The 56,197-nt window shown below is 70.8% G+C and carries 53 protein-coding genes and 1 tRNA gene (1 of these 54 cut by a window edge); 30 read left to right on the forward strand and 24 right to left on the reverse strand.

Annotated features, from left to right (window positions below; translation table 11 throughout):
* The coding region (locus AB4078_RS15415) for a phospholipase C (RefSeq protein WP_441977854.1) at positions 1-1,650 on the forward strand (1,650 nt) is incomplete at its 5' end.
* Positions 1,651-1,796: 146 nt separating this feature from the next.
* Here the strand turns inward: AB4078_RS15415 and AB4078_RS15420 are convergent.
* Both AB4078_RS15420 and AB4078_RS15425 read right to left on the reverse strand, forming a co-directional pair.
* A complete protein-coding gene (locus tag AB4078_RS15420; protein WP_441977855.1) occupies positions 1,797-3,437 on the reverse strand; it encodes an acyl-CoA dehydrogenase family protein in 1,641 nt (546 codons plus the stop codon).
* A 118-nt stretch (positions 3,438-3,555) separates the two neighbouring features.
* Entirely contained in the window at positions 3,556-4,095 is a 540-nt protein-coding gene (locus tag AB4078_RS15425; protein ID WP_441977856.1) for a GNAT family N-acetyltransferase, read from the reverse strand.
* 188 nt (positions 4,096-4,283) lie between these two features.
* Here AB4078_RS15425 and AB4078_RS15430 point away from each other — a divergent pair, with 188 nt between their 5' ends.
* Positions 4,284-4,442 (forward strand): hypothetical protein, encoded by a 159-nt coding sequence (locus tag AB4078_RS15430; RefSeq protein WP_441977857.1) that lies wholly within the window; start codon positions 4,284-4,286, stop codon positions 4,440-4,442.
* 32 nt (positions 4,443-4,474) lie between these two features.
* Here AB4078_RS15430 and AB4078_RS15435 read toward each other — a convergent pair whose 3' ends face one another.
* Positions 4,475-5,389, reverse strand: a complete 915-nt coding sequence (locus AB4078_RS15435) for a cyclase family protein (RefSeq protein WP_441977858.1) — start codon at positions 5,387-5,389, stop codon at positions 4,475-4,477.
* A gap of 118 nt (positions 5,390-5,507) precedes the next feature.
* Positions 5,508-5,825, reverse strand: a complete 318-nt coding sequence (locus AB4078_RS15440; RefSeq protein ID WP_440732540.1) for a DUF2853 family protein — start codon at positions 5,823-5,825, stop codon at positions 5,508-5,510.
* A gap of 263 nt (positions 5,826-6,088) precedes the next feature.
* On the opposite strand from AB4078_RS15440, the gene AB4078_RS15445 reads away from it, so the two are divergent.
* The 3 genes from AB4078_RS15445 to AB4078_RS15455 are packed head-to-tail and all read left to right on the forward strand — an operon-like array spanning position 6,089 to position 8,428.
* Positions 6,089-6,928: an FAD-binding oxidoreductase gene (locus tag AB4078_RS15445; RefSeq protein ID WP_441977859.1), complete on the forward strand. Its 840-nt coding sequence runs from the start codon at positions 6,089-6,091 to the stop codon at positions 6,926-6,928.
* Complete coding sequence (locus AB4078_RS15450; protein ID WP_441977860.1) at positions 6,910-7,896, forward strand: BBE domain-containing protein; 987 nt, start codon at positions 6,910-6,912, stop codon at positions 7,894-7,896. Before AB4078_RS15445 ends, AB4078_RS15450 begins: the two co-directional genes overlap by 19 nt.
* 7 nt (positions 7,897-7,903) lie before the next feature.
* Entirely contained in the window at positions 7,904-8,428 is a 525-nt protein-coding gene (locus tag AB4078_RS15455) for a putative glycolipid-binding domain-containing protein (protein ID WP_441977861.1), read from the forward strand.
* Between the two features lie 70 nt (positions 8,429-8,498).
* Here the strand turns inward: AB4078_RS15455 and AB4078_RS15460 are convergent.
* Positions 8,499-8,572: transfer RNA gene (locus AB4078_RS15460), tRNA-Gly, on the reverse strand.
* A gap of 286 nt (positions 8,573-8,858) precedes the next feature.
* Here AB4078_RS15460 and AB4078_RS15465 point away from each other — a divergent pair.
* The 8 genes from AB4078_RS15465 (at position 8,859) to AB4078_RS15500 (ending at position 19,396) form a co-directional block, all read left to right on the forward strand.
* Positions 8,859-9,803, forward strand: coding sequence for an ABC transporter ATP-binding protein (locus AB4078_RS15465; protein ID WP_441977862.1), 945 nt, complete (start codon positions 8,859-8,861; stop codon positions 9,801-9,803).
* Positions 9,800-10,621, forward strand: coding sequence for an ABC transporter permease (locus tag AB4078_RS15470; RefSeq protein ID WP_440732535.1), 822 nt, complete (start codon positions 9,800-9,802; stop codon positions 10,619-10,621). The genes AB4078_RS15465 and AB4078_RS15470 overlap by 4 nt, the downstream gene beginning before the upstream one ends.
* 227 nt (positions 10,622-10,848) lie before the next feature.
* Positions 10,849-14,613 (forward strand): efflux RND transporter permease subunit, encoded by a 3,765-nt coding sequence (locus AB4078_RS15475; protein WP_441977863.1) that lies wholly within the window; start codon positions 10,849-10,851, stop codon positions 14,611-14,613.
* Positions 14,610-15,977 carry a sensor histidine kinase gene (locus AB4078_RS15480; protein ID WP_441977864.1) on the forward strand — a complete coding sequence of 456 codons (1,368 nt, stop codon included), beginning with the start codon at positions 14,610-14,612 and terminating at the stop codon, positions 15,975-15,977. Before AB4078_RS15475 ends, AB4078_RS15480 begins: the two co-directional genes overlap by 4 nt.
* A complete protein-coding gene (locus tag AB4078_RS15485) occupies positions 15,974-16,669 on the forward strand; it encodes a response regulator (RefSeq protein ID WP_440732532.1) in 696 nt (231 codons plus the stop codon). Before AB4078_RS15480 ends, AB4078_RS15485 begins: the two co-directional genes overlap by 4 nt.
* A gap of 22 nt (positions 16,670-16,691) precedes the next feature.
* On the forward strand, positions 16,692-17,297 hold the full coding sequence (gene dcd, locus AB4078_RS15490) for a dCTP deaminase (protein ID WP_233311902.1): 606 nt from the start codon (positions 16,692-16,694) through the stop codon (positions 17,295-17,297).
* Position 17,298: 1 nt separating this feature from the next.
* Positions 17,299-18,078, forward strand: a complete 780-nt coding sequence (locus AB4078_RS15495; protein ID WP_441977865.1) for a hypothetical protein — start codon at positions 17,299-17,301, stop codon at positions 18,076-18,078.
* 103 nt (positions 18,079-18,181) lie between these two features.
* Positions 18,182-19,396 (forward strand): MFS transporter, encoded by a 1,215-nt coding sequence (locus AB4078_RS15500; protein ID WP_440732529.1) that lies wholly within the window; start codon positions 18,182-18,184, stop codon positions 19,394-19,396.
* A 228-nt stretch (positions 19,397-19,624) separates the two neighbouring features.
* Here AB4078_RS15500 and AB4078_RS15505 read toward each other — a convergent pair whose 3' ends face one another.
* Together AB4078_RS15505 and AB4078_RS15510 are read right to left on the reverse strand one after the other, a co-directional pair.
* On the reverse strand, positions 19,625-20,542 hold the full coding sequence (locus AB4078_RS15505; protein ID WP_440732528.1) for a helix-turn-helix transcriptional regulator: 918 nt from the start codon (positions 20,540-20,542) through the stop codon (positions 19,625-19,627).
* Positions 20,543-20,647: 105 nt separating this feature from the next.
* On the reverse strand, positions 20,648-21,589 hold the full coding sequence (locus AB4078_RS15510) for a hypothetical protein (RefSeq protein ID WP_441977866.1): 942 nt from the start codon (positions 21,587-21,589) through the stop codon (positions 20,648-20,650).
* A gap of 155 nt (positions 21,590-21,744) precedes the next feature.
* Here AB4078_RS15510 and AB4078_RS15515 point away from each other — a divergent pair, with 155 nt between their 5' ends.
* Together AB4078_RS15515 and AB4078_RS15520 are read left to right on the forward strand one after the other, a co-directional pair.
* Positions 21,745-22,311: a MarR family winged helix-turn-helix transcriptional regulator gene (locus AB4078_RS15515; protein ID WP_441977867.1), complete on the forward strand. Its 567-nt coding sequence runs from the start codon at positions 21,745-21,747 to the stop codon at positions 22,309-22,311.
* Between the two features lie 355 nt (positions 22,312-22,666).
* On the forward strand, positions 22,667-23,098 hold the full coding sequence (locus AB4078_RS15520; RefSeq protein WP_441977868.1) for a MepB family protein: 432 nt from the start codon (positions 22,667-22,669) through the stop codon (positions 23,096-23,098).
* A 47-nt stretch (positions 23,099-23,145) separates the two neighbouring features.
* Here AB4078_RS15520 and AB4078_RS15525 read toward each other — a convergent pair whose 3' ends face one another.
* The gene (locus AB4078_RS15525) at positions 23,146-24,561 is read right to left on the reverse strand and encodes an MFS transporter (protein ID WP_441977869.1); all 1,416 of its coding nucleotides are present in this window, start codon (positions 24,559-24,561) and stop codon (positions 23,146-23,148) included.
* 215 nt (positions 24,562-24,776) lie between these two features.
* Here AB4078_RS15525 and AB4078_RS15530 point away from each other — a divergent pair, with 215 nt between their 5' ends.
* Both AB4078_RS15530 and AB4078_RS15535 read left to right on the forward strand, forming a co-directional pair.
* On the forward strand, positions 24,777-25,319 hold the full coding sequence (locus tag AB4078_RS15530) for an MOSC domain-containing protein (protein WP_441977870.1): 543 nt from the start codon (positions 24,777-24,779) through the stop codon (positions 25,317-25,319).
* 6 nt (positions 25,320-25,325) lie between these two features.
* Complete coding sequence (locus AB4078_RS15535) at positions 25,326-25,886, forward strand: ATP-dependent endonuclease (protein WP_441977871.1); 561 nt, start codon at positions 25,326-25,328, stop codon at positions 25,884-25,886.
* 185 nt (positions 25,887-26,071) lie between these two features.
* Here AB4078_RS15535 and AB4078_RS15540 read toward each other — a convergent pair whose 3' ends face one another.
* From AB4078_RS15540 to AB4078_RS15595, 12 genes are all read right to left on the reverse strand, one after another.
* A complete protein-coding gene (locus tag AB4078_RS15540) occupies positions 26,072-27,007 on the reverse strand; it encodes an NAD(P)/FAD-dependent oxidoreductase (protein WP_441977872.1) in 936 nt (311 codons plus the stop codon).
* 120 nt (positions 27,008-27,127) lie between these two features.
* Positions 27,128-27,457 carry a ferredoxin gene (gene fdxA, locus AB4078_RS15545; protein WP_441977873.1) on the reverse strand — a complete coding sequence of 110 codons (330 nt, stop codon included), beginning with the start codon at positions 27,455-27,457 and terminating at the stop codon, positions 27,128-27,130.
* A complete protein-coding gene (locus AB4078_RS15550) occupies positions 27,454-28,941 on the reverse strand; it encodes an FAD-dependent oxidoreductase (RefSeq protein WP_441977874.1) in 1,488 nt (495 codons plus the stop codon). Before AB4078_RS15550 ends, fdxA begins: the two co-directional genes overlap by 4 nt.
* Positions 28,938-29,759, reverse strand: coding sequence for a uroporphyrinogen-III C-methyltransferase (gene cobA, locus AB4078_RS15555; RefSeq protein WP_441977875.1), 822 nt, complete (start codon positions 29,757-29,759; stop codon positions 28,938-28,940). Before cobA ends, AB4078_RS15550 begins: the two co-directional genes overlap by 4 nt.
* Positions 29,756-30,718, reverse strand: coding sequence for an ABC transporter permease (locus tag AB4078_RS15560; protein WP_440732517.1), 963 nt, complete (start codon positions 30,716-30,718; stop codon positions 29,756-29,758). The genes cobA and AB4078_RS15560 overlap by 4 nt, the downstream gene beginning before the upstream one ends.
* Positions 30,708-31,508: an ABC transporter ATP-binding protein gene (locus AB4078_RS15565; protein WP_440732516.1), complete on the reverse strand. Its 801-nt coding sequence runs from the start codon at positions 31,506-31,508 to the stop codon at positions 30,708-30,710. Before AB4078_RS15565 ends, AB4078_RS15560 begins: the two co-directional genes overlap by 11 nt.
* The gene (locus tag AB4078_RS15570) at positions 31,505-32,590 is read right to left on the reverse strand and encodes an ABC transporter substrate-binding protein (protein WP_440732515.1); all 1,086 of its coding nucleotides are present in this window, start codon (positions 32,588-32,590) and stop codon (positions 31,505-31,507) included. The genes AB4078_RS15565 and AB4078_RS15570 overlap by 4 nt, the downstream gene beginning before the upstream one ends.
* A 183-nt stretch (positions 32,591-32,773) precedes the next feature.
* A complete protein-coding gene (locus AB4078_RS15575) occupies positions 32,774-34,099 on the reverse strand; it encodes a sulfate adenylyltransferase subunit 1 (RefSeq protein ID WP_441977876.1) in 1,326 nt (441 codons plus the stop codon).
* A complete protein-coding gene (cysD, locus tag AB4078_RS15580; RefSeq protein ID WP_441977877.1) occupies positions 34,099-35,031 on the reverse strand; it encodes a sulfate adenylyltransferase subunit CysD in 933 nt (310 codons plus the stop codon). The genes AB4078_RS15575 and cysD overlap by 1 nt, the downstream gene beginning before the upstream one ends.
* Complete coding sequence (locus AB4078_RS15585; protein WP_441978081.1) at positions 35,028-35,750, reverse strand: phosphoadenylyl-sulfate reductase; 723 nt, start codon at positions 35,748-35,750, stop codon at positions 35,028-35,030. The genes cysD and AB4078_RS15585 overlap by 4 nt, the downstream gene beginning before the upstream one ends.
* A 131-nt stretch (positions 35,751-35,881) precedes the next feature.
* Positions 35,882-37,603 carry a nitrite/sulfite reductase gene (locus AB4078_RS15590; RefSeq protein ID WP_441977878.1) on the reverse strand — a complete coding sequence of 574 codons (1,722 nt, stop codon included), beginning with the start codon at positions 37,601-37,603 and terminating at the stop codon, positions 35,882-35,884.
* 269 nt (positions 37,604-37,872) lie between these two features.
* The gene (locus tag AB4078_RS15595) at positions 37,873-38,835 is read right to left on the reverse strand and encodes a hypothetical protein (protein WP_441977879.1); all 963 of its coding nucleotides are present in this window, start codon (positions 38,833-38,835) and stop codon (positions 37,873-37,875) included.
* 113 nt (positions 38,836-38,948) lie between these two features.
* Between AB4078_RS15595 and AB4078_RS15600 the strand changes: the two genes are divergently transcribed.
* Together AB4078_RS15600 and AB4078_RS15605 are read left to right on the forward strand one after the other, a co-directional pair.
* A complete protein-coding gene (locus AB4078_RS15600; protein ID WP_441977880.1) occupies positions 38,949-40,340 on the forward strand; it encodes an alpha/beta hydrolase in 1,392 nt (463 codons plus the stop codon).
* A complete protein-coding gene (locus tag AB4078_RS15605) occupies positions 40,337-41,857 on the forward strand; it encodes an amino acid permease (protein WP_441977881.1) in 1,521 nt (506 codons plus the stop codon). Before AB4078_RS15600 ends, AB4078_RS15605 begins: the two co-directional genes overlap by 4 nt.
* A gap of 106 nt (positions 41,858-41,963) precedes the next feature.
* Here the strand turns inward: AB4078_RS15605 and AB4078_RS15610 are convergent, their stop codons facing one another.
* A complete protein-coding gene (locus tag AB4078_RS15610; protein ID WP_441977882.1) occupies positions 41,964-42,998 on the reverse strand; it encodes a hypothetical protein in 1,035 nt (344 codons plus the stop codon).
* 232 nt (positions 42,999-43,230) lie between these two features.
* Here AB4078_RS15610 and AB4078_RS15615 point away from each other — a divergent pair, with 232 nt between their 5' ends.
* A complete protein-coding gene (locus tag AB4078_RS15615; RefSeq protein WP_441977883.1) occupies positions 43,231-43,908 on the forward strand; it encodes a GntR family transcriptional regulator in 678 nt (225 codons plus the stop codon).
* Positions 43,909-44,060: 152 nt separating this feature from the next.
* On the opposite strand, the gene AB4078_RS15620 is transcribed toward AB4078_RS15615, so the two are convergent.
* Positions 44,061-44,810: a sirohydrochlorin chelatase gene (locus AB4078_RS15620; protein WP_441977884.1), complete on the reverse strand. Its 750-nt coding sequence runs from the start codon at positions 44,808-44,810 to the stop codon at positions 44,061-44,063.
* A gap of 166 nt (positions 44,811-44,976) precedes the next feature.
* Here AB4078_RS15620 and AB4078_RS15625 point away from each other — a divergent pair, with 166 nt between their 5' ends.
* From AB4078_RS15625 to AB4078_RS15650, 6 genes are all read left to right on the forward strand, one after another.
* Positions 44,977-45,438 (forward strand): DUF3817 domain-containing protein, encoded by a 462-nt coding sequence (locus AB4078_RS15625; protein WP_440732495.1) that lies wholly within the window; start codon positions 44,977-44,979, stop codon positions 45,436-45,438.
* Between the two features lie 200 nt (positions 45,439-45,638).
* The gene (locus AB4078_RS15630) at positions 45,639-46,973 is read left to right on the forward strand and encodes an MFS transporter (protein ID WP_441977885.1); all 1,335 of its coding nucleotides are present in this window, start codon (positions 45,639-45,641) and stop codon (positions 46,971-46,973) included.
* Between the two features lie 96 nt (positions 46,974-47,069).
* Positions 47,070-47,717, forward strand: coding sequence for a GntR family transcriptional regulator (locus AB4078_RS15635; RefSeq protein ID WP_441977886.1), 648 nt, complete (start codon positions 47,070-47,072; stop codon positions 47,715-47,717).
* A gap of 40 nt (positions 47,718-47,757) precedes the next feature.
* Positions 47,758-48,534 carry an aspartate/glutamate racemase family protein gene (locus tag AB4078_RS15640; RefSeq protein WP_441977887.1) on the forward strand — a complete coding sequence of 259 codons (777 nt, stop codon included), beginning with the start codon at positions 47,758-47,760 and terminating at the stop codon, positions 48,532-48,534.
* A gap of 2 nt (positions 48,535-48,536) precedes the next feature.
* On the forward strand, positions 48,537-49,970 hold the full coding sequence (locus AB4078_RS15645) for a dihydroorotase (protein ID WP_441977888.1): 1,434 nt from the start codon (positions 48,537-48,539) through the stop codon (positions 49,968-49,970).
* Entirely contained in the window at positions 49,967-50,710 is a 744-nt protein-coding gene (locus tag AB4078_RS15650; RefSeq protein WP_441977889.1) for a maleate cis-trans isomerase family protein, read from the forward strand. The genes AB4078_RS15645 and AB4078_RS15650 overlap by 4 nt, the downstream gene beginning before the upstream one ends.
* Before the next feature lie 56 nt (positions 50,711-50,766).
* Here AB4078_RS15650 and AB4078_RS15655 read toward each other — a convergent pair whose 3' ends face one another.
* On the reverse strand, positions 50,767-51,444 hold the full coding sequence (locus AB4078_RS15655; protein WP_441977890.1) for a hypothetical protein: 678 nt from the start codon (positions 51,442-51,444) through the stop codon (positions 50,767-50,769).
* Between the two features lie 219 nt (positions 51,445-51,663).
* Here AB4078_RS15655 and dnaK point away from each other — a divergent pair, with 219 nt between their 5' ends.
* The 4 genes from dnaK (at position 51,664) to AB4078_RS15675 (ending at position 55,851) form a co-directional block, all read left to right on the forward strand.
* Entirely contained in the window at positions 51,664-53,517 is a 1,854-nt protein-coding gene (gene dnaK, locus AB4078_RS15660; protein WP_441977891.1) for a molecular chaperone DnaK, read from the forward strand.
* The gene (locus tag AB4078_RS15665) at positions 53,517-54,158 is read left to right on the forward strand and encodes a nucleotide exchange factor GrpE (RefSeq protein ID WP_441977892.1); all 642 of its coding nucleotides are present in this window, start codon (positions 53,517-53,519) and stop codon (positions 54,156-54,158) included. Before dnaK ends, AB4078_RS15665 begins: the two co-directional genes overlap by 1 nt.
* Before the next feature lie 10 nt (positions 54,159-54,168).
* Positions 54,169-55,155 carry a DnaJ C-terminal domain-containing protein gene (locus AB4078_RS15670; RefSeq protein ID WP_441977893.1) on the forward strand — a complete coding sequence of 329 codons (987 nt, stop codon included), beginning with the start codon at positions 54,169-54,171 and terminating at the stop codon, positions 55,153-55,155.
* 216 nt (positions 55,156-55,371) lie between these two features.
* Positions 55,372-55,851 carry a heat shock protein transcriptional repressor HspR gene (locus tag AB4078_RS15675; RefSeq protein WP_440732485.1) on the forward strand — a complete coding sequence of 160 codons (480 nt, stop codon included), beginning with the start codon at positions 55,372-55,374 and terminating at the stop codon, positions 55,849-55,851.
* Between the two features lie 91 nt (positions 55,852-55,942).
* Here AB4078_RS15675 and AB4078_RS15680 read toward each other — a convergent pair whose 3' ends face one another.
* Positions 55,943-56,197 carry the end of a hypothetical protein gene (locus tag AB4078_RS15680; protein WP_441977894.1) on the reverse strand. Its footprint extends 705 nt past the window's final position, so 255 of the gene's 960 nt are visible here — the last part of the coding sequence; its start codon lies beyond the right edge, outside the window; the stop codon is at positions 55,943-55,945.

Genomic DNA, 56,197 nt, shown 5'->3' on the forward strand with positions numbered 1-56,197 from the left:
GCCGGCGCGCTGCCGGCCGCCGCTGCTCCGCGTCCCGCTGCCGCCACGTCCACCCCGATCCAGCACGTCGTCGTGATCTTCGGCGAGAACGTCTCCTTTGACCATTACTTCGCGACCTACCCGAATGCCGCGAACATCGCGGGCGAAACGGTCCAGGGCACGGGGGCGCCGGCTTCCGCGTTCACCGCCGCGAAGGACACCCCGACCGACATCGCGACCCTCGCGAACGCCGGCCTGCTCGCGCCGAACAACCCCAACACCGTGCAGCCGAAGCGACTCACCCCCGGTCAGGCCGTCACCTGCGACCAGGACCACGAGTACCTTGCCGAGCAGAAGGCGTACAACGGCGGCGCGATGGACCGCTTCGTCGAGAACACCAGCACCGACACCTGCGGCAACCCCGGTGATCCCCGGTATGCGACCCCGGGCATGACCATGGACTACTACGACGGCAACACCGTCACCGGCCTGTGGAACTACGCCCAGCACTACGCGCTCAGCGACAGCAGCTTCTCCGACACCTTCGGCCCGTCGAGCCCCGGTGCGCTCAACCTCGTCTCCGGGCAGACGCACGGCGTGATCAGCGTCGACCCGTTCACCGGCGCGCAGACTGCCACCCCCGACCCGTACACGGTGAAGAGTCCGGACGCGCAGGGTGTCGGCACCATGACGGAGGACCCGGATCCGGCCTTCGACGACTGCTCCGACGGCAGCCACGCGAAGAGCTATGCGCTCGCCGCGATGCGGGGTCGCAACATCGGCGATCTGCTGAACGAGAAGAACGTGTCGTGGGGCTGGTTCCAGGGCGGCTTCACGCCGCAGAGCACCAAGACGATCAAGGGCGTCGACTACGCGCAGTGCACGACCACGCACACGAACGTGGCCGGTGTCTCGTCGACCGACTACAACCCGCATCACGAGCCGTTCCAGTACTTCGCGTCGACCGCCAACCCGCACCACCTCGCCCCGGCCTCCGACGCCGAGATCGGGCGCGCCGGCCAGGCCAACCACCAGTACGACATCACCGACTTCAACAAGGTCGTCGACACCGACAACATGCCGGCGGTCTCGTACCTGAAGGCGCCGAACTACCAGGACGGGCACGCGTCGTACTCGGATCCGATCGACGAGCAGACGTTCGTCGTGAACGAGATCAACGCCATTCAGAAGTCCAAGAACTGGGGATCGACGGCGATCGTGCTCGCCTATGACGACTCCGACGGCTGGTACGATCACGTCGCGGCGACGGTGACCAACGCGTCGAACGATCCGCAGAACGATGCGGCCTGGTGCCTCGATGCGTCGGCCTCCGGCACGCCGATCCTCGGCGGTTACGCCGATCGTTGCGGCCCGGGCCCGCGTCAGCCGCTCCTGGTGATCTCCCCGTTCGCGAAGAAGGACTTCGTCGACCACACCGTCACGCAGCAGTCGTCGATCCTGCGGTTCATCGAGGACAACTGGGGCCTCGGCCGGCTCGGCGACGGGTCTCTGGACGCGGTCGCCGGCTCGCTCGGCAACCTGCTCGACCTCTCGCATCCGCGCAAGGATGCGAACCTGACGCTGGATCCGGCCACCGGCACGATCGTCCAGCCGGCGTACTGCGCCGGCAACAGCGGCAAGCACCTCGGACAGGGTGGAGGCTGCAGCTGACGCCCGACCGGCACACGCGGGCCGGCCTCCTCGAGAGCCGGCCCGCGCACGGACACGACGGCCCGGGCGCTCCGAGTGAGCGACCGGGCCGTCGTGTCAACGTTCGGTCCCTGAGCCTGTCGAAGGGCCGGGTCGGCGAAAAGCCTTCATAGCGCGCCGGCGTGGCGGACGACGATCGCGGCGGCGGCCCTTGCGGGTGCGGCTCCGTAGAGGAAGCCCCGTGCATCGCCGAGGCGGGACGCGGCGAAGGCGTCGGCGACGGCGACCGGTGCGTGCCGGATCAGCAGCGAGCCCTGCAGCGCCACCGCGAGGGCTTCCGTGAGCCGGCGCGCTCCGGCCTGCGCGTCGGCGGACGCAGGATCGCGCTGCGCTGCGCGCAGCAGCAGCTCCGTGCCGGCTATGTGCGCGTCCAGACGTTCGTCCGCCCCAGCGGCGAGGCGCACCTCCGCCAGTAGCGCGTCGGCGGTCTCCGGCTCGCGGGCGATCGCGCGCAGCACGTCCAGCGCGATGACGTTGCCGGATCCCTCCCACACCGCCATCACGGGCTGCTCGCGGTAGCGCCGGGCGAGCGGGAACGCCTCGGTGTAGCCGTTGCCGCCCAGGCACTCCAGCGCCTCGTAGGCGTGGCCGGGCCCGCGCTTGCAGATCCAGTACTTGAGCACCGCCGTCGCGAGCCGGTGGAACGGCTCGTCCTCGGCAGGCGCGTCGGCTTCGTAGGCCGCGGCGACCCGCAGTGAGGAGGTGATCGCGGCCTCGGCCTCCACGGCGAGATCGGCGAGCACCTGCGTCATCGCGGGCTGGTCGGCGAGCAGGGCGCCGAAGGCCGATCGGTGTTGCGCGTGCCAGATCGCCTCGGCGGTCGCCTGACGCATCCCGGCGGCGGTGCCGAGCATGCAGTCCAACCGGGTCCGATTGACCATCTCGATGATCGTGCGGACGCCGCGACCCTCCTCGCCGACGAGCCAGCCGAGGGTGCCGTCGAACTCCACCTCGCTCGAGGCGTTCGCGCGGTTGCCGAGCTTGTCCTTGAGCCGCTGAATGAGGAACGGATTGCGGGATCCGTCCGGCAGCACGCGCGGCACGAGGAAACAGCTGAGCCCGGCCGGCGCCTGAGCGAGCACCAGGAAGCCGTCGGACATGGGCGCCGAGCAGAACCACTTGTGCCCGGTGAGGATCCAGGACCTGTCGCCGGTCGGCGCCGCGGAGGTGCGGTTCGCGCGCACGTCGGATCCGCCCTGCTTCTCCGTCATCGCCATGCCGAACAGGGCGGACGTCTTGCCGGGGGTGAGCGCGGGCGAGTAGTCCCGCGAGAGCAGCCGCGGCATCCACTCGTCCTGCAGGTCCGCCGACCCGAACTGCTGCAGCGCGGGGACAACCGCGTGCGTCATGGACACGGGGCAGGCGTGCCCCGGCTCGATCTGCGCGAACAGCAGGAACTGCGCGGCGCGGGCGACCTGCGCGCCGGGGCGCGGATCCGCCCAGGCGGAGGTGTGGGCTCCGGCGGCGATCGCGGCGCCGATCACCCGGTGGTACGCGGGGTGGTACTCGACCTCGTCGATGCGGCGTCCCCAGCGATCGAACGCGACGAGCTCCGGCTCGTGCACGTTCGCAAGCTCGGCGTCGTGCTGGAAGGCGGCGGATCCGACCAGCTGCCCAGTCGCGGTGAGCTCCGGCTCGGCCCAGGAGGCGCCGTGCCGTCGCACACCCTCGACGAGGGGGAGGTCGAGTGCGAACTCGTCCACGCCCTCCCGCGGCGGCGCCTGGTTCGTGACGGTGTGCGTCGCCATGCGGATCCCCTTCGATCGCGGTCTGATCCGACGCTACGCCATCCCCCCGCGTGGGCTCACGGTCGGCGTGCGGATGGCCGTCGCGCTCGACGAGGGCCGGAACGCCGGCGAGGCGGGCTCAGTCGGCCGCGCGGTTCTCGCGCCACTCGTCGCGGAGCAGCCCCATCCGCACGATGTCCTCATAGCGCCCGCGCACCCAGGCGTGCTCGCGCTGGCGCCCCTCGACGACGAAGCCGGCCTTCTCGTAGGAGCGGATCGCCGCGGCGTTCGACGCGATCACCTCGAGATGCACCCGGCGCAGGTTGCCGCGCACGAACCCGAACTCCAGTATCTGCCGCATGGCCTCGGTGCCGATGCCCTTGCCCCGGGCGGACGGGATGAGCGCGATGCCGACCTCGGCGTGCCGCGCGACCTCGTCGATCTCGAACAGGCCGACGTTGCCGACGGCTTCGCCGGCGACGTCGATCACGAAGCCCCGGTTGCTGCCCGGATCCGCTTCTCGCGCCGTGAGACGCTCCTCCCACGCGGTGCGGGGCGGAACCGCGGGGCGGCCCGGGTTGCGTTCCTCCCACGTGTCGAGATCCGTCGCGATGCTGTAGAGCGCATCGAGGTCGGCGTCTGTGCGAGCGCGGAGGGTGACAGCGGGTCTTGTGGACATGGGTGTCACGCTACCCGCAGGTCCGGACAACGCGGTCGCGACCGGCGCCGCGGACCGAAGAGGACCGTCCCCTTGTGACGCGTTGCACGGCGGCATACCCTGCGGAGAACAGGGCGGGATCAGGCCCGCCGCGGGCGGGTATGCAGATGAGGGCGTCGCTGACCGGCTCCCTCGTGAAGGAGGATGAGATGGGGCACGACAACGACGACGACCAGGTCGAAGCGCCGGTCCACGAGCAGAAGGCTGCGGAGAACGGTCCACCCCGGGACGAGGACGACGACGGCCTGATCCCGCCGCCCGAGGTGGACACGATGCTCGGGTTCGAGGGGTCGATCGAGGGTCTCTGACGGCGGGCCGCCCTGTCGCGTGCGCGGCCGGGCTAGACGATCGCGTGCGCCCGCACCGGGAAAGTCCCGAAACCCGCGACGGCCGGTGGAGCGGCAGTGAACCGGGCGCCGCGCGCAGGCAGCGAGCCCAGGTTCGCAAGGTGCTCGACGACGGGGATCCCTGCCGCGAGCAGGATCGAGTGCGCGGGGCGCTCGCCTCCCGATTCGGTGTCGTCGATGTTGAGCGAGTCGATGCCGACGAGCGCGACCCCGGCGCCGACGAGGGCCTGCGCCCCGCCTTCGGTGAGGAACGGCGCGCCGCGGCCGTACGCCGGGGTGCCGAAATGCCGGTCCCAGCCCGTGTGCAGCAGCACGGCCGCGCCGTGCAGGTCGCGGTCGGCCAGCGTTGCGGATCCGATCCCGCGACGGTCGGGCGACCACGCATCGGCGAGGTGGAAGACCTCCGCCGGCAGATCGACGAGCTTCTCCAAGGGCAGCGAGGAGAGATCGCCCCCGTCGGCGTATCGGTGGAACGGCGAGTCGATGTACGTCCCGGTGTTGCCGATCATCGTGATGACGTCCATCGCGAACTCGGTGCCGGGCGCGTACTTCGCCCTCGAGTCCTCCCTGGTGAGGAACGGGGTGATCTCGGGCGCGGGCAGGCCGGGGTAGGTGACGAGGCCGGCGTGGATCGAGTGCGACAGATCCACGATGCGGCGGGCAGGCGCGGGCGTCGTCGCCTCGACCCCGCGGCTGCCGCGGTGCTGCTCGGCGACGATCTCGAGGCGATGCAGCACGACCGACTCGACGAGTGCGAGACCGAGGTGGCGGATGAGGAGCGCGCCGATCGCCTCGGCGTCCAGATCGGGGGAGGGCAGGTCTAGGCGGAAGCCGTCGCCGTGCATCCCGCCGCCGTTGGCGAAGGCGATGTCGAAGCCGAAGCGCGCGCGATACTCGGGAGAGGTCATCCCGCCAGTATGTCGATGATCCGGGGGTCGACGGCTCCATGGCGGAGTCTCGTGCTTCGCAGAAGGACCCGCACCTTCCGTAGCGGATGCGGGTCCTTCTGGTGATCGAAGCGGGCGCTCAGTGGAACAGGCCGAGCTTTCCGAACTTCTCCGCGAGCAGGTAGTAGACCGTGATGCGGCTCTTGGTGCGGTCTGCCTTCATCGTCTCCTTGACCTCGTCGAGCGCGGCGTCGAGGACCGCGTCCGACTCCGTGAGGCCGAGCTTCTTCTTGAGGAAATTGGTCTTGACGGTCTCGACCTCGTCCTTGTCGGAGAATGCGACGTACGCCGAGTCCTGGCTGTCCATGACGAGTCGGTAGGTCTTGAGCAGACCCGCGATCGCAGCATCATCGGCGTCGGGACGGTAGATCTTGACGTCAGCGGCCCAGTCGGCCATAGGGAACTCCTTCGCTCCGGCTCGGCTCGGATGTGCCGCGCTCGCCAGAGAGCCTAGAGGCCGCATCCGAACAGCAACAGACACCCATAGGAAACTGACAGCGGGATCTGATGCCGTACCGTGGTGCGTGAGCCGGCCGGCGATCCTCGTGCGGTGTTCGACACGTCGGCACCGCCGGCAGCATCCGGCGGGCCCCCTCGGAGTGCTGGACGATGCGCGTTCTGTTCAATCCTCAGCGCCTACGTGGTTCGTACGGTCGAGTCATGTCCGCACCAGAGCAGCATCGCACCGCGTCGTCAGGCTTGCGGCCGTCGCTGGTCGTCGCGTGCGCGTCGGAGCGTGACATCGCACGGGAGATCGGCCACGCCGCGGCGACCGGGATGCGGTTGGTGCCGCGGGGCGGTGGCCACTGCTTCGCCGGCAGATCCACCACCGACGGCATCGTGCTCGACCTCGCCGCGATGGATCAGGTCCGCGTCGATCCGTCGGGTACGGCGACGATCGGCGCAGGGTGCCGGCTGGGCCGGGTGTACGGCGCACTGCATGCGGTGGGACGCACGCTGCCGGCGGGATGCGGGGAGACCGTGGGCATCGCGGGCCTGACCCTCGGCGGCGGGATCGGTCTGCTGGGACGGCAGCACGGGCTGACCTGCGACCGGCTGATCGGCGCCCGGGTCGTGCTCGCCGACGGCGACATCGTCGACTGCGACGAGCATCGCGAGCCGGATCTGTTCTGGGCGCTGCGCGGCGCGGGAGGGGGCCAGTTCGGGGTGGTCAGCACGTTCCGGTTCGCGACCGTGCCCGAGCCCATGGTCTCCCGTGTCGAGGTCGCGATACCGGGGAATGTCGACCTCGGTGCTCTTGTGACGGCCTGGCAGGAGCACGCCCCCGATGCACCCGACGGCCTGACCGTCGATCTGGTCATTGAGCTGGAGCCGGGTGTCCCCGGTCTGCAGGTCCGCGCGGTCGGAGCCTCGAGCCTTCCCGCGTCCGTGACCAACGCGTGGCTGCGGGAGCTCCTGGGCAGAGCCGGGTCGGCGCGGCTGCGGGTGGAAGATCCGGTGCCGTACTCGACCGTGAACCGGTGCCGTACTCGACCGTGAAGGAGACGCACGCCGACGAGCGGCGTTCGCTGCCGCAGCGTCCGGTCCGCCTGCGGTCGGAGTTCTTCGAGCACACGATCGAAGAACCGATCCTGGAACGGATCCAGTCGCTGCTCGCCGACGCGGACCGCAGCAGGCCGCGCAGGCTTTCGTACACGGCGATGGGCGGGGCGTACAACCGGGTGGCCTCGGGTGAGACCGCGTTCGCGCACCGTGGCACCCGCTTCCTGCTGGAGCATGTCGGCGACCCCGGCGACCGGTGGATCGACGATTCCTGGAACGCCGCCCATGAAGCCGGATCCGGACGGGTGTATCCGAACTTCCCCGACCTTCTGCTCGAGGATCCGCTCTCCGCCTACCATGGCGCCAACGCGGACCGTCTTGCCGGCGTCAAGCAGCGCTACGACCCGCACCGGTTCTTCGACTTCCCGCAAGCCATCCAGCCCGCGGGCAGCGACCCGCACCCCCCACAGGAACGAGGTTCGAGGATGAGCACGCAGAAGCCCCTGTCTGACCCTGCTGGTGCGCCGCGGGTGCGCAGTTTCGATCACGTCGGAATCACGGTCGCCGACCTGGAGGCGGTCACAGCGTTCTTCGCCGGCCTCGGGCTGGAGGTTCTCGGCGATCCCATGGCCGTGGAGGGCGAATTCCTCGACACGGTGATCGGGATCCCCGACGCCCGGACTCGGATCGTCATGCTGCGCGCTCCCTCCGGCGGCACGACGCTGGAGCTGTCCAGCTTCACCCGCCCCGATCACGAGCCCGGCTCGCCGGCTCCGATGGCGAACGAGCTCGGCATCCGCAACGTCGCCTTCATGGTCGACGACCTCGACGCGATGATCGACCAGGTCGTGGGCGACGGATACGCGCTGGTCGGCGGCGTCGGCGAATGGCAGCACGCCATCCGGATGGCCTACGTCCGCGGTCCGGAGGGCATCATCGTCTCCCTCGCCGAATCGATCGGTTGACGGCGTCATGCGGATCCGCTGGCGAGGCGTCGAAACGGGGAGCACGGAGACGCTGGAGTTGTCCGTCGCGACGGGCGGCGTGGATGCGACATCGGTCGTGGAGAGCCCTGGTCGCGTGATCCGTTATGCCGCCCGGCTGACGGAGCGGTGGGAGTTCGCGGATCTCACGGTCGAGGACGACCGCGTCGGAACCCTGCGCCTGGCCCGATCGTCGGCGGGCGAATGGCGGGTGAACGACGTGCCGCGCCCCGACCTGAGTGCGGCGATCGACATCGACCTGTCCTTCAGCCCCTTCACGAACACGCTGCCGATCCGCCGCCTGGCGCTGAGACCCGGCGAGTCCCGGGACATCGTCACCGCCTACGTCACCGACGCGCTCGAGGTGCTGCCGGATCCGCAGCGCTACACGTGCCTCAGCCGAGAGCGCTACCTCTACGAGTCGCGGGACAGCGACTTCCGCCGGGAGATCCTCGTCGACGCCGCGGGGCTCGTGCTCGAGTACCCGGGACTGTTCGTGCGCGTGCGGGAGTAGCCCCGGAGCGGGATCCGTACGGCGTCTGACGCGACGAAGGCCCCCGTCGGTGACGGAGGCCTTGTCGGAGTGGAGGGGCTGACGGGAATCGAACCCGCGCTGTCTGCTTGGGAAGCAGAAGTTCTGCCATTGAACTACAGCCCCGTGCGTCGGTGACGCCTGGCCAGCATAACAAACGCCCACGGGATCCCGGATCCGCCCTGCCTCATCGCACGGTTTCCCTCCCCGCCGCGACTTTCCCTCCCCGCACGGGCGCCGACCGGGGGAGGGAAACAAGGTGAGGGGAGGGAAACGGAGTGAGGGGAGAACCCGCGAGGAGCCCGGGCAGGGGCGGGCGACGTTCGGGGTTTCCGGAATCATCCCCGGGGATCCCCGGAGTCATCCTCCAGAGGGATGCGACGAGGCACAGCCGCCGCATAGCGTCGAAGACATGATCACCGCAGAGGGCCTCACCAAGAGATACGGACCCAAGACCGCCGTCGACAACGTGTCGTTCACCGTGCGGCCGGGCACCGTCACCGGCTTCCTCGGACCGAACGGCGCCGGCAAGTCGACCACGATGCGGATGATCGTGGGCTTGGACCGGCCGAGCGCGGGCCGCGTGACCGTGAACGGGCAGGAGTACCGCCGTCTGCACGCGCCCCTCACCGAGGTCGGCGTGCTGCTGGACGCCAAGGCCGTGCACACCGGCCGCTCGGCCCGCAACCACCTGCGCGCGCTCGCCGCCACGCACGGCCTGCCCTCGAAGCGCGTCGACGAGGTGATCGAGATCGCCGGCATCGGATCCGTCGCCCGCAAGCGCGCGGGCGGGTTCTCGCTCGGCATGGGGCAGCGCCTCGGCATCGCCGCAGCCCTGCTCGGCGACCCGCACACGCTGATCCTCGACGAGCCGGTCAACGGGCTCGACCCCGAGGGTGTGCTCTGGGTGCGCAACTTCGTGCGGCACGCCGCATCGGAGGGACGCACGGTGCTGCTCTCCAGCCACCTCATGAGCGAGATGGCGCAGACCGCCGACCACATCATCGTGCTGGGCCGCGGCCGGGTGCTCGCGGACGCACCGCTGTCGCAGCTCGTGCAGCAGTGGACCACCGCCCAGGTGCGGGTGCGGAGCCCCCGCGCCGCCGAGCTGGGCGATCTGCTGATCGCCGCCGGCGCCCTGATCACCCCCTCGGGCCACGACACGATCGACGTCACCGGCCCCGAGGCATGGTGGATCGGCGACCTCGCCGCCGAGCGCGGCATCGCCCTGCACGAGCTCACCCCCACCAGCGGCTCGCTGGAGGACGCCTACCTCGCCCTCACCGGCGAGGCCGTCGAATACCGAACCCGCGCCGTGCCCGAAGCCGTCGCCCCGATCCCGGAGGTGGTCGCATGAGCGCCGTCGCCCCCACTGTCCCCGCCCTGCCGGGCCGGTTCCGTCTCAGCTTCCCGCGGAGCCTGCGCAGCGAGTGGATCAAGCTGACCACGCTGCGCTCGACCTGGTGGTCGATCGCGATCACCGCCGCGCTCACGATCGGCATCGCCGTGCTGATCGCATTCGCCCTCACCACCTCCGGTGAGGCACCGCGCGGGCTCAACGGCATCATGGCCGTGGTCACGCCGATCCAGTTCACCGCGCTGCTGGCCGGGATTCTGGGTGCGATCGCCGTCACCGGCGAGTACTCCACGGGCATGATCCGCTCCACGCTCACCGCCGACCCGCGCCGCGGGCGCGTGCTGGTGGCGAAGTCCGTGGTGCTCGGGGTGTTCCTGTTCCTCGCGTCGCTGGTGATGTTCGTGGTCGCCGCCGTCCTCGTGTCGGCGATCCTCGGCGCGCACGGCCAGGGCCTCGAGTGGAGTGCGCCCGACAAGGTGATCTTGCCGCTGCTCGCCGCCGCCGCGACGATGGCGGTGTGCGCGCTGATCGGCGTCTCGTTCGGCTTCATGCTGCGCTCGGGCGCCGGTGCGATCGCTGCCACGGTCGGACTGCTGTTCGTGCTGCCGATCATGTCGAACTTCTTCGCCTTCGCCGGCGAGTCCTGGAAGTGGGTGCTCGACGCGGCGAACTACCTGCCGCTGTCGGCCGCGCAGAACGCGATCCTGCCCAGCGACACCGCGCCGATGTCCGCAGGCGTGGCGTTCCTCACCCTCGGCGCCTGGGTCGCCGCAGGCCTGCTCGGATCCTGGGTGGTGCTGCGCTCGCGCGACGCCTGACCCGCGGATCTGCCGACATCGCCCCCTTCGCACTGTGCGGAGGGGGCGATGTCGTCTGCGGACGCGGCCGGAGGATGTGGTACCTGAGGACCACCCCGGGACGGACCGGATCCTCCCCGAAGCGGATGTGCCGGCCTCGTGGTGCGCGGTTGGCTGAAGGTACGGCTCGTCGCAGCCCGCGGCAGTCGCGGTGCCCCTGCGCCCGCCCGTGATCGCCTGGAGGATCCGTGACCCCGCTGACCCGACTCAGCCTCGCCAACCGCGCCGTCGTGGCCCTGTTCACCGTGCTCATCGTCGGAGCGGGCCTGTGGGCCACCGGCAGCATGAAGCAGGAGCTGCTGCCGTCGATGTCGCAGCCCGCGGCGGTCGTCCTCGTGACGAAGCCCGGTGCCTCGGCCGAGACCCTCGACCACGATGTGGTCAAGCCGCTGTCAGATGCGCTCGGTTCCGTGACCGGGGTGGACGAGGTGCGCACGAGCACCTCGAGCGGCAGCGGGCAGCTGACCGTGAACTGGGCGTTCGGCCGCGATGACACCAAGATCCTCGCCGATCTCAAGGCCGCCGCGTCCGCCGCCGGATCCGCCGCGGACGGCGTGCACACCGAGGTCTACGCGGGCAGTTCCGCCGACATCCCGGTGCAGAGTCTCGCGATCACGGGTGACGGCGACGTCGGCGCCCTTGCCGAGCGGGTGGACAAGACCCTCGTCCCTGCGATCGAGCACGTGCCGGGTGTGCGTGCGGTGCAGGTGTCGGGCCGCGCCTCCGAGCGCGTGCTCGTGACCCTGGATCCGGCCAAGCTGTCGGCGCGCTCGATCGATGCGGCCGCGGTGTCGGGGATTCTGCGGACCGCCGGCGTCGTGGTGCCGGCGGGCACCAGCAGCGACGGCACGCGCGCCATGGCGATCGAGGTCGGCCAGGAGGGTACCTCGATCGAGCGCCTGTCGGCGATGCCGATCCCGACGATGCAGGGGCCTGTGCCGCTGTCCGAGGTCGCGACGGTCGAGCTCGCCCCCGTCCCGCAGCGCACGATCTCGCGCGCCGACGGCCGTCCCGCGCTGAGCCTGACGATCACCAAGACGCCCGAGGCGAACGCCGTGCAGGTGTCGCATGCGGTGACGGCCGCGGTCGCGAAGGCGCTGCCCTCTCTCGGCGCGAACGCCGCGAGCTCGGTGCTGTTCGACCAGTCCACGATGATCGAGAAGTCGACGCACGACCTCGCCGTCGAGGGCGGCCTCGGCCTCGTGTTCGCGGTGCTGATCATCCTGGTCTTCCTGCTCTCGCCCAAGGCCACCGTGATCACGGCCGTCTCGATCCCGCTGTCGCTGCTCATCGCGGTGATCGGGCTGCGCGTCGGCGGGTTCTCGTTCAACGTGTTCACTCTCGCCGCGTTGACCGTCGCAGTCGGCCGCGTGGTCGACGACTCGATCGTCGTCATCGAGAACATCGCGCGGCGACGCGGATCCGCGCCGCTCACCCCTGGCGATGTGCTGGCCGCGGTGCGCCAGGTGGCCGGCGCCGTGACGGCGTCGACGCTGACGACGGTGGCGGTGTTCCTGCCGGTCGCCCTCGTCGGCGGCATGGCGGGGGAGCTGTTCCGGCCGTTCGCCCTGACCGTGACCATCGCGCTGCTGGCCTCGCTGCTGGTGTCGCTGACGATCGTGCCCGTGCTCGCGTACTGGTTCCTGCGCCGTCCGAAGAGGGGCGCCGTCGCGGAGGCCGAGGCCGCGGATGCCGAGCACGCGACGATGACCGCCGTCGAGGGCACGGATCCCGCGAATACCGCCGTTGCAGATCCGCATCAGGCCGGCACGTCGGGCGTGACCGCCGCGGGCGCTGAGGCGGCGGCGCAGGATCCCGCCGAGCGCGTCACGCGCATGCAGCGGGCCTATCTGCCCTCGCTGCTGTTCGCGCTGCGCCGGCCGGTCACGGTCGTGCTGATCTCGGTGGTGGTGTTCGCCGGCACCATCGTGGCGGCGACCTTCCTGAAGACCGACATGCTCGGCAGCTTCGCCGACGAGCGCGCGGTGACCGTCACCCAGACGATGCCGCTGGACACGACGCTCGCGGTGTCGGACAAGGCGGCGACCGCGCTGGAGAAGAAGGTCCGCGATCTCGACGGGGTCGCCTCGTATCGCACCACGGCGGGGGAGCAGGGGGCGCCGGTCACACTCGACATCGTGATCGCGCCGGAGGCGGATCCGGCCGTCGTGCTCCCGCGGATCCGCACCGCGGTGGCCGGGCTCCCGGATGCCGACCGCATCACCGTGTCCACCCAGGCGACGCAGACCACGTCGTCGTCGATCGATGTGATCGTGAAGAGCCCCGATGACAAGGCGCTGGCAAGCGCCTCCGAGAAGCTCACGGCGGCTCTCGGCAAGGTGGACGGCATCGGCACGGTGAAGAGCGATCTCGCCGCGGATCTGCCCGTGCTGAAGGTATCCGTCGACCCCGCGCGCGCGGCGGCGCAGGGCTTCACCACCGCCGAGGTGGGGGCGGCGATCTCCTCCGCCGTCCAGGGCGAGCGACTCGGCTCCGTCAGCATCGACGGCACCGCCACGGATCTGGTGGTCCGTGCGCAGTCGACCGCGACGGATCCCGAAGCGGTCAAGGCGCTCACTCTGCCGATCTCGGCCCTTCAGGCCCAGAAGACGCAGAAGGACGCGGCGGATGCACTGCAGCGCGAGCAGGAGACGATGTCCGCCCAGGCGCGCACCGAGGCGGAGAACAAGGCCGACGAGCAGCTCTCCGCGCTCTACGACGCCCGCTCCTCCGGGGCGGCGGACCTGGCCGCGCTGCGCGAGCAGCTCGCGCAGCTGCTCGCCTCGCCGCCGCCCGCCGACCCCCAGCCGGCGACGCAGGGCCAGCTCAGCGCACTCGAGTATCAGAAGCTCGTGCAGCAGCTCACCCAGGCCGTGGCCGGGGCCGAGAGCGGGCTGACGGGCCTCGACGAGCAGATCTCCGCGGCGCGCACCGCGATCGCCGACGGGTCGCGCCAGCAGGCCGAGACCGACCGGCTCACGCAGGCGCAGCGCGACCTCGAGCACCTGCGCGCGACGCCGATCCGCGTCGGCGACATCGCTGCCGTGGAGGTGGTCTCGGCTCCCGCCACGATCACCCGGATCGACGGCGCTCGCGCGGTCACGATCTCGGCCACGCCCGCGGAAGGGGCCGACCTCTCCACGGCGTCGTACGGTGTGCAGACGGCGGTGGCGGGAGTCGACCTGCCGGCCGGCGTGAACCTGGACGAGGGCGGCGCCGCCGCCGAGCAGGCGCAATCGTTCGGCGAGCTCGGGCTCGCGATGCTCGCGGCGATCGCCCTGGTCTACATCGTGCTGGTGGCGACGTTCCGCTCCCTCGTGCAGCCGCTCCTCCTGCTGGTCTCGGTGCCGTTCGCGGCGACGGGGGCGATCGCGGGTCTGCTGATCACGGGGACCCCGCTCGGGATCCCGGCGCTCATCGGAATGCTCATGCTGATCGGGATCGTGGTCACGAACGCGATCGTGCTGATCGACCTCATCAACGAGTACCGCCGGAATGGCTCGGGACTCGACGACGCGGTCGTGCACGGGGCGCGCCTGCGCCTGCGGCCGATCATCATGACCGCGTGCGCGACGATCTTCGCGCTCATCCCGATGGCCCTCGGCATCACCGGCGGCGGGGCATTCATCTCGCAGTCGCTCGCGATCGTGGTCATCGGCGGTCTGGTCTCGTCCACGGTGCTCACCCTGTTGCTGGTGCCGGCGCTGGTCGTGCTCTACGAGCGCCGCGGGGATCGCAGGCAGGCGCGGAGGGAGCGTCGCGAGGCCCGTCGCCAACGCCGCAGCGCCGGTGTCGAGGTGTTCGAGACCGGGCAGGATCCGGCGTCGTCCGAGGCGGAGACGGTCGCCGTGCTGCCGCTGAGCGCCGGCGAGCCCGCGTCACGCTCGTCGCGCACGACCGCGGAGCGGGCGGCCTCGGCCGACCCGGAGGACCGTGGGAGACTGGCGACGTGACCGACGGCTCCGCGCGCGCCCTGGATCGCGCCGCGTCGCGCTGGCAGCGCCATCCGCACTGGGCCGACGCCCTCACGACGCTCAGCTGGGTCGTGCTGACGGTCGTGCCGATGCTCGGGACGGCCCCCGCGGGGGACCCGGTCGTCGTGCGGCCCGGCGGAGTCTGGGGCATCGGCCTGGGACTCGTGGTCGTGGCGATCGTCGCGACCATGATGGTGCTGTTCCGCCGGCGCAACCCGATGCTGCTGTACCTCGTGACACTGACGCTGCCGCTCGTGCTGCTGCCGTTCTGGCTGGATGTGGGGGCGTTCGCCGTCGCCTACGCGGTGTTCGCGATCGCCGTGTACGACCGGATGTCCCGCGCGTGGATCGCCGGCGCGGTCGCCTATGCGGTGACGCTGGCGCTGGGCGGTGTCCATCTGCTCACCGGGTTCGGGTTCGCTCCGGTGAACCGTTCGGGCTCGCGGCTGGACACGGCGTTGTCCTGGGCGGCGTTCGACCTGCTGCTGCTCCTGGTCGCACTGCTGTGGGGGCAGAACGCGGGAAACCGCCGCCGGTATGTGGCGGCGCTCGTGGAGCGGGCGCGGATCCTGGAGCACGAGCGTGATCAGGAGGCGCAGCTCGCCGCTCTCGCCGAGCGGTCGCGCATCGCCCGTGACGTGCACGACATCGTGTCCCATTCGCTGAGCGTGATCGTGCGGCTGGCCGACGGCACGAGGGCCATCTTCGACGCGGATCCCGACCGAGCGCGCGAGGCGGTGGGCCAGATCGCCGGAGTGGCGCGTTCCTCCCTCGACGAGATGCGGCGGGCGATCGGGGTGCTCGAACGGACGAACGGGCAGGAATCGACGCGCAACGGCACGGGTCTGGACGACCTGCCGCGCCTCGCCGAGGTCTACCGGGGGATCGGGCTGCCGGTGCGGCTGGATCTCGACCTGGGGCGCGCGGAGCAGGCGGTCGGCACCGGATCCGCGTCCGGCGCTGCGCAGGGGGTCCCGGCGGGTCTGCAGATGACGGTGTTCCGGGTCGTGCAGGAATCTCTCACCAACGCGCTGCGGCACGCCGAGACGCCGACCCAGGTGAGGGTCGAGGTGCGGGTGACCGCCGAGGCCATCCACGCCGAGATCCGGGACGACGGCGCGACGACCCCGGTCGCGCCCGAGGGTGCCCGCGCAGGGCACAGTGCTCCGCCGGAGCGTGTGCGCATGGAGGGATCCGAGCCCACGGCGCCTTCCGGCCGCGTGGGCCGGGGCCTGCTCGGGATGCGCGAGCGTGCCGCCCTCTACGGCGGTGCGCTCGAGGCCGGACCGGCTGTGCCACGGGGCTGGGTCGTGCGCCTGGCGTTGCCGAGGAGCGCGTCATGACCGCGATCCGGGTGCTCATCGCCGACGATCAGGCCCTGATCCGCGCCGGTCTTGCGATGGTGCTGGGCGCGCAGCCGGACATCGAGGTGGTGGGGGAGGCGCAGGACGGGATCGAGGCGGTGGCGCTCGCGACCGTGCACCGGCCCGACGTCGTGCTCATGGACGTGCAGATGCCCCGCAAGGACGGCCTGGAGGCGACCAGGGAGCTCGTGGCATCGGGCAGCGGGATCCGCGTCCTTGTGCTCACGACCTTCGATCTCGACGCCTATGCGTTCGGTGCGATCGACGCCGGCGCCAGCGGCTTCCTGCTCAAGGACTCGGATGCGGACGACATCGTCGCCGCGATCCGCGCCGTGGCCGCCGGCGACGCCGTGCTCGCACCAAGGGTCACCTCGGAACTGCTTCGGCGCTTCGGTGTGCTCAGCCGCGCCGCGGAGGACCCCGGCCGCCGCGCGAGGGACGACGACCGCGCCGCCGCCGCGGCGCGGCTGCAGGTGCTCACCGACCGTGAGCGCGAGGTCTTCGACGCACTGGTGCAGGGGCTGTCCAACGCCGAGATCGCGGAGAAGCTCTGGCTGAGCGAGTCCACGGTCAAGACCCATGTCGGCCGGGTGCTGCAGAAGCTCGGCATGCGTGATCGCGTGCTGGCGGTCGTCTTCGCGTTCCGCAACGGCCTGACCGACTCGCAGTGACGGCACCGACTACGCTGAAACCGTGCTGCTGAGCGACAGGGACATCAGGGCGGGGCTCGACGCGGGGCGGATCGGACTGGATCCGCTCGAACCGTCGATGATCCAGCCGTCGAGCATCGACGTGCGGCTGGACCGCTACTTCCGGCTGTTCGACAACCACAAGTACCCCTTCATCGACCCGGGCGAGGATCAGCCCGAGCTGACCAGGCTGATCGAGGTCGAACCGGATGAGCCGTTCGTGCTGCACCCCGGCGAGTTCGCGCTCGGCGCGACCTTCGAACAGGTCTCGCTCTCGGACGACGTGGCCGCGCGCCTCGAGGGGAAGTCGTCGCTGGGTCGCCTCGGACTCATCACGCACTCCACGGCCGGCTTCATCGACCCCGGCTTCACGGGGCACGTCACGCTCGAGCTCGCCAATGTCGCGACCCTGCCGATCAAGCTCTGGCCGGGCATGAAGATCGGTCAGCTGTGCTTCTTCCAGCTGTCCTCGCCGGCGGAGAACCCCTATGGATCCGGTCCGTACGGCAACCGCTACCAGGGGCAGCGCGGCCCGACCGCCTCGCGCTCCTTCCAGAACTTCCATCGCACCGACGTCGGAGTCACCGACGCGGGATCCACCGGAGGCTGACATGACCGCGGACGAGACGGATCCGACCCGGGACGAACCGTCCTCCGCGCCCGCACCGCCCGGTCCGTCGGTCGCGCCGACCCCGTCCGTCGTCCCTGAGCCGCCCGTCCACGATGCGCCCGAGCCCGGGCGTGCCGACGATCCGACGTCGCTCCCGCAGCCGGCACCGCTTCCTGGTGATGCCGATCCGGCGCCTGTGCCCGTGGAGAGCGAAGGGCTGGCGCGGATCCTCGCCGACCCCCAGATCGCGCCCGCCCGGGACGACGCCGAGCTCGCGCGACTGCTCGCCAGCCCTGAGGCGGCAGCGCCCGCGGAGGAGACTCCGGGCCTCGCCGCGATCCTGGCGGATCCCGACCCCGCGCTGTTCGGCGAGCCGGCCTCCGAGGCCCGGTCGGGCACAGAAGCCGCACCCGACACCGCGCAGACGACGGGGCACCCGTCGGCGCCGGGGGCCGCCGTGAGGCAGACCTGGGATTCCCGCCGCGACGCCAAGCCCCCGCGTGCCGACCCGACGCCCGCGGGCATGGTCCCCGCCCGCGACTCCGATCCGGTGCCGCCGACCGGACTGCCGCTTCCTGCGCTCCCGCCGGAGCGGCCAGGATCTCCGCCGTCGGCCCCCGAGGCGGGTAGAGGCGGCTACCCCGGCCTGGTGGCGCTGGTGTTCCTGATCCTCGTCGTGCTGCTGATCGGTGCGATCGTGCTGATCGCCGTGCTCATCGCGAACGCGGCCTGGCCGTTCCCGGTCGCCGCCGCGGTGCCGGCCGTGCTGCCGCTGCTCTGACAACCGCCGCGATCGAGCACGCCCGGATCCGATCCGGACGATCGGTCGGATCGGCCGGACGCACGGTCGGGCGCCGACCCCCGTCCTGCGCCAGGCTGGAAGCATGACCACCACCGCCCCTGTGCCCACGATCGCGGCTTCCGCCCCGCGCCGGCTGAACTACGGCGCCTTGCTCGCCATGATGGCGACGGCGTTCCTGCTCGTCACGGCGGAGTTCCTCCCCGGCGGCCTGCTCACCGACATCGCGGCCGAGATCGGCGTCACGCCCGGTCAGGCCGGGCAGATGGTCACCGTGACGGCGCTCGCCGGGCTCATCGTGGCTCCGACCATCGGCCTCATGCTGCCCCGCCTGGACCGCCGCTCCCTGCTGGTGTGGATGGCGATCGGCGCGGCCGTGTCGAACCTGATCGTCGCGGTCGCTCCGAACCTGCCGCTGCTGCTGGTCGCGCGCGTGCTGCTGGGCGCCGCGCTGAGTGGCTTCTGGTCGATGTCTGTCACGGTCGCCGCGCGGATCGCCGGTCCGGAGCGCCTGGGGCGGGCGATGATGTTCAACTCGGCGGGTGTGTCGCTCGCCACTGTGGCGGGTGTGCCGGCGGGCGTGCTGCTCAGCCAGGTGCTCGACTGGCGCGGGGTCTTCGGGATCGCCGCGGCGGCCAGCGCGGTGCTCGCCGTCCTGCTGCGGATCCTGCTCCCGAGCGTGCCCGCAGAGGGGGCCGCACGGCTGTCCACTCTGGTCGAGACGTTCCGCCGCCGCGGTATCGGCCTGGGCGTGGTGGGCCACGTGCTGGTGGTGCTCGGGCACTTCCTCGCCTATACGTACATCCGGGTCGCGCTCGAGCGCGTGCAGGAGGGCGGTGCCGCGATCACCGAGGGGACGATCATCCTGCTGCTCGCACTGTTCGGCATCGGCGGCTTCATCGGCAACATCGCGATCGGCGTGATCGTCGACCGCCGCTACCGCACGCTCGCCGTGATCACCCCGCTCGTGATCGCCGGCGCGGTGCTGCTGATGGACGCGATGACCGGATCCCTCTGGGCGATCGGCGTGGTGGCGTTCGTCTGGGGATTCTTCTTCGCCTCGTGGCTGCTGATCGTGAACACCTGGATCGGGCACCGCATGCCGGACCGGCTCGAGGCGGGCGGAAGCCTCGTGGTCATGGGATTCCAGGCGGCGATCATGACCGCTGCCGGCGTCGGCGGCCTGCTGGTGGACGGCATCGGGATCGCCCAGGTCTACGTGATCGGCGCGGTCGTGCTGGTGGTCGGAGCGCTGCTGTTCGGGGTATCGAGCAGGATCAGCGCCCGCGCGGATCGCTGAGCGGAGCAGCGCGCCGCAATTCTGGAGGACGATGGCAACTCTGCAGGAGGATCCGGGCGGATCCGTCCTGAGAAGTTGCCATCGTCCTTATTGCGGAATCACGGAAGCGTCCGGGCAGGAGCGGATGCGCCCGAGACGGATCCGGTCCGGGCGCGACAGCGAGCCGGACGTCGTCCGCGCCCGCGCGGATCGCTGAGCGGAGCAGCGCACCGCAATTCCGCGGGCGCGTCAGGCGGTGCGGGCCTCGCGCCACGCCGTCGGGGTCTGGCCCGTGCGGCGGCGGAAGGCGCGACTGAAGCCCTCGTCGGAGCTGTAGCCGAGGTCGCGGGAGATCTCGCTGACGAGACAGCCGAGCACGAGCCGGTCCTGGGCGGCGCGCATCCGCACCTCGGTCACGTAGCTCGCGGGCGAGGTGCCGAAGGCGGCGCGGAAGCGTTCTGCGAACACCGTCCGCGACATGGCGCCGACGCTGGCGAGACCCTCGACGCTCCAGTCGTTGCCGGGTGCGGCGTGGATCGCGTCGATCACCTTCTCCAGGAAGGGGTCGCTCGTGCGCGCCGGCCACCCCGCGGGGGCGCAGCCGTGCGCGGCCCAGGCGCGGATCACCGACGCGAGCACGGTGTTCGCCATCATGCGGCAGATCACGGCGTCGCCGTCGCGGCCGGCGGCTTCGAACGCGGCGGCGTCGACCGGCAAGGCCGTGAGATCGAGTCCGACCTGGGCGGCCAGCGCGGCCGCCGCCGGCTCATGGTGGGCGAAATCGCGCACGAGAGCCACGTCGGGCAGGGCGTTCGCGATGTGCGCCGCGTGCGGCACCAGCGTGAGGGTGGAGACGAGGATCCGGGTGCCGGGATCGGTCTTCACCGACATCGGCACGCGTCCCGGCGTCAGCATGGCGTCGCCCCGCGCGAGGGACATCGGCTTGTCGCCGCAGCGGGTGTGCACGGCGCCATCGATGACGTACACGATCGACAGCGCGTCACGGTCCAGCGCGATGGTCTCGGCCGGATCCGGCGCGATCCGCACCTGCCGCATCAGCCGCACGTCGACAGCCGAGAGAAGGGCATCGACCGCGCCGCCGGTGGGCGGGATCGCGCCCGGCACGACGACGGCGGGCGTCGTCCTGTCCGGGGCGAGAAGTGTCATGTGAAAGGGAAACCGAGGCCGCGCGGCCTCTATTCCGGCGGCCGGCGGAGGAGACGGGTCCGGCCCCTGCCGCGTGCGCGGACAGGGGCCGGAAGGGGAAGCGGATCAGCCGTCGTGACGACCGCCGTGCAGGTGGATGTGGATCTGCTCCGGCGTGTGCCGGTGGAATCCGCGGCGCGGGCCCATCCCGCGCTGGTGCTCGCCGTGCCGGTGCCCGCGCGGGCGCTCGCCGTGCTGACGCTCGCCGTGGGAGTGCTTGCCGTGCTGGTGCTCGCCGTGCTGACGCTCGCCGTGCGAGTGCTCGCCGTGCTGACGTTCACCGTCGGCGTGTCCGTCGCAACGGCGCTGGTGGCGGGCGTGCTCCTGACGGAGGTGCTCGCGCTGCAGCCACTCGCGGCCGAAGCCGGGGTGGTCGGCGAACCGGCCGAAGCCGGGGCGCTCGCCGAAGCCCGGACGCTCGCCGCCGGCGAAGCGCTCGCCGCGTCCGAAGCCGGCCTCGCCGTGTCCGAACCCGGCCTCGTGGCGGTGCTCACCGTGGCTGCGGCGGTGGTCGCCGTATCCGCGGTGGTGCCTGCGGTGGCCACGGCCGTGGCCACCCTCGCGGCGCTCGCCGGCGCGACGACGAGGCAGGCGAGTGCCCTCCTCGTAGCCGAGGCTGCGGGCGAGCTTCTCGAGGGAGCCCGTCATCGTGGCGAACTCGTCGGGCTCGAGGGCACCGGCGACCTGCGCGCGGATCTCCTCGACGGCGGTGGTCAGGCGAGCCTTGGCGGCCGTGCCGTCCGTGGTGAGCGCCCAGCCTTCAGCGCCGGGCTCGACCCAGCCGAGCGCGACCAGGCGGCGAACCTTGCCGGCCGGAAGCTCGCGGCCCGTCGGAACGGTGCCGTCGATGACGTTGAGGATCCGCCAGTCGCGGCGGGTGATCCCCTCGTCCTCGAACGCGGTGGCGAACTTGGCCGCCATCAGGCGGTCGACGGCGGTGATCCAGAAGCCGAACGGGCGGCTCCGGTCAGTGGGCGTGTTCTGTGTGTTGTTCTCTGCGGTGTTCATGCGAAGTCCTTCAGGTCTCGGGGCGATGACCGGCTGCTCGGCGCCGTTCGCGGCGGGGCTGCCTCTCCGGACTCTCCGGATCCATGTCATCTGCCATGTATATGCAGTGTGACATGCAATCCGGATCCATGTCAAGTCGCATGTAAAATCGGAGCATGCCTCACGATGCCGAGAACCCGGATCCCCTCGACGCGATCGTCGCGGCGCTCGGCCTACTGCGCGGTCGGGGCCTGCGCCCGCCGCGCGAGCATCGGCACGGGATGCACGATCCCGACTTCGGGCATGGTGGCGACGGATTCCGGGGCCGCGGCGGTCCGCACGTGCGCGGCGCGCACGGAGCCGCGCACGGGGATCCGCGCGCGCGCGGGGCGGGGCCGTGGGACGGTGCTCGCGGCGAGGCGCCTGCGCGGCTGCGCATGCTCGAGGCGCTGGCCCAGGGCCCGCTCAGCGTGAGCGCGCTGGGTGAGGCGATCGGCGTGGATCAGCCGCGCGCATCGCGCCTCGTGCAGCAGGGTGTGGAACGAGGCTGGCTGCTTCGCGAGGCGGACCCGGACGACGCCCGTCGTACCCGCATCGTGCTCACCGACGAGGGGCGGCGGATGGGCCGCGGCATCCGCGGCGACCGGCGCGAGGCGTTGCGCACGGCGATGTCGGCGCTGACGGCCGAGGAGCAGGCCGAGTTCGCCCGCCTGCTGGCCAAGGTCGCCGCCAACTGGCGCTGAGCGGCCGGTCGGTCGCTCAGGGCGCGGCGACCCCGCAGGGTCTCGCGGGGTCCGGCGGGTCCGGCGGGGCTATGCGACCGCTCCGCCGCGAGCCGAATCCGCTTCGGCCGGATCCGCTTCAGGTCGCACTTTCTGCTCTTCGGAGCCGCCGTTCGGCGCAGAAAGTGCGACCTGAGTGGAGAGAGTGCGACCTGAGTGGAGAGAGTGCGACCTGAGTGGAGAGATCGCGACCTGAACTGGCCGGGCGGAGGTCCGGGCCGCCGGATGTGCTCTGCCGAGATCGGGCCTGGGGCGCGTCGATCGAGGCATCCTTCCTCGGCCCAGGGCTGACGGCTCCGCAGGTTAGCGTGGCTGTATGCGTTTCACTGCCTTTGCGGCGTACTCGGCGGGGGTGGGCATGGCGGCCGAAGTCATCCCCGAGATGCAGAACAGCGACTACGAGTCCGGGATCGTCCAGATCTGCGACGAGGCCTGGCATATCCGTACCGCGCGTAACACTCCGACCAAGCCGGGCGCCTTCGTCGCGTTCTGGCAACGAGACGCTGAGGGGAGCACGGCGCCGTTCAGCGATGACGATCCCGCTGCGGGTCTGCTCGTCTTCGTGGAGCAGCAGGGTCGGAGAGGGGTGTTCCGGTTCACCGGCGCGCATCTCACGGAGCTCGGCATCACGGCGGGAAGGCGGCCGGGCAAGCGTGGCTTCCGGGTGTATCCGAGGTGGTGCACGGGCTTGAACGTCCAGGCCACGGCCACGCAACGTGCTCAAGCGCCCGCGTTCCAGGAGTTCTGAGCTCAGGTGGTGCTGGTGAGCCGATGGGTTGCGGCGGGCGATACGGCCTAGCGCGAGAGGTGGACGCTGCGCCGCGTCTCCTTCACCGGCAGAAGCAGGAGGAGGCCGGCGAGCAGCACCGCCACGATTCCGAGGATCCCGAACTTCGTGTTGCCGGTCAGCAGGATCAGCACCGTCCAGGCGCCCTGGGCGATCCAGCTCGCCGCCCGCCCCGTCGTGGCGTAGAGGCCGAAGACCTCGCCCTCGCGGCCGGCCGGGGTGACCCGGGCCAGGAACGACCGCCCTGCCGACTGCGCGGGTCCCACGAACGCGCACAGGATCAGGCCGCCGATCCAGTAGGCGATCCGCCCGGTGTCGACCAGGGCGAACACCGCGATGCCCGCGACGCACATGCAGGCGAGCGAGATGAGGATCAGCCGCTTCGGGCCCCAGCGGTCATCGAGACGCCCGGCCAGGATTGTGGACACACCCGCGATGAGGTTCGCGGCGACGCCGAAGATCACCAGCTCGATGAACTTGAAGCCGAAGACCGTGCTCGCGATCACGGCGCCGAACGTGAAGACCGCGCCCAGGCCGTCGCGGAACACCGCGCTCGCAACCAGGAACCAGAATGTGGTGCGAGTGCTCGGGTTGCGGTAGAGCCCGATCACGTCCTTCACGAGCAGCGCGTACGACGCGAAGAAGCCGACCTTCCGGTCCGCCCGTCCCAGCGACGGCTCCGGCACGTTCAGGAAGATCGGGATCGAGAACGCGATCGCCCACACCGCGCAGCCGACGGCGATGATGCGGAACGGCAGACCGCCGTCTGCGGAGAGCCCGAACCAGTCCGCCATGTAGAACACGATCACCAGCACGAGCGCGACGATGCCGCCCAGATAGCCGAAGCCCCAGCCGAGGCCCGAGATTCGTCCGACCGTCTTCGAATTCGCGATCGAGATGAGCATCGCGTTCGAGTTCACCGAGGCGATCTCGCTGAACACGACGCCGGCAGAGATCAGCGCGACGCCCAGCCAGAACAGAGACGGCGTCGGGGTGACGAACCAGAGCCCGAGCATGCACAGGATCAGGGCGCCGGTGCCGATGCCGAGCCACAGCTTCTGGCGGCCGGCCGCGTCGGCACGCTGTCCGAGCACGGGCGCGAGCAGCAGGATCGCGAAGCCGGCGATGGTACCGCCGAGCCCGAGGCCGCTCGTGAGCTCGGCGATGCCGGCGACCTTGGCCGGGTCCTTGTCGGCCAGCGAGGCGAGGTCGGTCGGCAGGAACGCGTCGGACGTCAGATACAGCGCGGTGAAGATGAAGGTCAGGATCACCGAGTGGAACGGCTGCGTCGCCCAATCCCAGAGCGCCCAGGAGTAGATCTGCTTCTTCGGCGCCGGCTCGTCACCGCGCAGCTCGAGGCCCACCACCGCGACGGCTCCGCTGTTCGCGGTCGCCTGGGGTTCGGGATGATCGCCGTTGCTCATGCAGGAAGTCTCGTGTGTGCCGGTGAACGAGAGGTAGCGGCGCGCCGATGCGCGATCCGCGGTCCTGTCGGCGCACTTCTGGTCGGTGGACTCCGTTCCGAACTCAGTCGATCCGGTTGATTCGAGTGCCTGATGCGGCGTAGCGGGCAGAATCGACTGAGTTCGAGACGCCGGACCGCGCCTCAGCGGTGAGGCGCCCGTGGCACGATGAACCCATGACGGGTCGAGTGGTCGCGGTTTCTACCAGCCCGGTGCACGGGTTCAGCAAATCCACGCAGGGCGAGATCGCACTGGTCGAGGGTGTGGGGGTCGCCGGCGATGCCCACGCCGGTCCCACGGTGCAGCACCGCTCGCGGGTCGCCGTGGATCCCTCGCAGCCGAACCTCCGTCAGGTGCACTTGATCCATGAGGAGCTCTTCGGCGACCTGGGTGCGGCGGGCTACGAGGTGGCGTCGGGGCAGCTGGGCGAGAACATCACGACCGGCGATGTGGATCTGCTGGCTCTGCCGGTCGGGACGAGGCTGCACATCGGATCCGAAGCGGTGGTCACCGTGACCGGGTTGCGCAATCCGTGCCAGCAGATCAACGACTTCCGGTCCGGGCTGCTGAAGCGGCTCGTGCATGCCGACGGTGAGGGCTCCGTGGTGCGGCTGGCCGGGGTGATGGGCATCGTCTCACGCGGTGGATCCGTGGTCCCCGGAGATGTGATCGAGGTCGAATTGCCGTCCGCGCCGCACTTTCCACTGACCCGGGTCTGATCGCCCGTGCTGCCCGTAGTGCTCGTGGAGGGGGACAGCGACAGGCTGGCCCTGATCGCCGCGGCAGAGCTGCGCGGCGACGGTGTCCGGGCGGAGGTGGTCTCGCTCGGTGGCATCACGAACCTGCGGTCCTGGCTGCAGCGGCGGGATCCGGCGGTGCCGGTGCTCGGCCTCTACGACGCGGCCGAGCTGCGCTACGTGCTCGGTGCCCTCATCGCCGCGGGCGTGCTGCCCGACGGCGAGACGGATCCGGCCGCCGTGACGCGCGTCGGCTTCTTCGGCTGCGATCGGGACCTCGAGGACGAGGTGATCCGCGCTGCCGGATCCGATCTGGTGCTGGCGACGTTGGCGGCGCGTGGCGAGCTCGCGCTGTTCCGGGTGTTCCAGGGTCAGCCTGCGCAGCGGGTCCGCTCCGTCGAGGCGCAGCTGCACCGATTCGCCGGCACGGCGAGCGGGCGCAAGACGCGGTTCGCGGCCGACGTGGTCGCCGCTCTCCCGATCGATCGGATCCCGGGTCCGCTCGTGGCGCTGCTCGACGCGGTCGCGGAGATCGTGGCGCGGGCCTGACGCCGTGAAGCCGCGGATGACCGACCGGATCCGGTGGATCTGGGGGCGGGCGGACGCGGACGCTTCTGGAGCGGGCGCTTCTGCAGGACGGATGCACGTTCCAAGGACGGATTCGCGGATTCCGTCCTGCAGACCTGCATTTCTCCTGCGGAGCTGCGCCCCGGGCCGGCCCGCCACGCGCCGGGTCAGTGGGCCGTGGCGACGCCGATCGAGTCGTGGATCATCACCGCGGCCACCCGCGCCCCGGCACCGGCGGCCACGATGAGCTGCTGCGGACCGGGCGAGGCGACGTCGCCCGCGGCGTAGAGTCCGGGCACGCTGGTGCGGCCCGCGCGGTCGGCAGCGAGGTGACCGTGCGCGTCGAGATCGGGCGCGAGTGCGGGCAGGAACGAGAGGTCGGTCTCCCATTCGGGGCGCACGAAGCCACCTTCGACGGCGTGCATGGATCCGTCGGCGAGGCGGATGCCGGTGAGCGCCCCGCGCTCTCCGTACAGCTCGGCGATCGGGCTGCGTTCGACCGCGATCCCGGCGGCCGCGAGCTCGGCCTCCTCCGCGGTGTCGACGGTGTCGGCGCCGTTCGTGAAGACCGTGAGCTCCTTCGTCCACCTCGCGATGAGCCGGGCCCGGGCGGCGAGGTCCGACGTCTCGCCGATGAGGGCGAGGGGGCGGTCCTGCAGCTCCCAGGCGTCGCACGCCGCGCAGCTGAACAGGCTCACACCGTAGAAGCCGCGCAGGTTCGGCACCTCGGGCAGTGTCTCGCGCAGGCCCGTGGCGAGGAGCACGCGATGCGCGGCGATCCGTACCTCGGGGGCGCGTCGGCCGATCTCGGCGACGAACCCGGATCCGTCGGCCTCGATCTGGAACACCCGCTCGCGGGTGCGGATCGTGACGTTCGGGTAGGCGGCGAGCTCTTCGCGCGCGATCCGCCGCAGCTCGTGCGGGGGTATGCCGTCGCGGGTGAGGAAGCCGTGCGAGATGAGGGTCGCGGCGTTGCGCGGACGATCCGCGTCGACCACGAGCACGCGCGCGAGGGAGCGGGCGAGGTTCAGCGCGGCCGAGAGCCCGGCCGGGCCCCCGCCCACGATGAGCACGTCGTAGACGTCGTCGATCGCGCCGGTCATGAGCTCGCCTCCTCGCGCGTCCCGTTCCGCCGACGATGTCCCGTACCACCGAGGTATCGGGCGGATCCGTCGGCAATACGGGACAGGCTCGGCGATTCGGGACCGGATCCGAGCGGCGCCTCAGGCATGCCCGTCACCCTGCGGCGGGAGAGCGGCGACGACGGGGTGGTCGAACGCATAGGGATCAACCTTGGCGGCGCCGCCCGGGGATCCGATCTCGTCGAAGAACTCCACGTTGGCCTTGTAGTAGTCCGTCCACTCGTCGGGGAGGTCGTCTTCGTAGTAGATCGCCTCGACGGGGCAGACCGGCTCGCAGGCGCCGCAGTCGACGCACTCGTCGGGGTGGATGTAGAGGGAGCGCTCGCCCTCGTAGATGCAGTCCACGGGGCATTCGTCGATGCACGCGCGGTCCTTCACATCCACGCAGGGCAGCGCGATCACGTAGGTCATCGGGCGAGCGCTCCGGTGCCGGAAAGCGCAGAGCGGCGCGAGATCTCCACCTGCTCCTCGCGCGGCACGACCTTGACCCGCTCGCGCGAGTGCTGGTGTGCGGCCCCCAGAGCGCGCTCGTGCGCGTCGAGCTCGAGCCACCCGTCCCACGTGGTCACCTCGACCTCGCGCTCGGCGAGGAGTTCCAGCACGTCGGCGGACTCGGTGGGGGCGACGAGTCGACCGGCCTCGGCGTCCTCGAGCAGGTTCGCGATGGTCTCGGTTGCATCGGACTTGGTGTGCCCGATGAGGCCCACCGGACCGCGCTTGATCCAGCCGGTCGCGTACAGCCCCGGCGTGCCGTCGACGCGGCCGCTCTCGTTCGGCACCACGCCGCGCTGGGCGTCGAAGGGGGCGTCGACGATCGGCGAGCCGAAGTAGCCGACGGCTCGGTACACGGCGGTGATCGGGTACTCGACGAACTCGCCGGTGCCCGAGACGGATCCGTCCTCGGCCGGAGCGGTGCGCTCGAAGCGCACCTTCTCGACGCGATCGGATCCGATGATCGCCACCGGCGCGTGCCAGAAGTGCAGGTGCAGCCGGCGGCGGGCGCCGGTCGATTCGCCCCGGTTCTCGGGACGGTCGCGCCAGGCGTTCAGCGTGCGCAGCATGATCTTCAGCTGGTTGTTGGGCGCGGCGGCCGGATCCACGCCCTCGAAGTCTGCGTCATCGACGAGGATGTCGACTCCGGCGACCTCGCCCAGCTCACGCAGCTCGATCGGGGTGAACTTGATGTCGGCGGGCCCGCGGCGGCCGAACACGTGCACGTCGGTGACGGCGGACGCCTCGAGTCCCGCGAGCACGTTGTCGGGCACCTCGGTGCTGCGCAGGTTCTCCGGCAGCTTCGCGAGGATGCGGGCGACGTCGAGCGCGACATTGCCGTTGCCGATCACCGCGACCTGCTCGTCCACGAGCGGCCAGGTGCGCGGCACATCGGGGTGGCCGTCGAACCAGGAGACGAAGTCGGCGGCGCCGTAGGATCCGGGCAGCTCGACGCCGGGGATGCGCAGGGCGGCGTCGCGGATCGCACCGGTCGCGAGCACCACGGCGTGGTAGCGGGCCTGCAGCTCGTCGAGGGACACGTCGCGGCCGACCTCGATGTTGCCGAGGAAGCGGATCGTGCGACGCTCGGCATCGACGCCCTGAGCGTCGAGCATCTCGTGCAGCGAGTTCACGATGCCCTTGATACGGGGGTGGTCGGGGGCGACGCCGTAGCGGATCAGCCCGTAGGGCGCGGGCAGCGACTCGAACAGGTCGATCTCGACGGTGCTGAACGTGTCGCCGGCTGCGCCGACGGTGCCGAACGTGTCGCCGGCTGCGCCGACGGACGAGCCGTTCGCGCGGGCGGCGACGGCGTTCGCGAGGATGTTGCCGGCGTAGATCCCGGCAGGGCCCGCGCCGACGATCGCGACGCGGAGCGGGGCGGAGGAGTTCAGAGCGGTCACGGCTGCAGGGTCTTTCGGTCGGATCGGGCGGAGTCGGATCGGGAGGAGGAGAGGAGCTTCTCGAGCAGGGCGGCCCCGGTCTGCGAGGGCGAGGCGTGCGGGCTCAGCCGCACCACGTCGCCCACGACGACGACGGCGGGGTTGCGCACCTGACGCACCGCGGCCACGGCGGCGATCGTGCCGAGCGTGCCGATCGTGACGCGCTCGCCGGGGCCGTAGCCGTCCTCGACGATCGCGACGGGGCAGTCGGCGCCGCGGTCACCCCGGGCGAGGATCCCCGCGGTGTGCGCGAGCGTGCCGATGCCCATGAGCAGCACGACCGTGTGGTCGGATCCGCCCGGCAGCTGCTCGATCGGATCGTGCGCGCTTGCGACGGTGAAGGCCGTGGCGACGCCGCGGTGGGTGAGCGGGATGCCGGCGACGGCGGGCACCGAGATCGCGCTGGTGATGCCCGGCACGACCTGTACCGCGATGCCCTCGGCCTCGCAGTAGAGGGCCTCCTCGCGGCCGCGGCCGAGCACGAACGGGTCTCCGCCCTTGAGGCGCACGACCTCGCGCCCGGCACGCGCATGCCGCACCAGCAGAGCGTTGATCTCGTGCTGGGGCACGGGGTGGTGGCCGGGGGTCTTGCCCACATCGATCACCTCGGCGGTGAGGACTGTGCCCTCCGCGGCGAGCTGGTCGAGCACGGCGCGCGCACCCAGACGATCGGCGACGATCACATCGGCGCGCTCGAGGGCGCGCAGTCCTCGGATCGTGAGCAGGCCGGCGTCGCCGGGGCCGGCCCCGACGAGGGTGACGGTTCCGTTGGTCATCATGCGCCTCCGAGCAGAAGTCCGCGGCGGCGCAGCACGGCCCGCTCCAGCGGGGCGAACAGCACCAGCTCGATCAGGATGCCGATCGCCAGGATCAGGATGATGGTCGCGAGCACGCCCGGCAGGTCGGCGAGCTGACGGGACTGGTCGAGCATGGATCCGAGTCCGAAGCCGATGGATCCGCCGGTCGCGATGATCTCCGCCGCCATCAGTGACCGCCAGGAGAACGCCCAGCCCTGCTTGAGGCCGGCGAGGTAGCCGGGCAGAGCAGCCGGCAGCACGATCGCGGTGGCGGCCTGCCAGCGGTTCGCGCCGAGCACGGTGCCCACACGGCGCAGCTGCGGCTGCACCTGGTCGATTCCGGAGAGCAGTCCGTTCACGATCGAGGGGATCGCGCCCATGAGGATCACGAAGTACACGGTCGCATCGGACAGGCCGAACCAGATGATCGCGGCGGGCACCCAGGCCACGGACGGCAGCACCTGCAGCCCCGAGATCAGGGGTCCGGCGGCACGGCGCAGCAGCTTCCACTCAGCCAGCAGCAGGCCGATCGGCGTGCCGACGACGATCGCGATGACGAAGCCGATGCCGCCGCGCTCGAGGCTCGTGAGCACAGCCTCCTGCAGCCGGCCCGCCTGCCAGGCGTCTCCGAGCGCGCCCAGCACCTGCAGGGGGCTCGGCGCCTTGTCGGGCCGGGGGTTCGCGATGACGATGTACAGCTGCCAGGCGGCGAGCAGCAGCACCAGCAGACCCACCGGCGGCAGGATGGCACGCAGGCGCTCGCGGGTGGGGGAGACGGATCCGGCCTCGGCGGTCTGCAGCCGGTCCAGGCCCGCTTCGAGACGGGCGAGGTCGTCGTCGGTGCGTCGTCCGGTCCCTGAGCTTGTCGAAGGGACCTGCCCCGCCCCCAGGGATGTCGCTTCGACAGGCTCAGCGACCGGGATGATCTTGTCAAGAGGCATTGCGGCGGATCTCCTTCCGCAGCTCGACGGTGATCTCGGCGGCCAGCGCCGACACCTCGGGCGACTCGATACGACGGCCGCGGGTGCGTGCGACGCGCCATTCGCGCGAGATCCGGCCGGGGCGGCTGCCGAGCAGCACGACGCGCTCGCCGAGGCGGGCCGCCTCGCGCACGTTGTGGGTCACGAACACGATCGTGCGGCCTGTTTCGCGCCACACGTTCTCCAGCACCTCGTGCAACAGGTCGCGGGTGATCGCGTCGAGCGCGGCGAACGGCTCGTCCATGAGCAGCACCGGCCGGTCCTGGGCCAGGGCGCGGGCGAGCGCGACACGTTGCCGCATGCCGCCGGAGAGCTCGTGCGGGCGCTTGTCCGCGGCGTCCGCAAGGTTCACGATCCCGAGCAGGCGCAGCGCCTCCGCCCGCCGCTCCGCGCGCGGCACCCCGCGCAGACGCAGGGCGAGTTCGACGTTGCGCCGGGCGCTCAGCCACGGCATGAGTGCCGCATCCTGGAACATCACGGCGGCGCCCTCGTCCGGAGCCGTCAGCGAGCCCGAGCTCAGCGGCTCGAGGCCCGCGATGAGGTTCAGCAGGGTGGACTTGCCGCAGCCGCTCGCGCCGAGCAGGCAGACGAACTCTCCCGGCAGGATGTCCAGGGAGATGTCGTCGAGCACGACGGGGCCGGATCCGTACCGCTTGGTCACATGCGCGAGGCGCACGGCCGGATCCACCGGATCCGGTGCGGGCAGGACCGGGGTGACCCCGTCGAAGCTCGGCGCGAGCGGGGCGGTCATTTCTTCGTTCCCAGCCCGCCGTCGCTCACGGCCTTCTCACCGCGCTCCTTCAGGGCGGCGTTCAGCGCCGCGAGATCGAACAGGCCGTCGATCGAGCCCTTCGTCTGCGTACCGGCGGTGACGCCGTTCTTGACCAGGGTCGCGAACGCCTTCGCGTTCGGATCGGCCGAGAACGACACCGTGCTGAGCGCCTTGGTCAGCACCGCGTCCGAGAGCGGCTTGCCGGTCGCGGCCTTGAGCGCGTCGTTGACCGCACCGGGCAGCTCGGTCTTGTGCTTCGCGATCCAGTCCAGGGAGTCGAGGTGACCCGCCACCAGCTCCTTCACGGCGCCGGGGTGCTTGTCGGCGAAGTCCTTGCTGACCAGCAGCACCGTGGTCGGGAAGGTTCCGTCGGGCCACAGGTCGCGCTCGTCCTGCAGGACGTGCCCGCCGGCCTCGACGACCAGACGCGAGGCCCACGGCTCCGGAACCCAGGCGCCGTCGACCTGTCCGTTCTTGAAGAGCGTCAGGGTCTGCGCGTTCTCGGTCGGCGTGATGTTCACATCGCCGCCGCCCGTGACGCTGGTCTTCAGCCCCTTCGAGGAGAGCCAGGTGCGCAGTGCCACGTCCTGCGTGTTGCCGAGCTGCGGGGTGGCGAGCGTCTTGCCCTTGAGGTCGTCAGCGCTGGTGATGCCGTCGCGCACCACGAGGGCCGCGCCGCCGCTGGTCGCTCCGGCGATCACGCGCACGGAGGCGCCGCCCGATTTGATGAACGAGTTGATCGCCGGGTTCGGGCCGATGTAGGCCGCGTCGATCGCACCCGCAGTGAGCGCCTCGATGGCCGCGGGGCCGGCGTTGAACACCTCGGTCTTGAGCTGGGTCGCGCCGAGCTCCTTCTGGATCAGGCCCTCCTGCAGGCCGACCAGGGCCGGGGTGTGCGTGACCGTGGCGAAGTAGCCCAGGTGCAGCTCCGCGAGGTCGTCGTGCGTCGGGGAGGCCGACGGGCCGGAGGCCGCAGCCTGGCCGGAGGCGCAGCCGGCGAGCATCGCCATCGCGAGTCCGAGAGAGGTGAGGGCCGTGCTGATGCGGGTCTTGCGATTCACTGTCGCCTCCTTAGGGCGTTTCTTGGGTGGGTGTTGCGGGTCTGGTTCTTCTTCGTGGTCGTTGAGCGACACTTCGGCTCGCTTCGCTCGCTCAGTGCGGGTCTGCGCGAGACGAAACGCGGTGCTCATGCGGGTTATCGCGTTTCGTCTCGGTCGGCTTCGCCGTCCTCGCTCAACGACCCCTTACGTCGCCGCGACGACCGTGGCGGCAGCCAGCGTCGCTCCGTCGACCGGGTGGATGAGCAGCAGGGCACCGCCCTCCCGGTCATCGGCATAGAGCTCGAGGGGGAGCGGCGACGCGAAGCGGATCCGCACGCGGCCGATCTCGTTCACAGCCAGTTCTGCGGCGTCTTCGAGGGCGAGCGTGTCCAGGTCGCGGCGCGAGAGCACCTCGGTCACGATCGCCTGCACCGTGGCGGTGCCGTGCTTGGCGAGCACGCGGGCGCCCGGGGCGATCGGCCGCACGTCGAGCTGGAAGATCTCGACCTCGGCCTCCGCGTGCCCGTCCGGCACGGTGCCGGCGGTCGCGATGAGGGCGCCGCGGGCGGCGTCCACCTCGTCCGCGAGGGTCACCGCGATCGACTGCGCGGTGTGCGCGGCCTCCGCGACCCGCCCCGCGACGCGGATCCCGGTGACGGTCGTCTCGTGTCCGCCGGGGAACACCTGCACGCGGTCGCCGACGCGGACGGATCCGCTCGACACCCGCCCGGCGAAGCCGCGGTAGTCGCGCAGCTCGTCGGCCTCGGCGTCGTCGATCAGCGCCGAGATGCCGCCCTGCGGACGGATCACGGTCTGCACCGGCAGGCGGAACGCGGCGTCCTCCTCGGCCTGGCGCGCGGGAAGGGTCTCCAGCAGCTCGCGCAGGGTGGGGCCGTCGTACCATCCGGTGCGCACGGACCGATCCACGATGTTGTCGCCCTCGAGCGCCGAGACCGGGATCACATGCGTGTCGATGAGGCCGAGCTCGGCCGCGACCGCGAGCGCCTGCTCCTCGACCGCGCGGAACCGCTCCTCGTCGAAGCCGGTGAGGTCGATCTTGTTCACCGCGATCACGACGTGCGGCACGCGCAGCAGTGACACCACGGCGAGGTGGCGGCGGGTTTGCTCGACGACGCCCTTGCGCGCGTCGATCAGCACGACCACCGCGTCGGCGGTCGCGGACCCGGTGACCATGTTGCGGGTGTACTGCACGTGTCCGGGGCAGTCGGCGAGGATGAAGCTGCGCGCATCGGTGGCGAAGTAGCGATAGGCGACGTCGATCGTGATGCCCTGCTCGCGCTCGGCGCGCAGCCCGTCGGTGAGCAGCGCGAAGTCGAACTCGCCGTGCGCGAAGCCGCGGTCGGCGGAGGTCCGGGCCACCTGCTCGAGCTGGTCGGCGAGGATCGCCTTCGCGTCGTGCAGCAGCCGGCCGACCAGGGTCGACTTGCCGTCGTCGACGGATCCGGCCGTCGCGAAGCGGAACAGGGTGGTGTCGCGGAGCAGCGCCGGGGCGGTCTCGATCGTGCTCATCAGAAGTATCCGTTCTTCTTGCGGTCCTCCATGGCGGCCTCGCTGATGCGGTCGTCGGCGCGCGTGGCGCCGCGCTCGGTGAGGGTGGAGCGGGCCACCTCGGCGACCACCTGGTCGACCGTGGCGGCGTCGGATTCGACGGCGCCGGTGCAGCTCGCATCTCCGACCGTGCGGTAGCGGACCACGCGGCGCTCGACCTGCTCGCCCTCGCGGGGCTGGGCGAACTCGTTCACGGCCCACCACATGCCGTCGCGGCGGAAGACCTCGCGCTCGTGGGCCAGGTACAGCGGCGGCAGGGCGATCTGCTCGCGGGCGATGTAGCGCCAGACGTCCAGCTCGGTCCAGTTCGAGATCGGGAACGCGCGCACGTGCTTGCCCGGCGTGTGCCGGCCGTTGTACAGGCTCCACAGCTCGGGGCGCTGGTTGCGCGGATCCCACTGCCCGAACTCGTCGCGCAGCGAGATGATGCGCTCCTTCGCACGGGCCTTGTCCTCGTCACGGCGGGCGCCGCCGAAGACGGCGTCGTGCTTGCCCGCGGTGATCGCGTCGAGCAGCGGCTGGGTCTGCAGCACGTTGCGGGTGCCGTCGGGTCGCTCGGCGAGGCGGCCGTCGTCGATGTAGTCCTGCACGCGGGCGACCTCGAGCTTCAGGCCCAGGCGCTCGACGGTCTCGTCGCGGAACCGGATGACCTCGTCGAAGTTGTGCCCGGTGTCGACGTGCAGCACGGGGAAGGGGATCCGGCCCGGCGCGAAGGCGCGAGCGGCGAGGTGCAGCACGAGCACGGAGTCCTTGCCGCCGGAGAACAGCAGCACGGGGCGCTCGAACTCGGCCACGACCTCGCGGATGATGTGGATCGCCTCGGCCTCGAGCAGGTCGAGGCCGGTGAGGGCGCCCGCGTCGGTGCGTGCGGGCAGGGTGTCGATGATGCTCATACGTGGAGTCCGCATTCGGTCTTGGCGAGTCCGGCCCAGCGGCCGGAGCGGGGGTCTTCGCCGGCGGCGACGGGCTTGGTGCAGGGCGCGCAGCCGATCGAGGGGTACCCGTTCGCGACGAGGGGGTTCACCACCACGTCGTTCGCGGTGGCGTAGGCGATGAGGTCGTCGAACGACCACGCCGCGACGGGGTTCACCTTGATGAGCCCGTTGCGCTCGTCGAAGGTGATCAGGGGCGTGTTCGCCCGGGTGGGCGCTTCCTCGCGGCGCACGCCGGTGAACCACACCTCGTAGCCGCCGAGGGCCTGGTGCAGCGGGGCGACCTTGCGCATCTCGCAGCAGAGGGCGGGATCCCGTGCGAACAGGTCTTTGCCGAACTCGGCGTCCTGCTCGCGCACGGTCTGCGCGGGCTTCACATCGACGATGCGCACGTCGAGCGTGCGGGCGACCTCGTCGCGCGTGAACGTCGTCTCGAGGAAGTGGTAGCCCGTGTCGAGGAACAGCACGTCGACGCCGGGGATCGCCTCGGCCACGAGATGCGGCAGCGCGGCGTCGGCCATCGAGCAGGCGACGGCGGCGAGGCGGGGGGAGACGTTCGCAGCGACCCAGGCAGCGACCTCGGCGGGCGAGGCCTCGTCGGCGGATCCGCTGCGCAGCTCTGCGGCGCCGCGCTCGGCGAGGGCGCGCAGCTCGTCGGGCGAGCGACGGGCCGGGCGCAGTTCGAGTCCGACAGGCGTCCCGTTCTGCCGAGCCTGTCCCGCATCGCGGACGGATCCGCGGATCTCCTCGGCGGAACGGGACAACGTCGGCGATTCGGGACGCGCATCCTCCGGTCGCGACGCCACGGTGCTCACTGCAGGGCCTCCTCGTCGGCGCGGTGCGCCCAGGTCGCGAAGGTCTCGTCGGTTCCGGCACGGTCGGCGAGGTAGCGGCGGATCACCCGCTCGGCGTAGTCCGCGATCCCGTCGGCCGGCACCTTCAGGCCGCGCACGGTGCGGCCCAGGCCCGCCTCCTCGCGGTCGGGATTGGCGAGCCCGCCGCCGAGGTGCACCTGGTAGCCGGGCACCTGCTCGCCGTCGATCATGACGAGCTGGCCCTTCAGGCCGATGTCCGCGGTCTGGATGCGGGCGCACGAGTTCGGGCAGCCGTTCACGTGCAGCGTGATCGGGCGGCCGATCTCGGGCTCGAGGGCGCCGAGGCGCTGCTCGAGCTGGTCGATCGCGATGGCCGCGTTGGCCTTGGTCTCGACGATCGCGAGTTTGCAGTACTCGATGCCGGTGCACGCGATGGTCGCGCGGCGGAACAGGCTCGGACGGGCCTCGAGTCCCAGCTTCGACAGGCCCGCGACGAGCGACTCGACGCGATCCTCGGCGATGTCGAGCACGAGGACCTTCTGGTACGGCGTGGTGCGGATCCGGGTGGATCCGTGCGCCTCGGCGAGGTCCGCGAGCCCGGTGAGCACGGTGCCGGAGACCCGGCCGACCGTGGGGGCGGCACCGACGTAGTAGCGGCCGTCCTTCTGCAGGTGCACACCGACGTGATCGCCCTTGCCGACCGGCTTCGGGGCGGCCGGGCCGTCGGGCAGCGGGGTGTCCAGGTACTCGCTCTCGAGCACCTCGCGGAACTTCTCGGTGCCCCAGTCGGCGAGCAGGAACTTCAGCCGGGCCTTGTTGCGCAGCCGCCGGTAGCCGTAGTCGCGGAAGATCTGGGTGACGCCGTGCCAGACTTCGGCCACGCGGTCGGGGCTGACGAACACGCCCAGGCGCTCGCCGAGGCGGGGTACCGTGGAGAGCGCGCCGCCGACCCAGAGGTCGTAGCCGATGCCGAGTTCGGGGTGCTCGACGGCGACGAACGCGCAGTCGTTGATCTCGTGCACGACGTCCTGGCTGAGGTGGCCGGTGATCGCGGTCTTGTACTTGCGCGGCAGGTTGGCGAGCGTCTCGTCGCCGATGAACCGCTCCGCGATCTCCAGGATCTGCGGGGTCGGATCGATGATCTCATCGGCGGCGATGCCGGCGACCGGGGATCCCAGGATCACGCGGGGCACGTCGCCGCAGGCCTCGGTGGTGCTGAGATCGACGTCCTCGAGCCGGCGCCAGATCTCCGGCACGTCCTCGACGCGGATCCAGTGCAGCTGGATGTTCTGCCGGTCGGTGAAGTCGGCGCTGTCGCGTGCGAACTCGGTCGAGATGCCGCCGATCACGCGCAGCTGCTCGGTCGTGAGCTGGCCGCCGTCGATGCGCACGCGCAGCATGAAGTACTCGTCCTCGAGCTCCTCCGGGCTGAGCGTCGCCGTGCGACCGCCGTCGATCCCGGGCTTGCGCTGCGTGTACAGGCCCCACCAGCGGAACCGGCCGTGCAGGTCGGTGGGGTCGATCGAGGCGAAGCCGCCGGCGGCGTACGTCGATTCGATCCGCTCGCGCACGCTCAGCCCGCCGTCGGCGAGCTTCCACTCCTCGTTGCCGTTGAGGGGCTCGTGGCCGTCGACGGCCCACTGCCCGTGCGGCTTGGTGGGCACGCGGGCGGTGCGCGTGCGGGCACCACGCACAGGAACGATCGCTTCGGGAGGCATGCCGACAAGCTACGGGCGGATCCGCGCGGGCGCTCGTGTGTGTCATCGGCTCCGACACGGAGCGTCATTGTTCGACATGGTCCAGTTTCCTCCGGGGAGGATGCTGTTCAATGGAGCGTCCGCGGTGCGGCCCTCGACGGTTCTGCGGCGTGCGGTGAGTAGCGCGGGACCGGTGCGGTGGTGGCTCCACGACTTGACCCGCGCGGTTAGCCCTCATCCGAGGGAGAATCGGATATCAGAGCGGATCCGCGACGCGAGGGTGACGCCGTTCAGCGCCTGCGATCCTCCTCGGAGGCCCAGGCCACGCCGAGGGCAAAGAGGGTCGACACCTCGTAGTGCACCATCGCGGCGGCGATCCGGCGCCGCCCGGTGCGCGGGTTGATGCCGAGCATCCGCGCCGCCGTCTCCTGGGTGATGCCCTGTCGCATCAGCCGCAGCAGCGGCGTCCAGGAGTGTCCGGGCGGCGTGACCGGATCGGCGTGTCGCCAGAGGCCCTCGAAGTAGTCGAGGGCCATGGCTGCGAGAGCGCTGTTGCGCACGGCGAGCACGCTCGTCGGTCGTCCCTCGCCCCACTCGAAGGGCACGGCGAGCTGATCCGAATCGATCCAGAACCAGCTCGGCGGGTCATCCAGCAGCCGGCACTCGACCCCGATCGTGGCGTACATCCGGATCGATTCGACCGCCGCCGGGTCGTCGAGGGCTGAGGTCGGCATGATCACGCGCACCGTTTCTTTGCCGGCCAGGGCATGCGCGAACCGCTCGATCCGCTCCTCGCGGTCGTCCCCGGTCGCCAGGAAGCGACCGAGGTCGGGGAGCACGGCGTGCAGGGAGCCGGCGTCGTGTCGTGCGGTGTCGAACCACAAATCCTCCGACGCCTGCGGTCCGTGCCGCACGAGCACGGGCACCAGATCCGCCGATGACTCGCCCACCGACCAGTGCCGCAGCATCCCCGGCAGGTCCGCGACGATACGCTCCATGTCGCCCAGGACGATACGCGCGGTTCGGCGCAGGTCGGCCGAGTGCGCCGCGACGGTTTCGGCCGCCCAGGTTGCAGGATGCGGGTAGCCCAGATTGTTGCCCTGCCCTCCGATCAGCCCTCGGGCGCGCAGCCGCTCGATCGCGGCTGCCGCCTCGCCCTGGTCCAGGTGTGCCAGGGGTGCCACTTCCTCGATCGTCGCGGGGCGGCCGCGGTAGATCACCGCGAGCAGCTTCTCGTCGTCCATGTCGTCCATGTCGTCCTCTCCCACCCGTGACGTGGTTGTCCGTATCCGGACAAGTCCGCAAGCGGTACTTGTCGGCGCCTGGACGGTTCAGGACAATTGATCGTATCCGAGGGGGAACCGCCATGATCGACTGCCTCGCCGCGCTGCATTCGGCCGGAGTGATCCCCTTCCTCGCCGGCGCTCTGCTGCTCGTCGCTGTGGTCGTCGGGGTGCTGCTGGGCGGTATCCGCCGCCGTCGGGGCGAGATGTCGCGCAGAGTCGTGGCGGTGCTGCTGGTCCTGGTGCTCGGGGGCGGAGGAGTCGGGATCGGCCTGGTCGTCGCCGTCGGAGACGGGCCGGCGTCGGCCGCTCGCGACGCGGCGTGCCTGACTCCCGCGTCAGGGGGGCCCACTCGATCCGCGATGACTCCTCGGGCGATCTCCGCCGACCGGGACGTGGCCTTCGCCAGCGGCGGCGTCACCTATCACGGCAGCTACCGCGGCCCGGTCGACCCAAGCAACCCGGGCGAGGAGGGAAGGTCGGTACCGGCGGTCGTGATCGTCGTCGGCACCGGAGCCGTGGACCGCAACGGCGACGCACCAACCCTCGCTACCGAGGCCTACCGGTGGCTCGCCGACCGGCTGAGCGCCGCCGGGGTTGCGTCGCTGCGGTACGACAAGCTCGGAACCGGCAGCACCGGCCTCGGCGCCTACGCCGCCGACCCGGGCGCCATGATCGACCTCGGTTACGACCGGCTCCGAGTGCAGCCCATCCGCGACGCACTCGTCTTCGTCGCCGCGCAGCCGGGTGTCGACCCGCACCGCCTCCTGCTCCTGGGGCACAGCGAGGGTGGCGCGGACGTGCTGCTCGCCGCGACGGACCTGCGCGGCGCCCCGCCGCTCGCCGGTCTGGTCCTGCTCGAACCGGCGTACACCCGCATCCTCGACATCGTCGCCCGCCAGTTCACGGTGCAGATCGACGCGGCGGTGGCCGGCGGCGCGATGACCGCCGTGGACGCCGTGACGCTCGAGGGCTGGATGGCGCGCGGCGTCGAGCAGATCAGGATGCAGGATCCGCCCTTTCCCGCCCCGGAGCCCCTTCCGTTGCCGGCGGCGACGGGCCTCACCGCCGTCTATCGGGACACCATCGCGTCGAACATCTACGGAGCCGACCCCGCGCAGATGGTGATCACGCATGCCTATCGCACCCGGTACGGCAAGGAGTATGACGCCGTCGATCCCGAGCGCCTCGCCCCGCAGGTCGCGATCCCCACACTCATCACCTGCGGCACAAAGGACTTCAACACCCCGTGCGGCGACGGTGCGCCGGGCTCCGGGGTGCGGGCGGTGTCCGACGCGTTCCGCCCGGGGATCGCGCACTTCGCGCGGCTGCCGGACATGGTGCACGTCCTCCGCGATGTCGGATCGGCGGACCCGTCCACGCCCGCCGACCAGCTCGCGCACCCCTTCTCCACCGCGCTGCAGAAGCAGCTCGGCGCCTTCGTCGCACCGTTCACCGAGGAGCCCGCACCATGACCCGAACCGATCCTTCCGCTCCTGCGGATCCACCCGTCGGCGAGCAGCCGCAGCTGAAGCGCACCCTCGGCGGCTTCCAGGTGTTCGCCGTCTCGTTCGCGTTCATCTCTGTGGCGGTCGGGGTGTTCGCCACCTACGGCGAGATGCTGCAGACCGCGGGCCCGGTGGGGATCTGGCTCTGGGTGCTCGCCGCCGTCGGCCAGACCCTCGTCGCCCTCGTCGTCGCGCAGTTCGCGGCGCGAATCGCCCTGAGCGGATCCTCGTACCAGTGGGCATCGAGGCTCGCGAACCCGAAGATCGGCTGGTTCTTCGGCTGGCTCAGCTTCTGGTACCTGGCGATCGCGGTCGTCACCATGGCCAACGCCATGGCGAGCCAGGCGCTGATGCCTTTGCTGGGCATGCCTTCCGACGAGGGCACGGCCCGGGTCCTCACCCTCGTGATCCTGGTGGTCCAGGCCGCACTGGTGATCGCCTCGACCAGGCTGTTCGGGCTCATCACCTCGGCCGCGGTGGCCGTCGAACTCGGGATCATCGCAGTGCTGGTGATCGCACTGCTGCTGGTCGTGGCGATCACCGGCGGCGGCGACCTCGGCACGCTCGGTTCGCAAGGCGTGTCGAACGGCGATCCGAACTACTTCGCGATCGGAGGCGGACTGATGGCCGGCGCGCTGATGGGCCTCACGACGCTGGTCGGATTCGATTCGGCGGCCAACCTGGCGGAGGAGACCAAGGATCCGTTCCGGGCGGCCCCGCGGGCGATCGTGGGATCGGTGATCGCGGCCGGCGTCGCCGGGCTGATCTTCCTGATCGTGCTCACGGTCTCGATCAAGGACGTGGGGGCCGTCAGTGCGGATCCGTCGCCGGTCGCGGCCATCATCCGCGGCCAGCTCGGGCCGGTCTGGGAGCGGATCCTGATCGGCGGGATCGCGTTCGCGTTCTTCGGCGCGGGCATGGTGGTCATGGCGGCGTGCTCGCGCCAGGTGTTCGCGATGGCACGAGATCGGCGTTTCCCCGCGGCGCGGCTGATGAGCCGGGTGAATCCCCGCACTCGCACGCCGGTCGCGGCGACCGTGCTGATCGTGGTGATCGGGATCGTGCTGATGGTCGCGCTTCCGGGCGACGCTCTGAACCAGCTGCTCGTCAGCGGGACGCTGCTGCCGGCGCTGATGTACGGCGCGATCGTGGTGCTCTATCTGGTGGTGCGCAGGAGGCTGGGCCGGAAGAAGGGCGGCTTCAACCTGGGCCGTGCCGAGCTCCCCGTCACGGTCGTGGCGCTGATCTGGGTGGCCGTGGTCCTGTTCGTGCTCGTGACGCCGCCGGCCTCGTTCATCCCCGCGCTGGTGGTGCTCGGGCTGATCCTCGCGGGCGGGGTCTACTTCGCGTGGCTGATGATCTTCCGTCGGGGGGCGCTCGAGATCGAGCCCGACGGCGGCGAGGCGGTCGAGATGGTCTCCGCCGTCGGCGGAGCCGCGATGGTCGAGCCGACCGCCGTGGCGGAGGAGGTCGAGGGGCGGTGACGCCCGCGGCGCGGTTCCGGGGCGTTGGATGCGTCCGAACGCCGGAGACGGAGGACGCCGCTCCCGCTGCGCGGCGAGCGGCAGCCTCCCTCTTCCGGATCGCGGATCAGTGCGCGAGGTACGGCACGCGCTCCCAGCTCAGCACGTGGTCGGCGCCGGGGCGGTTGATCGTGACGTGCAGCCAGTCCTTGTTGTTCGAAGATCCGTCGACCGTCACGCGCGTGAGGTTGTCGGCGGATCCGGTCACGCCATAGGTCGTCAGCCACGGGGATCCGGCCGCGAGCGGCTTGTCGGAGTTGTAGACGTGGCTGTCGCCGTTGACGAGGTAGACCTCGCCGTCGAAAGCGCTGGACTGCTCCACGAGAGTCTGCACGAGCGGCTGGAAGGCCGAGATGTCCGACCAGGAGGGCGTGTAGGTGGGGTCGAACATGTCGGCCTGCAGCAGCACCATGACGGCGCGGTCGTGCTTCTGCTTCGCGGTCGCGAACGTGCTCTTCACGAGCGAGATCGCGTTCGCCATCCGCGCCTGCTCCGCGGCGAGCTGCTCGGGGCGCGCGACGGTGTCACCGAGGCCGGCCCACGGCTGGACGCCGTCGTTGCTGCCGACGACGTGGATCGCGGCGAAGTCGACGCCCTGGCGACGCAGAGACACATTCTCGGGGAACCCGGCCGCGGTCTGCGCGTCGACTTTCACCGGGTTCTGCCCGAGGGAGACTCCGGGGTTCGCGAAGAACACGGAGCGGTCGTGGGCGAGGCGCTCGAGCGGGTTGTACGCCCCGTTGTTCGCACGGTGGCAGTCGGTCCACTCGTTGTCGCCCGGGGTGTAGATCAGCGGGTTCGTGAAGGTGTCGAAGTCACCTTTGATCTGCTGGTACAGGGCGTCGTCGCAGCGCGTCGAACCGTTCTTGATGTCGCCGACGTGGAACGTCATCTCCGGATCCGCAGCGTTGATCTCCTGGATCCACTGCGGGAACAGCGCCTGCTGTGCGGTGCCGTAGGGGACATCACCGATCACGGCGAACGAGTAGTGGCCGTCCTTGTCCTGACCGGGTGCGTCGGCAGCGAGGGCAGGGGTGGTGCTCGCGGCGACGAGCGCGATGGCGGCGGCCGTCGCCGCCACAAGAGTGCGGGGGAGGTGCACGCGGTGTCCTTCGTTCGGGGGCGCCGGCGCCGAGGCCGTACCCACCATCGCGCTCGCGGGCCCGAAGCGAGTGGCCGTCGCGTGAACGGGGTGGGAACACTCCGTCGCATCGTGTGTGGTGCGGGACCGCAGATCGACGCACGGAAGGCGGCCGATTGGTGGGCCTCGAGTCGAACGCGTACTCTCCCTGCACTGGCGATGAGCCGGAGTCGTGCGGACAGGGGGGAGCGGCATGGTGGGCAGGGATGAGAGGTCACTCGGTGAACAGGTGTTCCATCGGATCGCGGAGGCGATCGTGGCGCACGATCTTCCGCCGGGCATGCGCGTGCGCGACGTCGCACTCGGCCAGAGATTCCACGTCTCGCGGTCGCCTGTGCGCGAGGCGTTGCACAGGCTCGAGCGAATCGGGCTCGTCGAGATCCTGCCAAGCCGCGTCACCCAGGTCACGATGGTGACCGATCAGATGGTCGCTCAGACGTTGGCGTACGCCGGGTACCAGGCCGGCCTCGCCGTGCGCCAGAGCCTTCCTGTCCTCACGCCTTCCGAGTGCGCGCAGACGCTCATTCTGATCGATGAGCTTTCGCAGGAGGCGGATGATCCCGCTGGGGCGTCCGCGGCGCGGCGGGTGCTGTTCTCCTACCTGTCCGAGCGCTCGGGCAACGCCGTGCATCATGCCCACATGCGCGACATGGAGTACGCCTTCGAGCGTAATCTGCGGGGCGCCGCGCTACCTCCGGCGTCGGTCTCCCGCCCGTGCGTGGCGGGGCTGCGGGAGGCGGTGAGGCGTGGCGACGGCGACGAAGGGGAGAGGTGGGTGCGGGTGCTGCACGGGCTGGCACCGCTTCCGGCCGATCGAGAGGATCCCGGAATATCGGGCGGAGCCCGGAAAGTGCCGCCGGCTCGCCCGTAGCATCGACGGTGCCGGGGGTCGCGTCCGCACCTGGGGGATGGGCAGGGGAACATCGCGGGCGCGGGTGGGGCTTTTGGGGATGCCCCACCCCCGCGCCCGGCGCTGTCGCGATCGACTCAGCTGGTCGCCGCGGTGGCGAGGCGGACAGCCGCTCAGTGCCCCCGCAGCTGCCTGAGCTCGGCCTCGCCCGCGAGGTAGCGGTCCACGACGAGATCCACGAGCGGCACGGGCGGCTCGCCGTCGTCGAGCAGCGGCTCGGTGAGCGCAGCGGATCCGGTCACGCGCTCCGCCACGTCGAAGAAGTATCCGTGCGCGAGCAGGTAGGTCGCGACAGCGGCTCCTGGATGCGCGGCGAGGGCGTCGGCGAGGCTCGGCTCGCGCGCGGCGAGGTAGGCGGGCACGACCGCGCGCCCCAGCTCCCCGCTCAGCAGTGCGGCCATCGCCTCGGCGTCGGGCAGCGAGCGCGGATCCCGGGAGCCCGCGACGGCGAGCACGACCGGGCGATCTGCGTCGTCCCCGGAGCGTGACGCACCGTCAGCCTCCGCAAGCCGCCGCGCGAGCACCTCCGCGAGGCGCGGATCGGGCCCGAGCGGATTCGTGACGACCGCGTCGGAGCGCTCCGAAACGGCCCGCCCCAGGTCCACCCGCACGTGAAAACCCTGCGACAGCAGCAGCGGCACCACGACGACGGGTCTGTCGATCGCGGCCAGGGCCGCGGGGGCGTCGGGCTGCTGCACGTCGACGAAGCCGGAGTGCACGGCGACCCGGCGCTCGTCCTCGGTCTGCTGTGACGGGGCGCCGTTCAGCCGCTCGGCGACCCGGCGCACCAGCAGCGCGATCGCAGCGGCGCCTGCGGCATCGGAGGTGCCGTGAGAGACGGCGAGCAGCGCGGGGCGGGGCATGGGGGGAGTGTAGGCCGCTCTCCTGCCAGCCCGCCGGGCCGCACGTCACACGATGACACGGCCTTCGGAATCGGGCGTCCGAAACCGTCCGAAAGGTGGAGGCCCGCGGGAGGCGGCGGACGGATCCGGATCCCTACGCTGGAAAGGACCCGACCCGAGGAGAGAAGTGTTCACCACCCCCGCCCGCCTGTTCCGCGTGCTCGCGATCGCGGAGGCCATCACCTGGACCCTGCTGATCGGCGCGCTGATCGCCCGTGCCACAGGACTGCCGCCGGTGCTGGTCACGATCGCCGGCTCCATCCACGGCTTCGTCTTCCTCTCCTACGGCGCCACCGCGGTGCTGCTCGCGTTCCACCAGCGCTGGGGCGTCGGCGTCGCGATCCTCGCGATCGCCAGCGCGATCGTGCCCTACGCCACGATCCCCGCCGAGATCTGGCTGCACCGCACCGGCCGCCTCGCCGGCGACTGGCGCCTCGCGCAGACCGACGATCCGCGGGACGCCGCCTGGTACGACCGCACGATGCGCTGGTTCCTGCACCGGCCGTGGGTGCTCGCGCTGCTCATCCTCGTTGCTGTCGCGGCCATCTTCGCCGTGCTGCTGCTGATCGGCCCTCCCGGCGGCAAGTGATCGGGGCGGCCCGGCCGCGTCCACGGGATCTGAAGTGCACCGCGTTCCTCTGTGAGGGACGCGGTGCACTTTTGGGATCCCAATTCTTGACGTCCGACGCCGCTCCTTCTATCCTCGGTTTGGGATCCCAATGTGGGATCCCAAACTCCGGTCGACATGCACGCTCGACCGGCCTTCCCGACGAAGTGAAGGAGGACCAGGTGTCCCTTCAGAACGAAGCAACGGCGGACCGAGCCGCCGAGACCAGCGCGTCGCCCCGCAGCCAGGGCAAGCCCACCAGAGTGCGATGGAGGCTGTTCCTCCTGCTGCTGATCCTGGTGTCGGTGAACTACATCGACCGCGGATCGATCTCGGTCGCCCTGCCCATCATCCAGAAGGACTTCGACCTCTCCCCGGAGCTCGTCGGACTTCTCCTGAGCGCGTTCTTCTGGACGTACGCGCTCATGCAGGTCCCGGTCGGCTACCTCATCGACCGGTTCGGCCCGCGCAAGGTCGTGACGGCCTCCTGCGTCGGCTGGGGCGCGGCGACCGCCGCCTCGGGCCTGGCGGGCAACTTCATCAGCATGTTTATCGCGCGCTCCGCGATCGGCGTCACCGAGGCGGGCGTGATGCCCGCGGGCGGCAAGCTGAACGCCCTGTGGATGCACTCCAAGGAGCGCGGGCGCGGTGCGACGATCCTCGACGCCGGCGCTCCGCTGGGAGCGGGCATCGGCGGCATCCTGATCACCTGGCTCATCGCGAGCACCGGATCCTGGCGCTACGCCTTCATCATCGCCGGCATCGCGACGGTCGTGCTCGGCCTGTTCATCTGGTGGTACGTGCGTGACAACCCTCGCGCGCACAAGGCGGTCAACGACGCCGAGGCCGAGTACATCGAGGACTCGCACCGCGAGGAGGCCGCCACTGGCCCCGTTTCCACCCGCCGCGGCCTGGTGCAGTACCTGCGCTTCCGCTCGTTCTGGGCCATGTGCTTCGGCTGGCTCGGCTTCAACGGCGTCTTCTACGGCCTGCTCACCTGGGGCCCGCTGTACCTCTCCGAGGCCAAGCACTTCGACTTGAAGACGGTCGGCTGGTCGACCTTCGTGATCTTCGGCGCCGGGTTCGTCGGTGAGATCCTCGGCGGTCTGCTCGCCGACAAGCTCCGCTCCCGCGGGCACAGCGCGAACCTCGTGATGCGCTCGATGCTCGGCGCCGCCGCGCTGATCGTCACCGCCGGCCTGGTCGGCGTCACCCTCGTCGGCGACCCGATCACCGCGGTCGTGCTGCTCTCGGTCGTGCTGTTCTTCCTGCGCTGGGTCGGACTGTTCTGGGCTGTTCCGGCCACGCTGGGTGGCCGCGAGAACGCGGGCGTGCTGGGCGGCGCGATGAACCTCAGCGGCAACGTCGCCGGCTTCATCACGCCGATCGCGGTCGGCCTCATCGTCGGTGCGACGGGCGGCTACACCTGGGCGCTGCTCTACTTCGTCGGCTCGGCGATCGTGATGGGCGTCTCGGTGCTCGCGCTCGACTACAGCAAGCGGCTCGTGCGCGCATGATCGTCCCCGTCCGTGGATCGGACTCCGTCCCGGTGCACGGACGGGGTGTGTCGCTAGGCTGGGATCCCAGAACCGGAGAAGGCGGAGGGCAGCCCCGTGGCGCAGACAGTCGATGCCAGTCAGCGGGCCAAGCCGCTGCGCGAGGTGATCAGGGACACCGTCCGCAACAGGATCTTCGAGGGGCAGTACACCCCGGGATCCCGGCTGGTGGAGCGCGACCTCGCCGCGGAGTTCAACGTGTCCCGGCTTCCGGTCCGCGAGGCGCTGCGGATGCTTCAGCAGGAGGGCCTGGTCACGGAACCCGCGACGCGCGGATCCGTGGTCGCGTCGCTCGATGCGGATCAGGTGGACGACCTGTTCAGCGTGCGGATCGCGCTGGAGGTGCTGGCCTGCCGGCTGGCAGCGCAGCGCGCCACCCCGGAAGACATCGGCCGGCTGACCGGACTGGTCGACCGCTCGAAGGAAGCGCTCGCCCGGGGCAGCCTGGCCGAGACCCACGCCCTGAACAGCGAGTTCCACGACGAGGTCACCCGGATCGCGGACAACGACTTCCTCCGTACGGCGCTGGAGCCGCTGCAGGGGCGGATGCACTGGCTGTTCCGCCACGTCCGGGACCTTCCGGAGCTCGTCGAGGAGCACGAGCTGCTGCTGACCGCCATCGCCAGCGGCGACCCCGACCGGGCGGCCGCGCAGTCCGCCCACCACATCGAGAAGTACCGCGAACAGTATCCCGACACCGTGTGAGCTGCCATCGGCAGTCCGGGTCGGCCGCAGAGAGGACGACATGAGACTGCTGATCATCAACCCCAACATCAGCTCGGACGTGACCGAGCTGATCCGCACCGAGGCGCTGCGCTCGGTCGGCCCCGACACCGAGCTCCAGGTGGAGACCGCGCCCTACGGCGTGGAGTACATCGAGACCCGGCTCGAGTCGGTGATCGCGGCGGGAGCCGTGGCCGAGGTGATCGCCGCGCACGCGGGCGAGGTCGACGGCGTCGTGGTCGCGGCATTCGGGGATCCCGGCATGCCGGCGCTCAAGGAGCTCGTCGACGTGCCCGTGATCGGCATCACCGAGGCCGCGCTCTGCGCCGCAGCGCTGCAGGGGCACCGCTTCTCGATCATCGCGATCTCGGACCGGATCACCGCGTGGTACCGCGAGTGCGTCGAGGGCTTCGGGCTCGCCGGGCGTCTCGCCTCGATCCGGTCCATCACCGAGGCGCTCGGCGGGATCGACAGCGTCCAGCAGGACTTCGGCCCCACGCTGGTCGCGCTCGCGCAGCGCGCGGTCGCCGAGGACGGCGCGGACGTGATCATCCTCGCCGGCGCGCCCCTCGCCGGCCTTGCCCGGGAGGTCGCCGGGCAGATCCCGGTGCCGGTCGTCGACGGCATCGGCGCGGGGGTGCGACTCGCGGAGGCGGTGGTCGGGCTCGCCTCCGGCACGCACCGGGCGGGCGCGTTCGCCGCCCCGCCGCGCAAGCCCCGTCGGGGCCTCAGCCCCGCGCTGGATCGCGCGTTCGACCGTGCGCAGAAGGCAACGGACATCTCGGAAGGAGTGAACTGATCATGTCGGACCTCGTCATCGCGAACGCCCGGATCGTCAATGCGGACGGCGTCTCGTCCGGTCATATCGTGGTCGCCGGCGGCAGGATCGACGCGATCCTCGCCGTCGCGGATCCGATTCCCGCCGCCGGCCGGGTCATCGACGCCGCCGGTCGCGTGGTGATCCCCGGCGGTGTCGACGGGCACTGCCACGTCGCGCAGATCACCGGGCGGTACCGCACCCTCGACGACTTCGCCGTCACCAGCGCCGCGGCGCTCTGGGGTGGCACCACCACCATCATGGACTTCGGCATCCCGCGGGACGCCTCGGAGAGCCCCCTCGCGGCCGCGCGCAACAAGCGCGACCTGGCCCGGGCGTCCCGCTGCGACGTCGCCCTGCACGGCTCCGTCGTCGCATGGGATGAGACGGTGCCCGCGCAGCTGGACGCCCTCGCCGCGATGGGCATCCGCTCGGTCAAGATGTACATGACCAACCGCGGATCGACCATGAGCGACAACGACACCGTGCTGAAGGTGATGAGGGAGATGAAGCGCCTCGGCGGGATGACGATCATCCACGCCGAGCACGATGCGATCGTCGTCGACTGCACGCAGGAGCACGCCGACAGCGGGGAGATCGGCATCGAGCACCTGCACGAGACCCGTCCGGAACTCGCCGAGGAGGCCTCGGTGCGCGAGGTGCTGGCCATGGCCGAGTACGTCGGCACGCCGGTGTACTTCGTGCACCAGTCCACGCCCGGTGCGGTCGACCTCGTCTCGGATGCCCGCCTGCGCGGCGTCGAGGCGTACTCCGAGACCTGCCCGCACTACCTCCTGTTGGACGACGGCGTCTACGCGTCGCGGTTCCCGGAGTGGTATGCCTGCTGCCCGCCGATGCGGGACGCGGCGACGGTCGCGGCACTGCGTGAGCGGTTCGCGGACGGATCCGTCGACACGGTCGCCAGCGACCACTCCTGCTACGACCTCAGCCAGAAGCGCGAGCACAGTGACGACATCCGCCAGATGCCGCACGGGCTGCCGGGAGTGGAGACGCGCATGCCCGCCGCGTTCACCGCTCTGACCGACGGGGCACCGATCACCGACGCCGTGCTGCAGCGTTTCGCGGATCTGTTCTCCGCGGCGCCCGCCCGCATCAACGCGCTGAGCGGCAAGGGCCGCATCGCGGTCGGTCAGGACGCCGACCTGGTGGTCTTCGATCCGGACGAGGAGCGGCGCGTCGACGGAACGGCGCTGCACATGGGCACCGACTTCTCGCCGTTCGACGGCAGGACGCTGCGCGGCTGGCCGCAGGTCGTCGTCGCGGGCGGCCGGGCCGTCCTGGACGAGGAGGGCTTCCACGATCCCGGCGCGATCGGACGCTTCATCGAGCGGGAGCCGCAGCCGGCGGCCTCGTCGGGCCGCCGCTCCGGGCGCGCACTGGCGGGGAGGACCGCATGAGCGCCGCATCGGAGGTCCTTTCCGCGTCGCGGCCCACCCGGATCGGGATGATCGTCCCGTCCTCGAACACCTGCCTGGAGCCGATGACGTACCGGATCCTGGGCGAGCGGGATGACGTGACCGTGCACTCCGCGCGTATCCCGGTGACCCGCATCGCCCTCGACGCCGGATCCGACCAGCAGTTCGACGCCGCCGGGATGCGCGCGGCCGCCGAGCTGCTCGCCACCGCCGACGTCGACGTGATCGCTTGGAACGGGACCTCGGGATCGTGGCTCGGCGTCGGGCATGATGAGGCGATTGCCGCCGAGATCACCCGGGCCACGGGCGTGCCCGCCACGACCTCGACGCTCGCCTACTTCGCGGCGTTCCGGCGGTTCGGGATCTCCGGTATCGGCCTGCTCACGCCGTACACCGCCGACGTGAACGAGCAGGTCGCCGCCCGTTACAGCGAGAACGGCGTCATCGTCGCCGGGCACACCGCGCTCGGACTGAGCGACAACGAGGCGTTCGGCCGGGTGCGGCCCGAGGCGCTGGTGGATCCGTCGATCGCGCTCGCCGAGGCGGGCCCCGACGCGCTCGTCTACCTGTGCACCAACCTGTACGGCGCGCCGATCGTGGCGGAGGTCGAGGCTCGCACCGGGGTGCCCGTGCTCGATTCCGTGGCGGTGACGCTCTGGCACTCCCTGGAGCTGGCCGGATCCCCTCTGCTCGACGCGCGCTGGGGACGGCTGCTCGCCTGACGTGGCGGTTCGCCCGCCCGTCGCGCGTGCTGTGCGAGGTCAGTGGCGGGGCGAGGTCAGTGGATGAGAATGGCGTCCGCGGTGATCACGTCGTACCCGACGGTGCTCGCGGAGTCGTCCGTGCAGGTGACGGAGACGTAGAACCCGAGGCGGGCATCGAGGAATCCGCGGGCGGCGGCGTATCCGCTGCCCGTGTCGTCGGAGTAGGACAGCGTGCGGCTCGCGATGTCCTTCGTCTGGCTGGTCGCGTTCATCAGGGTGTCATCCGTCGCGCGCTCGGTGGCCTTGTCGGGCGTCGTGCCGAGGACGGCCGCGAGCACCGCATCCGACGCGGATCGGTCGTCGGTCTGACCGTTCCACGTCATGGTGCCCTGCCAGAACTTCGCCTGGCAGACGCCGTCCTTGCGGGTGAAGCCCCAGTTGCCCTTGCCGTCGTCGGGAGTCGTGTAGTCCCACTCGCTGTCGCTGATAAGGCCGTCCGACCACTCCGCGGCCGTGCCCGCGGGCAGAGACGGGTCTTCGAAGTACAGCGATCCGGAGGAGGACGAGTCGGCCGGTGCGTCCGTCACGGTGCCGGCATCGGCGGTCGGCTCGGACGTGGGCGTCTTGGCCGGCCCCTTGGGGATGAGGTCGAACGGGTTCAGGCAGGCGCTCAGCGGCAGCGCGGTGGCCAGGAGGAGCGCGGCGGCGCCGAGGCGGATCGCGGCAGATGCGGTGCGGGTGCGTGAGGTCATGCCCCGATCCTAGGGATCTGCTGTGCGTCCGCACGATGGGGTGAACTATCCATGCGACGCCACTCGTGAAAGTTGAGCGCACTCGTATCAAGTTTGTTTGACATCTCTTGACAGTGGGCGTATCGTTGAGTCATCGCGACTCAGGTTTCGCAGGGTCATCCCCAAGGATCCGGAGCTCGCGCAGACTTCCACGAAACTTCCGACTGAAGGAGAAAACAAATGGCACGTGCTGTCGGTATCGACCTCGGTACGACGAACTCCGTCGTCAGCGTCCTCGAGGGCGGCGAGCCCAAGGTCATCGCCAACGCAGAAGGATTCCGCACCACCCCCTCGGTGGTCGCCTTCACCAAGGACGGGGAGGTGCTCGTCGGCGAGACCGCGAAGCGCCAGGCCGTCACCAACGTCGACCGCACGATCGCCTCGGTCAAGCGCCACATGGGCACCGACTGGTCGTTCGACGTGGACGGCAAGAAGTGGACGCCGCAGGAGATCTCCGCGCGCATCCTGATGAAGCTGAAGCGCGACGCCGAGGCCTACCTGGGCGACACCGTGACCGACGCGGTCATCACCGTCCCCGCGTACTTCAACGACGCCGAGCGCCAGGCCACCAAGGAGGCCGGCGAGATCTCGGGCCTGAACGTCCTGCGCATCATCAACGAGCCCACCGCGGCGGCCCTGGCCTACGGCCTCGACAAGGGCAAGGAGGACGAGCTCATCCTCGTCTTCGACCTCGGTGGCGGAACCTTCGACGTCTCGCTGCTCGAGGTGGGCAAGGACGACGACTTCTCCACGATCCAGGTGCGCGCCACCGCCGGTGACAACCGCCTCGGCGGCGACGACTGGGACCAGCGTCTCGTCGACTACCTGATCAAGCAGTTCAAGGACTCGACCGGCGTCGACGTCTCGGGCGACAAGATCGCGCTGCAGCGCCTCAAGGAGGCCGCGGAGCAGGCGAAGAAGGAGCTCAGCTCCTCGACGTCGACCAGCGTCAACCTGCCGTACCTGTCGCTCACCGAGAACGGCCCCGTGTCGCTTTCCGAGACGATCACCCGCGCGAAGTTCGAGGACCTCACCAAGGACCTCCTGGACCGCACCAAGAAGCCCTTCGAGGACGTGATCCGCGAGGCCGGCATCAAGGTCGGCGACATCGCTCACGTCGTGCTCGTCGGCGGATCCACCCGCATGCCCGCTGTGGCCGAGCTCGTCAAGCGCGAGACCGGCAAGGAGGCCAACAAGGGTGTCAACCCGGACGAGGTCGTCGCCGTCGGCGCCGCCCTGCAGGCCGGTGTGCTGAAGGGTGAGCGCAAGGACGTCCTGCTGATCGACGTCACCCCGCTGAGCCTCGGTATCGAGACCAAGGGCGGCATGATGACCAAGCTCATCGAGCGCAACACGGCCATCCCGACCAAGCGCAGTGAGACCTTCACCACCGCCGACGACAACCAGCCGTCGGTCGCGATCCAGGTCTTCCAGGGCGAGCGCGAGTTCACCCGCGACAACAAGCCGCTGGGCACCTTCGAGCTGACCGGCATCGCGCCGGCTCCGCGCGGCATCCCGCAGGTCGAGGTCACCTTCGACATCGACGCGAACGGCATCGTGCACGTGTCCGCCAAGGACAAGGGCACCGGCAAGGAGCAGTCGATGACGATCACGGGCGGCTCCTCGCTGTCCAAGGACGACATCGACCGCATGGTGCGCGAGGCCGAGGAGCACGCCGCTGAGGACAAGAAGCGCCGCGAGTCGGCCGAGGTCCGCAACCAGGCCGAGACTCTCTCCTACTCGATCGAGAAGCTCATCTCGGAGAACGAGGACAAGCTCCCCGAGGACGTGAAGACCGAGGTCAAGGCCGACGTCGACGCGCTGAAGACCGCGCTGGCCGGTGATGACGACGAGGCCGTGAAGACCGCGTTCGACAAGCTGAACCAGTCGCAGGGCAAGCTCGGCGAAGCCATCTACGCGCAGTCCCAGGCTGACGCGGCCGCCCCGCAGGGCGAGCCGGCGGCCGAGGGCGCGGCGTCGGATGAGGACGTCGTGGACGCCGAGGTCGTGGACGACGAGGACGAGAAGAAGTAATGACGGATCCCAAGGACTTCGACGAGAACGCCGCGGTTCCTGAGCCTGTCGAAGGACCGAGCGAGGGGTCGGACGCGAACGCGTCCGGCCCCCAGCCGGAAGGGCAGGACTCCGGAGCGAACGCCGGCGCCGATGACGAGCTCACGGTCGACGACATCCTGAACATCGCGCAGAGCGACGACGCGCTCGCCGAGGACGCCGCCGAGGACGCGGCCCTCGCCGACGCCGAGCACACGCTGCTCGTCGACCTCAAGCGTCTTCAGGCCGAGTACGCGAACTACCGCCGCCGCACCGAGGAGCAGCGCGGCGTCGAGATCCAGCGCGCGAAGGGCGAGGCCGCCAAGGGCCTGATCCCCGTGCTCGACGATCTCGACCGCGCCGCCCAGCACGGCGATCTGCAGGAGGGGACTCCCTTCGCCGCGATCGCCGACAAGGTGCGCTCGGTCGTGGAGCGCCTCGGCGTGGTCTCGTATGGCGAGAAGGGCGACGAGTTCGACCCGCAGCAGCACGAGGCGATCTTCCAGCAGCCCACCCCGGGTGTGCAGAAGGCCGTCGTGCTCGAGGTCGTCGAGGTGGGCTACCGCCTGGGCGATGTGGAGCTGCGTCCTGCCAAGGTCGTCGTCGCCGTTCCTGCTGAGTAGGGGGTGATCGATGGCTAGCCAGGACTGGTTCGACAAGGACTTCTACAAGACCCTCGGCGTCTCGAAGGACGTGTCCGAGGCGGATCTGAAGAAGACCTACCGCAAGCTCGCGCGCAAGTACCACCCCGACTCCAACCCCGGCGATGCCGCGGCGGAGGCGAAGTTCAAGGAGATCAGCGAGGCGTACTCGGTGCTCTCCGACACCGAGCAGCGTGCCGAGTACGACCAGATCCGTGCGATGGGCGCCGGTGGCGCGCGCTTCACGGCTCCGGGCAGTGCCGGCAACGGCGGCTTCGATGACGTGTTCAGCGCGTTCAACCGGGGCCGTGGCGGGCAGTCCGCCGACTTCGACGACATCTTCGCGATGTTCAACCAGGGCGGCGGCGGGTTCGGATCCGGTCGGTTCGGCCAGCCCTCCGGCGGGTTCCGCGGCTACGGCGGCCCGCAGAAGGGCGCCGACGTCACGGCCCGCACGACCCTGTCGTTCGCGACCGCTGTGCAGGGCGAGACAGTCACGCTGCAGGGTGAGGACGGCCGCCCGCTCAAGGTGAAGATCCCCGCGGGCGTGAAGGACGGGCAGAAGATCCGTCTGCGCGGCCGTGGGCGGCCTTCGCCCGACGGCGGCGAGAACGGCGACATCGTGGTCCAGGTGGCCGTGAAGCCGCACCCCGTGTTCACCCGCGATGGGCTGAACCTGCGGGTGACGGTTCCTGTCACGTTCACCGAGGCCGCGCTCGGCGCCACCATCGAGGTGCCGACCCTCGGTGGAGATCCGGTCAAGCTCAAGGTCGCGCCGGGCACTCCGTCGGGCCGGGTGCTGCGGGTCAAGGGCCGCGGCGTCACGACGTCGAAGGGCGTCGGCGACCTGCTCGCCGAGGTCCAGGTGGCCGTGCCGTCGCACCTCGACGACGCCGCGCGCGAGGCGCTGGAGCGCTTCCGTGAGGCGGAGCCCGCCGAGAACCCGCGCACCGAGCTGCTGGCGAAGGCCCGGGGATGAGTTCACCTGCGCCGTCGATCGGGTCCGCGCGCGACGCGGACACCGGGCGCCGCTCGCCGCGTCGTCCCGGAATCAGGAACAGTGACCGAGATCAGGACGATTCCTCGCGGATCCTCCTGATCTCGGTGCATTCTCCTGTTTCCGGTACGCGCGCCCGCTTGCGGGGCGCGACCGGTGTTCTCGGGATGCGCCGTGCGCGAAGGACGAGGGTGCGTCATGGCCGATGAGCGCATGAACGCCGAGACCCCGATCTTCGCGATCGCGGTCGCCGCCGAGCTCGCCGGGATGCACCCGCAGACCCTGCGGCAGTACGACCGGATCGGCCTGGTCGTTCCCGGCCGCACCAGGGGCGGATCCCGCCGCTACTCGATGCGCAACATCGAGCAGCTGCGCGAGGTCGCCCAGCTGTCCGGTGAGGGGATGAGCCTGCCCGCGATCGCGCGCCTGCTCGACCTCGAGGACGAGGTGCGCACGCTGCGTCGCCGCGTGGGCGAGCTCGAGCACGACCTGCGCGAGGAGCGCGCGAACCGCCCCGGCGTGCGTGTGTTCGCCGCCGGAACGACCGGATCCGTCATGGCCGTCCCGTCCGGGCGCCGGATCCGCCGCTCCACCGAGGTGGTGTTGTGGCGTCCGTGGCTGAGCGGCCCGGAGCGTGCCGACGACACCGCGGACGATCCGGACGACAGCCAGCGCTGAGGCAGCACAGCGGCGCAGAGACCGCGCCGGCGCTGACACGCGCAGGCAGAGCCGAGACGGCGGTGCAGGCCTCCGCCGTGCACGCTGGCGATCAGTCCAGCGGCTCGACGATGAAGTGCAGTGCGGCGCCCTGTCGGAAAGGCTGCACGACCTCGAGGTTCTCGTAGGCGGGACCGCCGGGGATCTCCGAGGCGCTCGCCCAGTACGACCACCGCGCATTGACCTGTGCACGGAGGGCGGGATGCGGGTGGTCCACCCGCCATGTCTGCCGCATCCTCCGACCGAGGAACCGCCAGTGCTCCGCGGTGTCCGCGCTGTAGCCGACGGACCACGGGTCGTCGTCCTC

It is taken from the genome of Microbacterium sp. 2MCAF23 (assembly GCF_052115565.1).
Taxonomy (GTDB): Bacteria; Actinomycetota; Actinomycetes; order Actinomycetales; family Microbacteriaceae; genus Microbacterium.

Excerpts from the sequence above, each read along its gene's own strand:
- AB4078_RS15650 (WP_441977889.1), top strand. The coding sequence starts at position 49,967 with ATGAGCGCCGCATCGGAGGTCCTTTCCGCGTCGCGGCCCACCCGGATC.
- AB4078_RS15540 (WP_441977872.1), bottom strand. The coding sequence starts at position 27,007 with ATGACCGGCGCGATCGACGACGTCTACGACGTGCTCATCGTGGGCGGG.
- AB4078_RS15495 (WP_441977865.1), top strand. The coding sequence starts at position 17,299 with ATGACCGCGGACGAGACGGATCCGACCCGGGACGAACCGTCCTCCGCG.
- AB4078_RS15615 (WP_441977883.1), top strand. The coding sequence starts at position 43,231 with ATGGTGGGCAGGGATGAGAGGTCACTCGGTGAACAGGTGTTCCATCGG.
- cobA (WP_441977875.1), bottom strand. The coding sequence starts at position 29,759 with ATGATGACCAACGGAACCGTCACCCTCGTCGGGGCCGGCCCCGGCGAC.
- AB4078_RS15515 (WP_441977867.1), top strand. The coding sequence starts at position 21,745 with ATGCCTCACGATGCCGAGAACCCGGATCCCCTCGACGCGATCGTCGCG.
- AB4078_RS15485 (WP_440732532.1), top strand. The coding sequence starts at position 15,974 with ATGACCGCGATCCGGGTGCTCATCGCCGACGATCAGGCCCTGATCCGC.
- AB4078_RS15455 (WP_441977861.1), top strand. The coding sequence starts at position 7,904 with ATGCGGATCCGCTGGCGAGGCGTCGAAACGGGGAGCACGGAGACGCTG.
- AB4078_RS15520 (WP_441977868.1), top strand. The coding sequence starts at position 22,667 with ATGCGTTTCACTGCCTTTGCGGCGTACTCGGCGGGGGTGGGCATGGCG.
- AB4078_RS15500 (WP_440732529.1), top strand. The coding sequence starts at position 18,182 with ATGACCACCACCGCCCCTGTGCCCACGATCGCGGCTTCCGCCCCGCGC.
- AB4078_RS15525 (WP_441977869.1), bottom strand. The coding sequence starts at position 24,561 with ATGAGCAACGGCGATCATCCCGAACCCCAGGCGACCGCGAACAGCGGA.
- AB4078_RS15590 (WP_441977878.1), bottom strand. The coding sequence starts at position 37,603 with ATGCCTCCCGAAGCGATCGTTCCTGTGCGTGGTGCCCGCACGCGCACC.
- AB4078_RS15645 (WP_441977888.1), top strand. The coding sequence starts at position 48,537 with ATGTCGGACCTCGTCATCGCGAACGCCCGGATCGTCAATGCGGACGGC.
- AB4078_RS15465 (WP_441977862.1), top strand. The coding sequence starts at position 8,859 with ATGATCACCGCAGAGGGCCTCACCAAGAGATACGGACCCAAGACCGCC.
- AB4078_RS15425 (WP_441977856.1), bottom strand. The coding sequence starts at position 4,095 with ATGTCCACAAGACCCGCTGTCACCCTCCGCGCTCGCACAGACGCCGAC.
- AB4078_RS15445 (WP_441977859.1), top strand. The coding sequence starts at position 6,089 with ATGTCCGCACCAGAGCAGCATCGCACCGCGTCGTCAGGCTTGCGGCCG.
- AB4078_RS15505 (WP_440732528.1), bottom strand. The coding sequence starts at position 20,542 with ATGACACTTCTCGCCCCGGACAGGACGACGCCCGCCGTCGTCGTGCCG.
- AB4078_RS15670 (WP_441977893.1), top strand. The coding sequence starts at position 54,169 with ATGGCTAGCCAGGACTGGTTCGACAAGGACTTCTACAAGACCCTCGGC.
- AB4078_RS15560 (WP_440732517.1), bottom strand. The coding sequence starts at position 30,718 with ATGCCTCTTGACAAGATCATCCCGGTCGCTGAGCCTGTCGAAGCGACA.
- cysD (WP_441977877.1), bottom strand. The coding sequence starts at position 35,031 with ATGAGCATCATCGACACCCTGCCCGCACGCACCGACGCGGGCGCCCTC.
- AB4078_RS15655 (WP_441977890.1), bottom strand. The coding sequence starts at position 51,444 with ATGACCTCACGCACCCGCACCGCATCTGCCGCGATCCGCCTCGGCGCC.
- AB4078_RS15470 (WP_440732535.1), top strand. The coding sequence starts at position 9,800 with ATGAGCGCCGTCGCCCCCACTGTCCCCGCCCTGCCGGGCCGGTTCCGT.
- AB4078_RS15420 (WP_441977855.1), bottom strand. The coding sequence starts at position 3,437 with ATGGCGACGCACACCGTCACGAACCAGGCGCCGCCGCGGGAGGGCGTG.
- AB4078_RS15595 (WP_441977879.1), bottom strand. The coding sequence starts at position 38,835 with ATGGACGACATGGACGACGAGAAGCTGCTCGCGGTGATCTACCGCGGC.
- AB4078_RS15640 (WP_441977887.1), top strand. The coding sequence starts at position 47,758 with ATGAGACTGCTGATCATCAACCCCAACATCAGCTCGGACGTGACCGAG.
- fdxA (WP_441977873.1), bottom strand. The coding sequence starts at position 27,457 with ATGACCTACGTGATCGCGCTGCCCTGCGTGGATGTGAAGGACCGCGCG.
- AB4078_RS15665 (WP_441977892.1), top strand. The coding sequence starts at position 53,517 with ATGACGGATCCCAAGGACTTCGACGAGAACGCCGCGGTTCCTGAGCCT.
- AB4078_RS15565 (WP_440732516.1), bottom strand. The coding sequence starts at position 31,508 with ATGACCGCCCCGCTCGCGCCGAGCTTCGACGGGGTCACCCCGGTCCTG.
- AB4078_RS15675 (WP_440732485.1), top strand. The coding sequence starts at position 55,372 with ATGGCCGATGAGCGCATGAACGCCGAGACCCCGATCTTCGCGATCGCG.
- AB4078_RS15440 (WP_440732540.1), bottom strand. The coding sequence starts at position 5,825 with ATGGCCGACTGGGCCGCTGACGTCAAGATCTACCGTCCCGACGCCGAT.
- AB4078_RS15530 (WP_441977870.1), top strand. The coding sequence starts at position 24,777 with ATGACGGGTCGAGTGGTCGCGGTTTCTACCAGCCCGGTGCACGGGTTC.
- AB4078_RS15605 (WP_441977881.1), top strand. The coding sequence starts at position 40,337 with ATGACCCGAACCGATCCTTCCGCTCCTGCGGATCCACCCGTCGGCGAG.
- AB4078_RS15430 (WP_441977857.1), top strand. The coding sequence starts at position 4,284 with ATGGGGCACGACAACGACGACGACCAGGTCGAAGCGCCGGTCCACGAG.
- AB4078_RS15435 (WP_441977858.1), bottom strand. The coding sequence starts at position 5,389 with ATGACCTCTCCCGAGTATCGCGCGCGCTTCGGCTTCGACATCGCCTTC.
- AB4078_RS15575 (WP_441977876.1), bottom strand. The coding sequence starts at position 34,099 with ATGAGCACGATCGAGACCGCCCCGGCGCTGCTCCGCGACACCACCCTG.
- AB4078_RS15510 (WP_441977866.1), bottom strand. The coding sequence starts at position 21,589 with ATGAACACCGCAGAGAACAACACACAGAACACGCCCACTGACCGGAGC.
- AB4078_RS15600 (WP_441977880.1), top strand. The coding sequence starts at position 38,949 with ATGATCGACTGCCTCGCCGCGCTGCATTCGGCCGGAGTGATCCCCTTC.
- dnaK (WP_441977891.1), top strand. The coding sequence starts at position 51,664 with ATGGCACGTGCTGTCGGTATCGACCTCGGTACGACGAACTCCGTCGTC.
- AB4078_RS15620 (WP_441977884.1), bottom strand. The coding sequence starts at position 44,810 with ATGCCCCGCCCCGCGCTGCTCGCCGTCTCTCACGGCACCTCCGATGCC.